Origin of the sequence: Bradyrhizobium sp. HKCCYLS1011 (assembly GCF_051167795.1) — a bacterium.
Taxonomy (GTDB): domain Bacteria; phylum Pseudomonadota; class Alphaproteobacteria; order Rhizobiales; family Xanthobacteraceae; genus Bradyrhizobium.
The window spans coordinates 621103-678773 of sequence record NZ_JBNPTT010000005.1; the positions used below are offsets into that span (position 1 = coordinate 621103).

The 57671-nt window shown below is 64.4% G+C and carries 52 protein-coding genes and 1 riboswitch (2 of these 53 only partly in view); of the genes, 39 read left to right on the top strand and 13 right to left on the bottom strand.

Annotated elements, in window-relative coordinates:
• The 3 genes from gcvP to gcvT form a co-directional block, all read right to left on the bottom strand.
• Positions 1–653: the 5' portion of an aminomethyl-transferring glycine dehydrogenase gene (gene gcvP / locus ACQR1W_RS19855; protein ID WP_434852361.1), read on the bottom strand. Its footprint begins 2221 nt before the window's first position; 653 of the gene's 2874 nt are visible here — the first part of the coding sequence; the start codon lies at positions 651–653; its stop codon lies off the left edge, out of view.
• A gap of 150 nt (positions 654–803) precedes the next feature.
• Positions 804–1169 carry a glycine cleavage system protein GcvH gene (gcvH, locus tag ACQR1W_RS19860; RefSeq protein ID WP_008971632.1) on the bottom strand — a complete coding sequence of 122 codons (366 nt, stop codon included), beginning with the start codon at positions 1167–1169 and terminating at the stop codon, positions 804–806.
• Between the two features lie 24 nt (positions 1170–1193).
• A complete protein-coding gene (gene gcvT, locus ACQR1W_RS19865; protein ID WP_434852362.1) occupies positions 1194–2345 on the bottom strand; it encodes a glycine cleavage system aminomethyltransferase GcvT in 1152 nt (383 codons plus the stop codon).
• Between the two features lie 141 nt (positions 2346–2486).
• Positions 2487–2593, bottom strand: a riboswitch (glycine riboswitch).
• 181 nt (positions 2594–2774) lie between these two features.
• On the opposite strand from gcvT, the gene alaS reads away from it, so the two are divergent.
• The 4 genes from alaS (at position 2775) to ACQR1W_RS19885 (ending at position 9302) form a co-directional block, all read left to right on the top strand.
• A complete protein-coding gene (gene alaS / locus ACQR1W_RS19870; protein WP_434852363.1) occupies positions 2775–5459 on the top strand; it encodes an alanine--tRNA ligase in 2685 nt (894 codons plus the stop codon).
• A gap of 17 nt (positions 5460–5476) precedes the next feature.
• On the top strand, positions 5477–6703 hold the full coding sequence (locus ACQR1W_RS19875) for a cyclic nucleotide-gated ion channel (protein ID WP_434852364.1): 1227 nt from the start codon (positions 5477–5479) through the stop codon (positions 6701–6703).
• 212 nt (positions 6704–6915) lie between these two features.
• Positions 6916–7812 carry a helix-turn-helix domain-containing protein gene (locus ACQR1W_RS19880; RefSeq protein WP_434852365.1) on the top strand — a complete coding sequence of 299 codons (897 nt, stop codon included), beginning with the start codon at positions 6916–6918 and terminating at the stop codon, positions 7810–7812.
• 1043 nt (positions 7813–8855) lie between these two features.
• A complete protein-coding gene (locus ACQR1W_RS19885) occupies positions 8856–9302 on the top strand; it encodes a hypothetical protein (protein WP_434852366.1) in 447 nt (148 codons plus the stop codon).
• 680 nt (positions 9303–9982) lie between these two features.
• Here the strand turns inward: ACQR1W_RS19885 and ACQR1W_RS19890 are convergent.
• Entirely contained in the window at positions 9983–11002 is a 1020-nt protein-coding gene (locus ACQR1W_RS19890; protein ID WP_434852367.1) for a hypothetical protein, read from the bottom strand.
• A 559-nt stretch (positions 11003–11561) separates the two neighbouring features.
• Here ACQR1W_RS19890 and ACQR1W_RS19895 point away from each other — a divergent pair.
• From ACQR1W_RS19895 to ACQR1W_RS19910, 4 genes are all read left to right on the top strand, one after another.
• On the top strand, positions 11562–12908 hold the full coding sequence (locus ACQR1W_RS19895) for a carbohydrate porin (protein ID WP_434852368.1): 1347 nt from the start codon (positions 11562–11564) through the stop codon (positions 12906–12908).
• Between the two features lie 167 nt (positions 12909–13075).
• Positions 13076–14272, top strand: coding sequence for an adenylate/guanylate cyclase domain-containing protein (locus ACQR1W_RS19900; protein ID WP_434852369.1), 1197 nt, complete (start codon positions 13076–13078; stop codon positions 14270–14272).
• Positions 14273–14577: 305 nt separating this feature from the next.
• Entirely contained in the window at positions 14578–14787 is a 210-nt protein-coding gene (locus tag ACQR1W_RS19905) for a cold-shock protein (RefSeq protein ID WP_434852500.1), read from the top strand.
• A gap of 207 nt (positions 14788–14994) precedes the next feature.
• Positions 14995–16104: a fatty acid desaturase gene (locus ACQR1W_RS19910; protein WP_434852370.1), complete on the top strand. Its 1110-nt coding sequence runs from the start codon at positions 14995–14997 to the stop codon at positions 16102–16104.
• An 85-nt stretch (positions 16105–16189) separates the two neighbouring features.
• Here the strand turns inward: ACQR1W_RS19910 and ilvD are convergent, their stop codons facing one another.
• On the bottom strand, positions 16190–18031 hold the full coding sequence (ilvD, locus tag ACQR1W_RS19915) for a dihydroxy-acid dehydratase (protein WP_434852371.1): 1842 nt from the start codon (positions 18029–18031) through the stop codon (positions 16190–16192).
• A 438-nt stretch (positions 18032–18469) separates the two neighbouring features.
• On the opposite strand from ilvD, the gene ACQR1W_RS19920 reads away from it, so the two are divergent.
• Both ACQR1W_RS19920 and ACQR1W_RS19925 read left to right on the top strand, forming a co-directional pair.
• Positions 18470–18832, top strand: a complete 363-nt coding sequence (locus ACQR1W_RS19920) for a copper resistance CopC family protein (protein ID WP_434852372.1) — start codon at positions 18470–18472, stop codon at positions 18830–18832.
• Positions 18833–18843: 11 nt separating this feature from the next.
• On the top strand, positions 18844–20502 hold the full coding sequence (locus ACQR1W_RS19925; RefSeq protein ID WP_434852373.1) for a copper resistance D family protein: 1659 nt from the start codon (positions 18844–18846) through the stop codon (positions 20500–20502).
• 4 nt (positions 20503–20506) lie between these two features.
• Here the strand turns inward: ACQR1W_RS19925 and ACQR1W_RS19930 are convergent, their stop codons facing one another.
• A complete protein-coding gene (locus tag ACQR1W_RS19930; protein ID WP_434852374.1) occupies positions 20507–21010 on the bottom strand; it encodes a DUF3455 domain-containing protein in 504 nt (167 codons plus the stop codon).
• Between the two features lie 93 nt (positions 21011–21103).
• Positions 21104–22318, bottom strand: coding sequence for an NADP-dependent isocitrate dehydrogenase (locus tag ACQR1W_RS19935; RefSeq protein ID WP_434852375.1), 1215 nt, complete (start codon positions 22316–22318; stop codon positions 21104–21106).
• A 376-nt stretch (positions 22319–22694) separates the two neighbouring features.
• Between ACQR1W_RS19935 and ACQR1W_RS19940 the strand changes: the two genes are divergently transcribed.
• From ACQR1W_RS19940 to ACQR1W_RS19960, 5 genes are all read left to right on the top strand, one after another.
• Positions 22695–23894: a TrmJ/YjtD family RNA methyltransferase gene (locus ACQR1W_RS19940; protein ID WP_434852376.1), complete on the top strand. Its 1200-nt coding sequence runs from the start codon at positions 22695–22697 to the stop codon at positions 23892–23894.
• Between the two features lie 118 nt (positions 23895–24012).
• Positions 24013–25251: a tetratricopeptide repeat protein gene (locus ACQR1W_RS19945; RefSeq protein WP_434852377.1), complete on the top strand. Its 1239-nt coding sequence runs from the start codon at positions 24013–24015 to the stop codon at positions 25249–25251.
• A 315-nt stretch (positions 25252–25566) separates the two neighbouring features.
• Positions 25567–26313, top strand: coding sequence for a hypothetical protein (locus ACQR1W_RS19950; protein WP_434852378.1), 747 nt, complete (start codon positions 25567–25569; stop codon positions 26311–26313).
• A 408-nt stretch (positions 26314–26721) separates the two neighbouring features.
• A complete protein-coding gene (locus tag ACQR1W_RS19955; protein ID WP_008974313.1) occupies positions 26722–27840 on the top strand; it encodes a DUF2336 domain-containing protein in 1119 nt (372 codons plus the stop codon).
• A gap of 26 nt (positions 27841–27866) precedes the next feature.
• A complete protein-coding gene (locus ACQR1W_RS19960; RefSeq protein WP_434852379.1) occupies positions 27867–28085 on the top strand; it encodes a hypothetical protein in 219 nt (72 codons plus the stop codon).
• 211 nt (positions 28086–28296) lie between these two features.
• On the opposite strand, the gene ACQR1W_RS19965 is transcribed toward ACQR1W_RS19960, so the two are convergent.
• On the bottom strand, positions 28297–28977 hold the full coding sequence (locus tag ACQR1W_RS19965; protein ID WP_434852380.1) for a TetR/AcrR family transcriptional regulator: 681 nt from the start codon (positions 28975–28977) through the stop codon (positions 28297–28299).
• 249 nt (positions 28978–29226) lie between these two features.
• On the opposite strand from ACQR1W_RS19965, the gene ACQR1W_RS19970 reads away from it, so the two are divergent.
• The 7 genes from ACQR1W_RS19970 to cynS all read left to right on the top strand — a co-directional run bounded on the left by ACQR1W_RS19970 (position 29227) and on the right by cynS (position 35870).
• The gene (locus ACQR1W_RS19970) at positions 29227–29769 is read left to right on the top strand and encodes an OsmC family protein (protein WP_434852381.1); all 543 of its coding nucleotides are present in this window, start codon (positions 29227–29229) and stop codon (positions 29767–29769) included.
• Positions 29770–29802: 33 nt separating this feature from the next.
• A complete protein-coding gene (locus ACQR1W_RS19975; RefSeq protein ID WP_434852382.1) occupies positions 29803–30924 on the top strand; it encodes an acyl-CoA dehydrogenase family protein in 1122 nt (373 codons plus the stop codon).
• 48 nt (positions 30925–30972) lie between these two features.
• Positions 30973–31851: a sulfurtransferase gene (locus tag ACQR1W_RS19980; protein WP_434852383.1), complete on the top strand. Its 879-nt coding sequence runs from the start codon at positions 30973–30975 to the stop codon at positions 31849–31851.
• 108 nt (positions 31852–31959) lie between these two features.
• Positions 31960–33345, top strand: a complete 1386-nt coding sequence (locus ACQR1W_RS19985) for a CmpA/NrtA family ABC transporter substrate-binding protein (protein ID WP_434852384.1) — start codon at positions 31960–31962, stop codon at positions 33343–33345.
• Between the two features lie 187 nt (positions 33346–33532).
• Positions 33533–34372 carry a nitrate ABC transporter permease gene (gene ntrB / locus ACQR1W_RS19990; protein WP_434852385.1) on the top strand — a complete coding sequence of 280 codons (840 nt, stop codon included), beginning with the start codon at positions 33533–33535 and terminating at the stop codon, positions 34370–34372.
• An 8-nt stretch (positions 34373–34380) separates the two neighbouring features.
• A complete protein-coding gene (locus tag ACQR1W_RS19995) occupies positions 34381–35316 on the top strand; it encodes an ABC transporter ATP-binding protein (RefSeq protein ID WP_434852386.1) in 936 nt (311 codons plus the stop codon).
• Between the two features lie 65 nt (positions 35317–35381).
• A complete protein-coding gene (gene cynS, locus ACQR1W_RS20000) occupies positions 35382–35870 on the top strand; it encodes a cyanase (protein ID WP_434852387.1) in 489 nt (162 codons plus the stop codon).
• An 81-nt stretch (positions 35871–35951) separates the two neighbouring features.
• Here cynS and ACQR1W_RS20005 read toward each other — a convergent pair whose 3' ends face one another.
• A complete protein-coding gene (locus ACQR1W_RS20005; RefSeq protein WP_008974303.1) occupies positions 35952–36275 on the bottom strand; it encodes a DUF1476 domain-containing protein in 324 nt (107 codons plus the stop codon).
• Between the two features lie 318 nt (positions 36276–36593).
• On the opposite strand from ACQR1W_RS20005, the gene purC reads away from it, so the two are divergent.
• The 6 genes from purC (at position 36594) to ACQR1W_RS20035 (ending at position 41576) form a co-directional block, all read left to right on the top strand.
• On the top strand, positions 36594–37361 hold the full coding sequence (gene purC / locus ACQR1W_RS20010; protein WP_008974302.1) for a phosphoribosylaminoimidazolesuccinocarboxamide synthase: 768 nt from the start codon (positions 36594–36596) through the stop codon (positions 37359–37361).
• 43 nt (positions 37362–37404) lie between these two features.
• Complete coding sequence (gene purS / locus ACQR1W_RS20015) at positions 37405–37647, top strand: phosphoribosylformylglycinamidine synthase subunit PurS (RefSeq protein WP_008974301.1); 243 nt, start codon at positions 37405–37407, stop codon at positions 37645–37647.
• A gap of 3 nt (positions 37648–37650) precedes the next feature.
• Positions 37651–37842, top strand: a complete 192-nt coding sequence (locus tag ACQR1W_RS20020; RefSeq protein WP_434852388.1) for a hypothetical protein — start codon at positions 37651–37653, stop codon at positions 37840–37842.
• Entirely contained in the window at positions 37839–38540 is a 702-nt protein-coding gene (gene purQ, locus ACQR1W_RS20025; protein WP_434852389.1) for a phosphoribosylformylglycinamidine synthase subunit PurQ, read from the top strand. The genes ACQR1W_RS20020 and purQ overlap by 4 nt, the downstream gene beginning before the upstream one ends.
• A 114-nt stretch (positions 38541–38654) precedes the next feature.
• On the top strand, positions 38655–40043 hold the full coding sequence (locus ACQR1W_RS20030; RefSeq protein ID WP_434852390.1) for a DUF1236 domain-containing protein: 1389 nt from the start codon (positions 38655–38657) through the stop codon (positions 40041–40043).
• A 225-nt stretch (positions 40044–40268) separates the two neighbouring features.
• On the top strand, positions 40269–41576 hold the full coding sequence (locus ACQR1W_RS20035) for a cation:dicarboxylate symporter family transporter (protein ID WP_434852391.1): 1308 nt from the start codon (positions 40269–40271) through the stop codon (positions 41574–41576).
• Positions 41577–41590: 14 nt separating this feature from the next.
• Here the strand turns inward: ACQR1W_RS20035 and ACQR1W_RS20040 are convergent, their stop codons facing one another.
• Complete coding sequence (locus tag ACQR1W_RS20040) at positions 41591–42535, bottom strand: LysR family transcriptional regulator (RefSeq protein WP_434852501.1); 945 nt, start codon at positions 42533–42535, stop codon at positions 41591–41593.
• A gap of 110 nt (positions 42536–42645) precedes the next feature.
• Here ACQR1W_RS20040 and ACQR1W_RS20045 point away from each other — a divergent pair, with 110 nt between their 5' ends.
• The 7 genes from ACQR1W_RS20045 (at position 42646) to ACQR1W_RS20075 (ending at position 51771) form a co-directional block, all read left to right on the top strand.
• Positions 42646–43464: an alpha/beta fold hydrolase gene (locus ACQR1W_RS20045; RefSeq protein WP_434852392.1), complete on the top strand. Its 819-nt coding sequence runs from the start codon at positions 42646–42648 to the stop codon at positions 43462–43464.
• Positions 43465–43477: 13 nt separating this feature from the next.
• Entirely contained in the window at positions 43478–44026 is a 549-nt protein-coding gene (locus tag ACQR1W_RS20050) for a carboxymuconolactone decarboxylase family protein (protein ID WP_434852393.1), read from the top strand.
• A 10-nt stretch (positions 44027–44036) separates the two neighbouring features.
• Positions 44037–44837: an SDR family NAD(P)-dependent oxidoreductase gene (locus ACQR1W_RS20055; RefSeq protein WP_434852394.1), complete on the top strand. Its 801-nt coding sequence runs from the start codon at positions 44037–44039 to the stop codon at positions 44835–44837.
• Positions 44838–44853: 16 nt separating this feature from the next.
• Complete coding sequence (locus tag ACQR1W_RS20060; protein WP_434852395.1) at positions 44854–45720, top strand: amidohydrolase family protein; 867 nt, start codon at positions 44854–44856, stop codon at positions 45718–45720.
• 126 nt (positions 45721–45846) lie between these two features.
• Positions 45847–46584: a tetratricopeptide repeat protein gene (locus ACQR1W_RS20065; protein WP_434852396.1), complete on the top strand. Its 738-nt coding sequence runs from the start codon at positions 45847–45849 to the stop codon at positions 46582–46584.
• Between the two features lie 456 nt (positions 46585–47040).
• Positions 47041–50544 (top strand): FG-GAP repeat domain-containing protein, encoded by a 3504-nt coding sequence (locus tag ACQR1W_RS20070; RefSeq protein ID WP_434852397.1) that lies wholly within the window; start codon positions 47041–47043, stop codon positions 50542–50544.
• Between the two features lie 54 nt (positions 50545–50598).
• Complete coding sequence (locus ACQR1W_RS20075; protein WP_434852398.1) at positions 50599–51771, top strand: cytochrome P450; 1173 nt, start codon at positions 50599–50601, stop codon at positions 51769–51771.
• Here the strand turns inward: ACQR1W_RS20075 and ACQR1W_RS20080 are convergent.
• Positions 51765–52241, bottom strand: a complete 477-nt coding sequence (locus ACQR1W_RS20080; RefSeq protein ID WP_434852399.1) for a PaaI family thioesterase — start codon at positions 52239–52241, stop codon at positions 51765–51767. The two genes, ACQR1W_RS20075 and ACQR1W_RS20080, sit on opposite strands and share 7 nt — an antisense overlap.
• A gap of 195 nt (positions 52242–52436) precedes the next feature.
• Here ACQR1W_RS20080 and purL point away from each other — a divergent pair, with 195 nt between their 5' ends.
• On the top strand, positions 52437–54644 hold the full coding sequence (gene purL, locus ACQR1W_RS20085) for a phosphoribosylformylglycinamidine synthase subunit PurL (protein WP_434852400.1): 2208 nt from the start codon (positions 52437–52439) through the stop codon (positions 54642–54644).
• A 179-nt stretch (positions 54645–54823) separates the two neighbouring features.
• On the opposite strand, the gene ACQR1W_RS20090 is transcribed toward purL, so the two are convergent.
• Positions 54824–56020 (bottom strand): acyltransferase family protein, encoded by a 1197-nt coding sequence (locus ACQR1W_RS20090; protein ID WP_434852401.1) that lies wholly within the window; start codon positions 56018–56020, stop codon positions 54824–54826.
• 276 nt (positions 56021–56296) lie between these two features.
• Here ACQR1W_RS20090 and ACQR1W_RS20095 point away from each other — a divergent pair, with 276 nt between their 5' ends.
• A complete protein-coding gene (locus tag ACQR1W_RS20095; RefSeq protein ID WP_434852402.1) occupies positions 56297–56470 on the top strand; it encodes a DUF1328 domain-containing protein in 174 nt (57 codons plus the stop codon).
• 76 nt (positions 56471–56546) lie between these two features.
• On the opposite strand, the gene ACQR1W_RS20100 is transcribed toward ACQR1W_RS20095, so the two are convergent.
• Positions 56547–56909 carry a DUF427 domain-containing protein gene (locus ACQR1W_RS20100; protein ID WP_434852403.1) on the bottom strand — a complete coding sequence of 121 codons (363 nt, stop codon included), beginning with the start codon at positions 56907–56909 and terminating at the stop codon, positions 56547–56549.
• A 264-nt stretch (positions 56910–57173) separates the two neighbouring features.
• On the opposite strand from ACQR1W_RS20100, the gene ACQR1W_RS20105 reads away from it, so the two are divergent.
• Positions 57174–57413, top strand: a complete 240-nt coding sequence (locus ACQR1W_RS20105) for a BolA family protein (protein WP_008970252.1) — start codon at positions 57174–57176, stop codon at positions 57411–57413.
• Positions 57414–57460: 47 nt separating this feature from the next.
• Positions 57461–57671 carry the 5' portion of a low temperature requirement protein A gene (locus ACQR1W_RS20110; RefSeq protein ID WP_434852404.1) on the top strand. Its footprint extends 992 nt past the window's final position, so the window shows 211 of its 1203 coding nt (coding positions 1–211); its start codon is at positions 57461–57463; its stop codon lies beyond the right edge, outside the window.

Here is a 57671-nt window from a genome sequence, read left to right on the forward strand (position 1 = left end):
TGCAGGATGCCGCCGAACACGTCCGAGCCATCGAGATCGGTTGCGGGATCGCCGACGATCAGGCGCCAGCCGAGCGGCTCGGCGCGCGTTTTCAGCACTGCGAGGGTCTGCGGGTGAATGTTCTTGTCGACGAAGAACGCTTTCGCGCTGGCGCTCGCGGAGCGCTCGGCCAGCGCCATCGCTTCGGCCGCCGCTGTCGCCTCGTCGAGCAGCGAGGCGTTGGCAACGTCGAGCCCGGTCAGGTCGCAGATCATGGTCTGGAAGTTGAACAGCGCCTCCAGCCGGCCCTGGCTGATCTCGGGCTGATAGGGCGTATAGGCCGTGTACCAGGCTGGGTTCTCCAGGATGTTGCGCTGGATCACCGCCGGCATGATCGTGCCGGAATAGCCCTGGCCGATCAGCGAGGTGAAGACCTCGTTCTGGCTCGCGAGCCCGCGCATGTGGCTGAGCGCCTCAGTCTCGCTCAAGCTCGGGCCGATATCGAGCGGGGCGGCTTGACGGATCGACGCCGGCAGCGTCTGCGCCATCAGCTCCGACAGGCTCTTCGCGCCGATCGTCTCCAGCATCGCGGCGACATCGCGCGGCGAGGGGCCGATGTGGCGGCGGGCGAAGGTGGTGGCGGCGTCATCGAGCGGTTTGAACGGCGCGTTCATGACATGATCCTTGTTATGCCTCGTCATGCCCCGCGAAAGCGGGGCATCCAGTAAACACTGACGTCGAATTCAAGCGGAGGCAGCGCGGCGTACTGGATCGCCCAGTCAGGCCGGGCGATGACAGCGGAGTATGAGGCCGCGTTCCGCACATCACGCCGTGTGCGCCTTGTAGGCGGCTTCATCCATCAGCCCGCCCAGTTCGCCCCTGTCCGACATCTTCACCTTGAAGAACCAAGCCTTGCCCGCGGCATCGGTATTCACTAGCGCAGGCTCGTCGGCGATCGCCTGGTTCACCTCGACGACCTCGCCGGTCACAGGCGCGTAGACGTCGGAGGCGGCCTTGACCGATTCGACGACCGCCGCGGCTTCTGCCTTCTTCAAGGCCCGGCCTACCTTGGGCAACTCCACGAACACGACGTCGCCGAGCTGGGCCTGCGCGTAGTCGGTGATGCCGATGGTGGCGACATCGCCGTCGATGCTGAGCCATTCATGGTCGGAGGTGTAGAGCGTGGTCATGGGCATCCCTCAGCGCTTGCAAGGTCAACGTTTATAGGTGTTGGGAACGAAGGGCATGGCGGTGACGCGCAGGGGCAGGCGCTGTCCGCGCACATCGGCGAACAGCTGGGTATCGACCGCACAGAGCGAGGTCGGCACATAGCCCATCGCGACCGGCGCATTCAGCGTCGGACCGAAGCCGCCGGATGTGACTTTGCCGATCGGCTCACTGGAACCGGGCGCGGCGAACAGCGCTGCGCCCTCGCGCACCGGCGCGCGGCCTTCGGCTCTCAGTCCGACCCGGCGGCGCGCGGCGCCGTTCTCGAACTGCTCCAGGATCTTCTCTGCGCCGGGAAAGCCGCCCGCGCGAGCGCCGGCCTTGCGGCGTACCTTCTGCACCGACCATTCCAGCGCTGCCTCGACTGGCGTCGTCGTGGTGTCGATGTCGTGACCATAGAGACAGAGCCCGGCTTCCAGCCGCAGGCTGTCGCGGGCGCCGAGCCCGATCGGTAGTGCATCCTTGTCGGACAGCAGCGCGTCGGCGAGCTTCTCGGCCTGATCGGCGGGGACCGAGATCTCGAATCCGTCCTCGCCGGTGTAGCCGGAGCGCGAGACGTAGCAGTCGAGCCCGTCGACCACGCGCGGTCCAGCGTCCATGAACCGCATGCTTTCGACATCGGCACATAATTTAGCCAGCACGTGCGCGGCCTTGGGACCCTGCAAAGCCACAAGCGCGCGATCGGTCAGCGGTTGCACCTCGCAGACATCGGAAAGCCCGGCGCGCAACAGCGCCTCGTCGGCATCCTTGCAGGCGGCATTGACCACCAGAACCAGGTGTTCGCCGAAATTGGCGACCATCAAGTCATCTAGAATGCCGCCGGCGTCGTTGGTGAACTGGGCATAGCGCTGCCGGCCCGGGGCGATGCCGAGGATGTCCTGCGGCACCAGCCGCTCCAGCGCGAGGGCAGCGTCCGCCACCCGACCGGATTTCGGAACCAGGGCGATCTGGCCCATATGGGAGACGTCGAACAGACCGGCGGCGCTGCGGGTATGCAGGTGCTCTTTCAGCACGCCGGCTGGATATTGCACCGGCATCTCGTAGCCCGCGAACGGCACCATCTTGCCGCCGAGGCTGACATGCAGCGCGTAAAGCGGGGTGCGTTTCAAAAGGGATGAAACAGCGTCTGGTGCCGACATCGCAGGGACCCTCGAAGGTTCCCGGGACCATTCCCGGGCCAACCGATCGAAGCCCCATCTGTCGCTGTGCCTGAGAGTATTATCCCGTCGGCGGACGCAATCCGGGCGTTTGCCCGTCAGCGCCTCTTTCCAGATGCAGTTGAAGTCGCGCGGTCCTTTTGCCTGAGAGTTTCCGGGGCGGTTGCTCCTTCGGCGCCGACCTCCGAGCTCAAGAAAGCTGAAAGGCCGATCTCTCCCGACGCGGCTATCGTCAATATGTAGGAGGAAACACGAGGCGGTGCAAACTGTCAACGCAATGCGGCAGGCTTTCCACGCGCTTTCAAGCGTGTGGGCCAAGTGCATGATCCGCCAGCACAGTTCCTGGACAGGGCAGGGGTGCTTGTCTAAAAGCGTTGCGCCGAATTCCCGGACTTTTTCGATTGGATTGCTATGAGCGGCGTCAACGAGATCAGGTCGACTTTCCTCAATTTCTTCGCCGAGAACGGCCACGAGATCGTGCCGTCCTCCCCGCTCGTGCCGCGCAACGACCCGACGTTGATGTTCACTAATGCCGGCATGGTTCAGTTCAAGAACGTGTTCACCGGGGTCGAGAAGCGGCCCTACAGCCGCGCCACCACCTCGCAGAAATGCGTGCGCGCCGGCGGCAAGCACAACGACCTCGACAATGTCGGCTACACCGCCCGCCATCACACCTTCTTCGAGATGCTCGGCAATTTCTCGTTCGGCGACTATTTCAAGGACAACGCGATCGAGCTTGCCTGGAAGCTGGTCACCCGCGAGTTCGGGCTCCCGAAGGAGAAGCTCTGGGCCACCGTCTATATCGACGACGACGAGGCCTTCGACCTCTGGAGGAAGATCTCCGGCCTGCCCGAGTCCCGCATCATCCGCATCGCTGGCTCCGACAATTTCTGGCAGATGGGCGACACCGGCCCCTGCGGTCCATGCTCGGAGATCTTCTACGACCACGGCGACAAGGTCTGGGGCGGCCCGCCCGGCTCGCCGGAAGCGGACGGCGACCGCTATATCGAGATCTGGAACCTCGTGTTCATGCAATACGAGCAGTTCGAGGGCGGGGAGCGTGTCAGGCTGCCGAAGCCGTCGATCGACACCGGCGCAGGGCTGGAGCGCGTCGCCGCCGTGCTGCAGGGCAAGCACGACAATTACGACATTGACCTGTTCGTCGCGCTGATCCGGGCCATCGCCGATCTCACCAATGCCGACCCGCAGGGGCCGCAGAAGGCCTCGCTGCGCGTCATCGCCGACCATTTGCGCGCCTCGTCGTTCCTGATCTCCGACGGCGTGCTGCCGTCCAACGAGGGCCGCGGCTATGTGCTGCGCCGGATCATGCGCCGCGCCATGCGCCATGCCCAGCTGCTCGGCGCCCGCGAGCCGTTGATGCACCGCCTGGTCGGTACGCTGACCCGCGAGATGGGCCAGGCCTATCCGGAATTGATCCGTGCCGAGGCCCTGATCAAGGAGACCTTGCGGCTGGAAGAGACCCGCTTCCGCAAGACCTTGGAGCGCGGCCTTGCCATTCTCGATGAGAAGGCGGCCGGGCTGAAGCAGGGCGACATGTTCGACGGCGATACAGCCTTCACGCTCTACGACACCTATGGCTTCCCGCTCGATCTCACCCAGGACGCGCTGAAGTCGCGCGGCATCAGCGTCGACCAGGCCTCCTTCACCGATGCGATGGACCGCCAGCGCGCCAAGGCGCGTGCCGCCTGGGCCGGCTCGGGCGAGGCCGCGACCGAGACCGTCTGGTTCCCGCTGCGCGAGAAGCTCGGCGCCACCGAATTCCTGGGCTACGAGACCGAGACTGCAGAAGGTGCGGTGACCGCGCTGGTGAAGGACGGTGCCGAGGTCGACAGCCTGAGCAAGGGCGACGCCGGCGCCATCGTGCTCAACCAGACCCCGTTCTACGCCGAATCCGGCGGCCAGGTCGGCGACATCGGCGTCATGCGGGGCGATGGCGTGACGTTCCGCGTCACCGATACCCAGAAGAAGGCCGGCGACCTGTTCGTCCATCTCGGCACCGTCGAGGAGGGCACGCTCAAGCTCGGCACCGCGCTGCAGCTCGATGTCGATCATGGCCGCCGCTCCGCGATCCGCGCCAACCATTCCGCCACCCACATCCTGCACGAGGCGCTGCGCCAGGTGCTCGGCGACCACATCGCCCAGCGCGGCTCGCTGGTTTCGCCGGACCGGCTGCGCTTCGACTTCGCCCATCCGAAGCCGATCTCGCCGGACGAGCTCGCCCGGGTTGAGGACATCGCCAACGACGTCGTGCTGGAGAATTCCGAAGTCACGACCCGGCTGATGGCGCTGGACGATGCCCGCGAAGCTGGCGCCCGCGCGCTGTTCGGCGAGAAATATGGTGACGAGGTCCGCGTGGTTTCGATGGGCAACGTCGCACGTGACCACGGCAGCAACGCCCAAATCAGTAATGCAATGGGCTGGTCGGTCGAGCTCTGCGGCGGTACTCATGTCAAGCGCACCGGCGATATCGGCCTGATCTCGGTGACATCCGAGAGCGCGGTGTCCTCCGGCGTGCGCCGGATCGAGGCGCTGACCGGGCGCGGCGCGCGCAAGCACGCCAACGACACCATTGCGCTGGCCAAGTCTGCAGCGGCCGAGCTGCGCACCACCATCGATGACGTGCCGGCGCGCGTCACCGCGCTGATGGAGGAGCGCAAGAAGCTCGAGCGCGAGCTGTCGGACGCGCGCAAGAAGCTCGCGATGGGCGGCGGCGCCTCGTCCAGTGGCGCAGCCTCCGGTGTCCGCGAGCTGGCCGGCGTCAAGCTGATGGCGCGAGCGGTCGACGGCGTCGAGATGAAGGATCTCAAGAGTCTTGCCGATGAGGCCAAGAAGCAGCTCGGCTCCGGCGTGGTCGCGATCGTCGGCCGCAGCGAGGACGGCAAGGCCGGTGTCGTGGTCGGCGTCACCGCTGATCTCACCTCGCGCTTCAACGCAGTCGAGCTGGTGCGTGCGGCGTCCGAGGCGCTGGGCGGCAAGGGCGGCGGTGGCCGCCCCGACATGGCCCAGGCCGGCGGTCCCGACGGGGCCAAGGCCGACGCCGCGCTCGCCGCGATCGAGAAGGCCATGAACGGGTAGACAACGCGAGCCCTGCGATGATCGGGCACCATAAGACCCTCAACGATCCCGATCTGCGCGACCGGCTCTACGAACTGCTCGAGCACGATCATCTGCCGCTGTCGGTCGGCTCGCGCTTCGTGCGCATGGTCGTGATCGTGATCTTCGCCGACGTGCTCGCGGTCACGCTCGCCTCGGTGCCGCAGCTCGACGCGCGCTACGGGCTGGTCTTCACGGCCGTCCAGGTCATGGCGATTGCGGTGTTCGCCTTCGAGTATTTTGCCCGGCTCTGGAGTGTCGCCGGCCATACGCCGCGCAAGGCGTCCGCGCTGCGCGACCGGTTGGATTACGCCTTCTCCGCGCTCGGGATCATCGATCTCTGCGCCTTCCTGCCCGCCGCGATCGTGCTCGCGGTCGGTGATCACGCCACATTGGCGACCCTCTGCGTGCTGCCGTTCCTGAAGCTGGTGCGCTATTCCCCGGCCATGCGCTCGCTGCTCGCCGCGATCCAGGCCGAGCGGCGCACGCTGGTCGGCTGCGTCGTCATCCTCACCGGCGCGGTGCTGCTGTTTGCCTCCTTGCTCTATGCAGTCGAGCGCGACGTGCAGCCGGAGAAGTTCGGCACGCTTCCCGACGCGATGTGGTGGGCGATTGTGACGCTCGGCACGGTCGGCTATGGCGACGTGGTGCCGGTGACGACGCTCGGCAAGGCCATCACCGTGTTCGCGATCGTCGCCGGGTTCGCGATGATCGCACTGCCCGTTGCCATCATCTCCACCGCCTTCGCCGAAGAGGTGAAGCGGCGCGACTTCGTCGTCACCTGGGGCATGCTGGCGCGGGTGCCGCTATTTGCGCATCTTTCGGCCGGCGAGATCGCCGACATCATGCGGCTCTTACGCGCGCGCACCGTCGAGACCGACGAGGTGCTGGCGCGCCGCGGCGACACAGCGTCATCGATGTATTTCATCACCGCGGGCGAGGTCGAGATCGAGCTGCCGACCCAGCGCGTGCGCCTGGTCGACGGCTCCTTCTTCGGCGAGATCGCGCTGTTGCATCGGACCAGGCGCTCGGGCACCGTGAAGGCGCTGCGCAAGACGCGGCTGCTGGTGCTCGACGCGCAGGATTTTCACGCGCTGATCGAGCGGATGCCCGCGCTCGCCGCCCATGTGAAGACCATCGCGCAGGCGCGGATGGCCGACTCCGGCGACCTCGCCCCGGTCGAGCTCGCCGAAGCCAAGGCGCATGACGACCAGCCCGGCGGGTAGGGGGCAATCAGTGAGGGGGTCGTGGATCATGCAGCTTGGCTTTCTGATTGCGGCCATGTCGTCTCCGGCTTGCGAGCGACGCTCGTGATGCGTTGCAGCGCCCACCGACACGAATTCCACAAGATTAATGATCACCTTCAGCTCTTGCTTGTCATTGCCCGTAGGCACCGGGAATCCCCGCACCAGAGGATTGCATGTCGCCGAGTGTTCGAATGAAGATGCGCACGCATGTCGGCGGACGCGGCGTGCGCACCCTCGCGCATCCGCTCGGCTTTGGCGGTCCGGTCGGGGGAACACCATCCGTGGTGGCCGGCATTGTCGACCAAATGTCGGACTGGGACATCAGCAGCCCCGATCAGGCGTGCGCCTTCAATCTGAGAGTCATTCCCGGCACCGGCCCAGTCATTTTGATCCAGTACCGCACGCCGCCCTCCATGACCTGGCAATTCGGCGCGCGCAGCGCCCGCCACCCCGACCACCCTCACTGTGCGACCAAGCTGCAGACCGGCCTCGTCACCGTGCAGCCACGCGGGCCGCTCGGCACCATCAGTATCCGTCTCCGGCCGGAAGCCGCGGCTCATCTGCTCGGCGGCAGCATGCAGCCATTCCTCGATGCTCAGATCGGGCTTGACGATCTGTTCCGTCCCAGCGAGGTCTCGCTGCTTGTAGAGATGATCGCCGAGGCGCGGACCAGTGCCGAGCGGTTTGCCCGGGTCGAGCAATTCCTGCTGGCCAATCTGCATGCCTCGCGGGCCGACCCGCTGGCGTGCCGGGCCGCGGCCATGCTGCGACGGACGCCTCACCTGCGCGTCCGGCAGCTTGCCGCCCGGCTCGATGTCAGCGAGCGGAACCTGTCACGCAGGTTCGACGCAATGTTCGGCATGGGCGCAAAGCAGTTTTCCCGCATTGCCCGCCTCGAACGCGCCATGACCGTGCGGGGTCAGGGCGCAACCTGGGCCCACACCGCCTACGAGGCGGGATTCTCCGACCAGGCGCACATGATCAAAGATTTTGCCGAGATCGTGGGCGTGCCGCCCGCCGAGCTCGTGCGCCCATCCTCGCCCATGTCGGCGCCGCGCACGCCAATGAGGGGGTCTCACAACACATGAGAACGCCGACGAAGACCCCTCACCCGACCGAGGTTGTGGCAGGCGACTGAGCTGCCCTCCCCCACAAGGGGAGAGGGCACGTCGATACGCGGTCTCGAATCGCTCCGATTGTCTGGGGGGCAAAGGAAGCGTGCGAAATCGCAGATTCAGGACGTGTCCATCTGCACCTGTCAAACAGCGGGCGAGCCTCATCGCTCCCGCGGCGCTATCAGCGCCCGGGCGATGCCTGAGGCTCGAGCCCTCGAAATCGTGAGGGCGCAGGGAATGCCGGGCGCTGGCCGCACCCATGGCCCGCGTGCAACAAAGAATGCACGCGGCGGAAACCACAGGTCCAGCCGAGACGTCCCGGCATTCCCTGCACGACGGTTTACGGCTTATACGCGCTCTCCCTGGTGCGCCGGGCTTGTTGGCCACCATGTCCGCGCGAAGCAAAGCTTCGTCGCGCCCGCATGATGCTGTCGCATCAGCGCGAGGACACCAGCGTCGGGGTGTCAGGACCACACGATTTCGCCGTCCGCCGCTCTGCCAGTCGTCTGCGTCTTGAAACGCGCCCGACAGCACAGCGTCCATCGCATTGCCGGCCCAACGTATCGTGACGACGCGTACGCCCCTCATCCGGACCGGAACGGTGCGGAGCATACGCCTGATTTGCTGATTTTCAGAAGCGGTTTATTTCTACGTGGGGCTCTTGAAACCGGTGATGATCTTGAGCCGGCTCGTGAAATCAGTCGTTTGGCGCAGGAGTGTGGAAGGGGGGCTGATCGACAAAGCGTGCGCGCTTGCGCCGCGACGTCACCCGTCGGGCAAAGCGGAATGAACAAGGGCGCGCGGGTGAGGTGATTGCGATCTATCAGATAATGGCATTACCTTTCATGAGAGGAGATTATGGCTCAGCGAGCGTAGTAGGCGTAGGATGGGTTGAGCGCAGCGAAACCCATCACCTTTCTCATGACCGGGGGGCGACGAGGATGGGTTTCGCCTTCGGCTCTACCCATCCTACGAACTACGAACTGTTTGCTATGGCGGGGATCTTGGTGTGAAAGATGCGGATGGAAGCGGAAAACTATTTTGTGGGTGAGATCGTCGTGGTTCTCGCTACTGGAACGCGTGTGCCAGCCAAAGTTTCAGCTGACGAGATCTGCGGGCCCAATAATAAAGAGACTTATAGGATCACCCTCGAGCAGGGGGCTGAGATCAAAATCGCCGAGTCCCAGGTGGACTTCTTTGATGCGCTGATCAAGCTTCGGCTCGATCTGGAGAAGACCGGCACGTTGCTGTGTTGTTTCGGCGCCAGCGAGAATGTCTATCCCTCGGGGATGCAAAGATCGATGGGGCCGGCTGTCCTGGCCTACAAGATGCGATTGGGCTCGCCCACCTCACGACAGGACATTGTCAATATCTTCGAATCCGATGAGACGGTTGTGCCCGCCACAGTCGAGCAGCAGGAGGGCTTCCATCGGCGATGGGGTGATAGCCTGCAGCGGCGGTAGCTGCGCAAGCGATGGATCGAGCGCAGCGAAACCCGCCTTCCACGTGTCTCGGCTTGACGAAGATGGGTTTAGCATTCGGCTCGACCCAAGCGGCGCTTTCACATCGTGCCATTCAAAGCCCGCGTCACCGAAAAGGTGCGCGCCGGCCGCGATTTCGCGCTGCGCGGTGAGATCAGCGGCGATCCACGAGTGGCCGATGAGCCTAACTCAACTAGAAGTCGATTGACCTTGAGGACAATGGCGCCACGTTTCGAAATCGATATTATCGACTTTGCTGGGTAATGAGGCACATGCTCGGCAATGCCCCCTGCATGCAATCCACCAGGAGATGTGCATGCAGGGGGTGTGGGGGCGTGTCAGGACCGCGGTCGTGATACGGCTTTTCAGCGACCAAGCCCTTGATCCCGCATGCGTAGGATGGGTTGAGCGCAGCGAAACCCATCACCTTCCGCATGACCGGTTCGAGGAGGGGCACTCCAGTTTTTTGCGCCTTACCACGGGCTTGCCCTTTGTCGCGTCGCTCTCGTGTCCCGGACGCGGTGCAGCACGCAGTGCTGCTCCGCAGAGCCGGGACCCAATCAGGTCGGCAGAGAGAATTGAGCTCGTCCGAGGATGGTTGAGCGCAGTGAAGCCCGTCGCCTTCTGATTTGGATGGACGAAGATGGGTTTCGCCTTCGGCTCTACCTATCGTACGAACCGAAATCCTTCGCTATCCGCTGGAACGCTGCGGACGGCTGTCCATAGCTCACCAGCCTGACGTCGAGATCATATCCGCGCACAAGCTGCAGCGCGCGGTGCAGGGCATCCTCGATCCAGCTCTCGTCATTGCCGAAGGCGCCGCCGCCGAGGCTTGTCAAGAGGACGATGTTCGAGCCGCGCGTTGCATTGAGCACGGCGGCCCAGAGTGTCGCCTCATAGGCGGCTTCCAGGATCAGGCGCGCGAACCTTTCCCAATACTTCGGCGCAATGTCGCTATAGGCCACCGGGAGTGCGGAGCAGAAGGCCTGCGAGACAAGCGGCAGGGGACCTGCGGCGTCCGTCGCCTCGACGCCGGTGTGAATTCCGATCCGCAAATGGCCGCGCAAGGTGTCGATCTCGTGCGGTGCGCTGTCGTCAAGGAGCTGGGCAATGGCAGCGAGAGCCGGTCGCGCGCAGAATGCGTAGCCGTTGATCATGGACCAGAGTTGACCTGCATCTGAGGGAAGGCGGTCGCGAAGCGCCGATCCAAGATCGGCCAATGTATCGATCTGCCTGTCTTGCGTCTGGCCGCAGCGGTTATCGAGCTCGACGAAGTAGTTGCGATAGATCGTGGCGGCGCCGGCAGCGATCGCGCAGGCCGGGCCCTGGGTCGGATCGGATTGGTACATCGTCACACCATCTTCCGGCGTTCGATGAGGTCCGAACATCTCGAGCAGATTGAACTGTGATGCGACCTGGAACAACGCGCCGGCGAACTCCGGATACAGGTGCATGGCCCGGACGTCGCCGCTGATGAGGCTCACGCGCGGCCTGCCATGCCTGACAGGCCCAGTCTTGATTCGGTTGCGGAGACCGGAAAGCGCCGCGAGTTCGAGATGGCCGGTGCGGTAGCTCTTGCCATTGACGCGGGAGGTCAGTCTGCCGTTTTCGACCGCGAGCCTGGCCTTGGTCGAGCTGTAATCGGATTCCGGGAAGCCAGTCAGTCGTTCAAACCAGTCCACAACAAGGTCTCCTGAGAACGTGGGCGGGTTTGCACCCGAAGCCGCCGACAACGGCAGGCAGCAGGTACGATGATGCGCAGCTCGTCGGTCTTACGGAAACATGGCGGGGTAAGCACTCAACGACGAGGGGCCTCGCATTGCCGGTTATGGCACTCTTGCGCGATTCGTCGGCTCCGAGCGGTGTCTTGGTAGCCGACGCTGTCGGGGAAGCGGCCCTGGAAGCTGCCATCGGGGAAATGGCACCGCCAAATCCCCTGAGGATGGGCCTACGCGTGCCTAATTGCTGAGACCGGCGCGCCACACCGTGACCATACGTGTGTCTCACGCGTCACAGTTACGGAGATACCAAGGTGGAACATATAGTATGACTATATGCACCCCGCTGTGATGTGCTTAGGATCATCATCCAATCTCCAGTTGATGGATGGCTGCTTCGCGGGGCGGCGGCCGATATCGGGTGTGTGCTGGGGAGGTGGCACGTTCCAGTCGCGAAGGCTTTGAGCTGGGACGTGAGACAAGAATAGACAAAGCCTGGGGACGCTGGAAGGACCAGACGAAAATGTTGAAGAGGTCTTTGAACACCGCACGTCTGTGCGGCGTGGGGGTTGCTTTGTCTCTGCTGAGCGGCGGAGCGTATGCAGCCGATCTGCCGACGAAAGCGCCGCCTGTTCCTTATGTGTCGGCCGATGATTTCTGGACGCGGCCTTATCTGTTTGGCGATCTCGGCCGGACCAGGCTGAAGGAGATGGGCATCTCGCTGGCGCTGACGCTGGGTGACGAAGCCGTCACCAACGTGTCGGGCGGAAGCAGGAAAACCTCGGCCAACGCCGGACAGCTCTGGTTCGAAGCCAAGTTCGACATGGAGAAGCTGGCCGGCATCAAAGGCGGCATGTTCGCCTTCACCTATGTCCAGCGCTTCGGCGACAATTTGAACACCGAGGCCGGCATTCCGGCCCTGCAGCTGACCAACGAGGTCTTCGGCCGCGGCAACATCGCCCGCCTGACCGAATTCTACTGGCAGCAGAAGCTGTTCGATGATCGCCTCGTGCTCAAGGGCGGCCGTCTTCCGGTCGGTGGCGACTTCTTCTTCGGGCTGTGCGAGTTCATCAACCTGACCTTCTGCGGCGGCCAGCCCGGCAACATCCAGGGTGGCTACATCTTCAACTGGCCGGTCAGCCAGTGGGGCGGTGTCGCGCACTACAACATCACCAAGGAATTGCAGTTGTCGGTCGGCGTCTACGACGCCAATCCGCAATATCTGACGACCTCGGACGCCGGCATCTACGCGGCGCCGGGCATCCCGTCCTCGCACCCCGGCGCGGGCGTGCTGGTGCCGGTGGAGTTGGTCTATGCACCCAGCGGTCCCTTGAACGGGACTTGGCGCTTCGGCGGCTGGTATGACAACGCCTCGACCATCGATGGCGGCCTGCCGGGAATCATCACGGTCATCCCGGGTGTCGGCGGGGTGCCGGATCAGAACATCGGCGATCAACGCGGCCGCTTTGGCGTCTATGAGTCGATCCTGCAGCGCTTGACCGTCGAGGGTCCGAAGGCACAGGGCTGGTACACCTTCCTCAACACCACCGTGGCTGATCACCGGACCGCGTTCCAGGACTACCAGATCGCGTGGGGCGTCAAGCACACCGGCACCTTCTCGTTCCGCCCGGATGACGAAGTCGGCTTCGCGGTGGGCACCACCCACGTGAACTCGGCGGCGCTGACCCCGAATGCCGGCGGCAACGAAGTTCCGATCGAAGCCTGGTACGGCTGGCAGGCGACCGGCTGGATGAACCTCAAGTTCGACGCCCAGTATGTCATCAATCCCGGCGGGCGCGGGTTCAATGCCGCCGGCGTGAAGACCGACAACGCCTGGGTGTTCGGCCTGCGCACCGTGGTCCACTTCTGAGGTCCACTTCTGATCTGGCGGCCTTCGGGCCAGGAAATCAGCTGATCTGACGCGAGAAGAGGGGCATGCCTATCTGCAGGCGTGCCCCTTTGCATTGTTGACTCCCGCGAGCCGCGACACGACTTATCTTGCATAGGTCGGTCAGTTCCCCGGCCCAGGAGCAAGATATGAAGGCGCCGCCAGACATCGATCCCGCCACCGCGCAGTCCGCCGACGTCGTGCACTGGCTGACCAACGGCACCCGCGACGAGCGCTTCATCGACAACATCTTCGCCGAGATGTGCGTCCGGCTGCAGCAATCAGGCATTCCGCTCAAACGGGCCACGCTCCATGTCCTGATCCAGCATCCGCAATGGCTCGGTGCGCGTATCCTCTGGAGTGACGGGATGCGCGGAGCCGAGATCGCACGGGTCGACCACGACGTCAGGGAGCGCTCGGAATATATCGGCAGTCCCGGCAACGAGATCCATGATGGCGCCGCGGAGGTGCGTGAGAATCTGGAGCGTGATCCGTCACAGGGCCGCCAGCACGCCGTCTATGACGAGATGCGGGCCCAGGGCCTGACCGACTATGTCGCCTGGCCGATCTATCACACGCTCGGCAAGCGCCACTTCGTGACCTTCGCGACCGATCGTCCTGGCGGCTTCGAGCCCGCTCATCTCGATGCCCTGCAGCGGTTGCTGCCGGTGTTGGCGCTGGTCAGCGAGATCCGCATCAAGAACCGGCTGGCGCGGACGCTGCTCGAAACCTATGTGGGGTCGCATGCGGGCGAACTGATCCTCGCCGGCGCCACGCGGCGTGGCAGCGGCACCACGGTCCGCGCCGCCATCATGATCTGCGATCTCAGGGATTTCACCAAGATCTCCGACAACTGGCCGCGCGACGACGTGATCGATCTCCTGAACGACTATTTCGACGCGGTGTCGGAGCCGATCGCGCGCCACGGCGGTGAAATCCTGAAATTCATGGGGGACGGCCTGCTCGCGATCTTTCCACTCAGCCAGCCACAGGCCTGCGCCAATCTGCTGCATGCCGTGAGCGAGGCGCGTCAGGCCATGACTGCACTGAACGACAGGAACGGCGGCAACGGCCGCGCGCCGCTCAATTATGGGGTCGGCGTCCACGTCGGCGACGTCATGTACGGCAATATCGGCTCGCGCGCGCGGCTCGACTTCACCGTGATCGGTCCGGCCGTCAACATGGCCTCGCGCCTGGAAACGCTGACCAAGCAGGTCGGCAAGCCGGTGCTGCTGTCGCGCGACTTCGCCGACCTGGTCAAGAATGAGTTCGAACTCGAGCGCGTCGGCGAATATCCGGTGCGCGGCTTTGCCGAGCCGATTGAGCTGTTTGCATATCCCGGGTGAGGGCCGATCCCTGGGTTGGCTGATGCCGAGTGCTGCTGGACGAAAAAGTTGTGGTCTCGGCCACACTCGCCCACGGGCTATACGGGCTATTACGGACTGCAACCCGCAAATCTTGACGGCGGCCCGATTTGTGCCCATATGGCGGCCATCGACACTTGGCCGAACGACCTGGGCCGCTTCGCCTCGTCACCCGACAGGCGCGCACGTTTCAGACCCCCTTCTCCAAAAATCGATCCATCGACAAAGGTCGCCGCCTGCGGCGCCTTGGGTCTTACGTGCACGTTGTCAGTGAAAGGACATCGACAGTGAATACAGGAACTGTGAAGTGGTTTAACAGCCAAAAGGGCTTCGGCTTCATTCAGCTCGACGCCGGCGGCAACGACGTCTTCGTTCATATCAGCGCGGTCGAACGCGCCGGCATGAGCACCCTCAATGAGGGACAGAAGGTCAGCTTCGACATCGTGGCGGACCGCCGAACCGGCAAATCCGCCGCTGAAAACCTGCGCGCCGCCTAAGCGGCCGCGCGAAGGACCAGATGCTTTGACCACGGATGTACCGGCAGAGCTTATGGCTTCAGAGTCCCGCGTCCGATCCGTCGGCACGCGGGATTTTCTATTTCACCATAATTGCCGCATTGCAGGTGAAGATCACGTTGCACGTCAACAAGCAGATCGCGGCTGCGCCGACGACGGAGCGCGCGTCGGCAGGCCTTGGATATTCTCTTGAGCACTGAACATCATTCGGGCGTGTCGAGGCCCGACGCGCGGCGCTGGACGCGCATTCTGGCCAGCTATGGCAGGCCAAATCGCGCGCGAAGCGCTGCCGAATTGGTGATCACCGTCACGCCGCTCGTGACGTTATGGACAGCGGCCTGGTACATGTTCACCCTTGGCCATGCCTGGGCTTCATTGCTCATCGCTGTCCCGGCGGCCGGCTTTCTCGTGCGCCTATTCATGATTCAGCACGATTGCGGCCATGGCACCTTCTTCGCCGGGCGCCTGGCGAACGACTGGGTCGGCCGCATCATCGGCGTGCTGACGCTGACGCCTTACGACTGGTGGCGCCGCACGCATGCGATCCATCATGCCACCACCGGCAATCTCGACCGGCGCGGCATCGGCGACATCGATACGTTGACGGTGCGCGAATACAGAGCCCGTTCCTGGTGGGGCCGTCTGACATATCGGCTTTACCGCCACCCGCTGGTCATGTTCGGGGTCGGACCGGCCTATCTGTTTCTGCTGCAACACCGGCTTCCGGTCGGCCTCATGCACGACGGTTGGCGGCTTTGGGCCAGCACGATGGCGACCAATCTCGGCATCGCCGCGACTGTTGCCGCACTCACCTGGCTCGTCGGCCTCAATGCATTTCTGCTGGTGCATCTTCCGATCATGCTGCTCGCGGCCACAGCCGGCGTCTGGCTGTTCTACGTGCAGCATCAATTCGAGCAGACCGCGTGGGACCGCGACGAGCGCTGGAACCTGCATGATGCCGCCCTCTATGGCAGTTCACATTACGATCTGCCGCTGGTGCTGCGTTGGTTAACGGCCAACATCGGCATCCATCACGTGCACCACCTCAGCAGTCGGATTCCATATTACCGCCTCCCGGCGGTGCTGCGTGACCATCCGGAGCTGCGCGAGGCCTGTCGCATCACGCTGCCGCAGAGCTTTCGCTGCGTGAGGCTTGTGCTGTGGGACGAGGCGCAGCGCCGCCTGGTGTCGTTTCGCGACGCCAGGGTGGACGCCGGGGCTCTGGAGCTTCGGACGGCCCCATCGAAGTGGCCGCGCCGCTCGGTTTCGCCGGAGGCTGCCGCTGGGCGGCTAGGATAGGCCCAGCGAAGCGCGCACCATATTGCGCATGGTGGAAAGGGTAGGCGAAGCGCTTCACGTCTTTACCCACCCTAAGCTGTGCATCTCAATCCTTCACCACGCGCACGGCGCCGCGTGCCGCGCTGGAGGCAAACGCGGCATAGGCCTTCAGCGCGGTCGAGACCTTGCGCGCGCGCTTGGCCGGCTTCCAGGCCTCAGCGCCCTTGGCCTCCATCGTGGCGCGGCGATGGGCCAGCGTCTCGTCATCGACCGCAAGATGAATGCTGCGGTTGGGGATGTCGATCTCGATGCGGTCACCATCCTTGACGAGCCCGATCAGGCCGCCCTCCGCGGCTTCCGGCGAGACGTGGCCGATCGAGAGCCCCGAGGAGCCGCCGGAGAAGCGGCCGTCGGTGATCAGCGCGCACGCCTTGCCCAGCCCCTTCGACTTCAGATAGCTGGTCGGATACAGCATCTCCTGCATGCCAGGGCCGCCGCGCGGGCCTTCATAGATCACCACGACGATGTCGCCGGGCTTGATCTTGTTGGTCAAGATCGCCTCGACCGCAGCATCCTGGCTCTCCATGACGCGGGCGGGGCCTGCGAATTTCAGGATGCTCTCGTCGACGCCGGCGGTCTTCACGATGCAGCCGTCAGCTGCGACATTGCCATAGAGCACGGCGAGGCCACCGTCCTTGGAATAGGCATGCGCGAGGTCGCGGATGCAGCCCGTCTCGCGATCGAGATCGAGCTCCTGATAGCGGCGGTCCTGGCTGAACGCGACCTGCGTCGGCACGCCGCCGGGCGCGGCCATGTAGAAGTTCTTCACGCTCTCGCTTTGGCTGCGTCTGATATCCCAGCGCTCCAGCGCGGCCGCGAGCGAGGCCGAATGCACGTTCGGCAATTCCGTATGCAGCAGGCCGGCGCGCGCGAGCTCGCCCAGGATCGCCATCACGCCGCCGGCGCGATGCACGTCCTCCATGTGCACGTCCGCTACCGCAGGCGCGACTTTGCACAGCACCGGCACCTTCCGCGAGAGCCGGTCGATGTCCTTCATCGTGAACGGCACCTCGCCTTCGTGGGCGGCAGCCAGCAGATGCAGCACCGTGTTGGTCGAGCCGCCCATCGCGATATCCAGGCTCATCGCGTTCTCGAACGCCTTGAAGCTGGCGATCGAACGCGGCAGTACGCTGGCGTCATCTTGCTCGTAATAGCGGCGGGCGAGATCGACGATCAGGTGACCGGCTTCGACGAACAGGCCCTTGCGGTCGGCATGCGTCGCCAGCACCGAGCCGTTGCCGGGCAGCGACAGGCCGAGCGCCTCCGTCAGGCAGTTCATCGAGTTCGCGGTGAACATGCCGGAGCACGAGCCGCAGGTCGGGCAGGCCGAGCGCTCCATCACCTCGACGTCGGCGTCCGAGACCTTGTCGTCGGCAGCCGTCACCATGGCGTCGATCAGATCGATCTTGCGCAGCTTGCCAGCAAGATTGACCTTGCCGGCCTCCATCGGCCCGCCCGAGACGAACACGGCGGGGATGTTGAGCCGCATCGCCGCCATCAGCATGCCGGGCGTGATCTTGTCGCAGTTGGAGATGCAGACCATGGCATCGGCGCAATGCGCGTTGACCATGTATTCGACGCTGTCGGCGATCAGCTCGCGCGAGGGCAGGCTGTAGAGCATGCCGTCATGGCCCATGGCGATGCCGTCGTCGACCGCGATCGTGTTCATCTCCTTCGCGACGCCGCCGGCCTTCTCGATCTCGCGCGCCACCAGCTGGCCGAGATCCTTCAGATGCACATGGCCGGGCACGAACTGGGTGAAGGAGTTGACGACCGCGATGATCGGCTTGCCGAAATCCTCATTGGTCATCCCGGTGGCGCGCCACAGGCCGCGGGCGCCGGCCATGTTGCGGCCGTGGGTGGAGGTTCGGGAGCGGTAGGCGGGCATGACGGTTTCCTCGGGCGTTCCTCAAGAGACGGCAATGGTGGTCCGGCGGGAGCAGGGAACAGCCCCAGGGCCGGACGGAGGCAAAGCGATGCGGCGTGGCATACCGCGAATAAGCCGATGATGCGACATGTAATTTTGTGGTTCAGCGATGCCGGGCGCGACGGCGTGCCCGGCGCTCACGTCTGCGCCTGCGGCCGCATGGGGCAGCGCCGGTAGAGCAAATAGGGAAAGCATCCGGCCCCTCGGCGAGCGGCTTGTTTCGGCTGTAACAGGCGCACGCGCAGTGTGTAGTTGTGCTGCCACAGTTCGCAGCGTGTCGTCGCGTGTCACGACTTTGTGCCTACTTGCGGGAGGCGCAGGCATTTAAATACGGTGCAGTTCAATTTCCTCAGATCACGCCGTCGACATCGGCGACGTGGCACATTGCCGTCGAATCTCATGCCTGCTCTTCCAACTCTCCCGCGCGTCCTGGCAGTGTCGTTGCTGCTCGCGGCGCCACAAGCCGCTTCGGCCCACGCCATCATTGTCTCCTCGCAGCCCGCATCAGGCGCGACCGTCGACAAGGATGCGGTTGCGATCCGGCTGCGGTTCAACAGCCGCATCGATCATGCGCGCTCGCGATTGAAGCTGCTCCCGCCCGACGGGGCCGAGCAGACGCTGACGCCGACACCCGACACGCCGGCTGACGAGATCGATGCCGAAGCCAAGGCGCTGGCGCCGGGCAGCTGGCGTCTGCGCTGGCAGGTGTTGAGCGTTGATGGGCACATCACGCGCGGCGATATCCCGTTCACGGTGCACTAAGTCCGCCAGCCGTGTACCTCTTCCTCGACATATTCGGCTATCTCTCGGTGGTGCTGCGCGGGCTGACGCTGCTGGCGCAGTCGTTCACGCTCGGCGGCATCGCTTTCCAGGTGCTGCTGTTGCGGCCACTGCAGGAGCGGCTGTCGGCCGATGCGATCGTGGTCGGCAAGCGATGCCAGCGATTCCTGCGCATCAGCGCGCGCGCCTGGTTTCTGGTCACGCTCGCCTCGCTCGCGATCAATCTCGCGGCGCTGACCGGCACGCTCGATGTGTCATGGAGCGAGGCGGCGAGCGCGGATTTCGCGCGCTCCGAGCTTGCGGTGGCGGCTTGCGCGCTCGGCCTTTCGCTTTTGGCGCGGACCGGCACCTGGACCCGTTGGCGCACCGCGGCGCTGGTCGCGGTGGCCGCGCTCGCGCTGGTCCTGCAGCTCAACCTGACCCACGCGGCAAGCCGGCTCGACGTGCGCTGGCCGCTGCTGTTGGCTGATGCTCTGCACATGCTGGGCGCGGGGGTGTGGATCGGCGGGCTGCCATACTTCCTGATGGCGCTGAACGGCTGCAGGGCTGAGGCTGATGAACGCCTGATCGGGCGCCGCTACTCGCTGATGTCGATGGTCTCGGTCGCAGCGATCGTGCTCGGCGGCACGGTGATGGCGGTGGCCTATCTCGGCTCGTTCGAGGCGATCTACGGCACCGCCTATGGGGTGATGACCTCGGCGAAAGTGGCGATGCTGCTGATGCTGCTGGCGCTCGGCGCCGGCAACTATTTTGCCGTCGAGCGGCTGCGACAGAGCGATCCCAAGGCGCCGGTGCTGCGGCTGAAGCGCTTCGTCGAGGTCGAGCTCGGCATCGGGCTCACGGTGCTCCTGACCGCGGGCTCGCTGACCTCGCTGCCGCCGGGCATCGACCTCAGCCAGGACCGGCTGAGCTGGCAGGAGATCGTCGAGCGCGCCACGCCGCAATGGCCGCGCCTGACCAGCCCCACGGTCGACCAGCTGACGATCTCGCAGCTGCAGGCCAAGATCGACGCCGCCGATGCGCAGCGCGTGACCGCGCCGCCGGCCTATGTCCCCGGGGAGGGCGTGATCCTGCCGCGCAGCGCCGAGGACATCGCCTGGTCCGAATACAACCACCATTGGGCCGGCATCTTCGTGGTGCTGATCGGCCTGTTGGCGATGATCGAGCATGTCCGCTGGGGCCGATGGGCCCGGCACTGGCCGCTCTTGTTCCTGGTGATGGCGGCGTTCCTGTTTGTCCGCGCCGACGAGATGGCCTGGCCGATCGGGCCGATCGGCTTCTTCGCCTCGTTGCGCGATCCGGAAGTCGCGCAGCACCGCATGTTCGTGGTGCTGATCATCCTGTTCGGCCTGTTCGAATGGCGGGTACGGCTGCGCGGCGAGGCCGCCGGAAACGCGGCGCTGGTATTTCCCTTGACCGTCGCGGTCGGCGGCGCGCTCTTGATGACGCATTCCCACGCCATCGCCAACATCAAGGATCAGCTCTTGATCGAGATGAGCCACACGCCGCTTGCGCTGTGCGGCATCACGGCGGGCTGGGCGCGCTGGCTCGAGCTGCGGCTGCAGGGGCGGATCAGCCGCGTCGCGGCCTGGGTCTGGCCGGTCGCCTTCGTCCTGGTCGGGCTGATCCTCTTGGATTATCGCGAGGCGTGAGCGCTCAGTCCTTGCGCAGGAACACGTAGTCGGCGGCATAGCCGACGCTGCGGAAGCTCCCGGCCGCGTCGCAGGCCCCTTCGAGCGCGCCGCCCTTGGTATTGAGCCGCTGTACGGTGGTGATGTTGGCCAGAATGCCGTTGCCGCGATGGGCGATGGCATTGAGCTTCAGCCAGGCAATGTCGTTCTCGGTCGCGCCGATCGCGGTGCCGACCACGCGCCCGGTGACGGCGCTGCCGTCCTGATGCTCCCAGTTCGGTCCGGCATAGTGCCGGCCGACGGTCTTGCCATCTTCCATCAGCGTCGCGATCGGCTCGCGGAATGTCCAGGCCAGCTTGCCGTCCTTGTCGGTCTTGCACTCATAGACCTGCGCGCCTTCGGCATGCAGCGTCAGCACCACCTTCTCGCCCGGCGCGATCAGCGCATCGGGGATCGTGGTCTCGCCGGCGCGGGCGCCGCCAGTCACGGCCAAGACAGCGAGGGCGAGCAGGGCGGTGGTCGCGCGCATCGGAGCAGCCTTCTTCTCTCAAGGAGCAGGGGCCGCACGGGAAGTGCGGCCCCCTTACTATTCAACGACCGTCAGGCGAAAATGCGGACAGGGTTACGCCGCCATCGCCTTGGTGAGGTTTTCCGCGATCTTGTCGAGGAAGCCGGTGGTCGACAGCCAGCGCTGGTCGGCACCGACCAGCAGCGCGAGGTCCTTGGTCATGTAGCCGGCCTCGACAGTATCGACGCAGACCTTCTCCAACGTGGAGGCGAACTTGGCCAGCTCGGTGTTGTTGTCGAGCTTGGCGCGGTGGGCGAGGCCGCGGGTCCAGGCGAAGATTGAGGCGATCGAGTTGGTCGAGGTCTCCTTGCCCTTCTGGTGCTCGCGGTAGTGGCGGGTCACCGTGCCGTGGGCGGCCTCGGCCTCCACCGTCTTGCCGTCCGGGGTCATCAGCACCGAGGTCATCAGGCCGAGCGAGCCGTAGCCCTGCGCCACGGTGTCCGACTGCACGTCGCCGTCGTAGTTCTTACAGGCCCAGACATAGCCGCCCGACCACTTCAGCGCCGCCGCGACCATGTCGTCGATCAGGCGGTGCTCATAGAAGATCTTCTTGGCCTCGAATTGCGTCTTGAACTCGCGGTCGTAGATGTCCTGGAAGATGTCCTTGAAGCGGCCGTCATAGACCTTCAGGATGGTGTTCTTGGTCGAGAGATAGACCGGGTAGCCGCGCTGCAGGCCGTAGTTCAACGAGGCGCGGGCGAAGTCCATGATGGACTCATCGAGATTGTACATCGACATCGCCACGCCGGCGCCGGGGGCCTTGAAGACCTCCTTCTCGATCACGGTGCCGTCCTCGCCGACGAATTTCATCGTCAGCGTGCCCTTGCCGGGGAATTTGATGTCGGTGGCGCGGTACTGGTCGCCATACGCATGGCGGCCGATGATGATCGGCTTGGTCCAGCCGGGCACCAGCCGCGGCACGTTCTTGCAGATGATCGGCTCGCGGAAGATCACGCCGCCCAGGATGTTGCGGATGGTGCCATTCGGCGACTTCCACATTTCCTTCAGGCCGAACTCCTTCACCCGCGCCTCGTCCGGGGTGATGGTGGCGCATTTCACGCCGACGCCGACCTTCTTGATGGCGTTGGCTGCATCGACGGTGACTTGGTCGTTGGTCGCGTCGCGGTGCTCCATCCCGAGGTCGAAATACATCAGCTCGACGTCAAGGAAGGGGTTGATCAGCTTGTCCTTGATGTACTGCCAGATGATCCGGGTCATCTCGTCGCCGTCGAGCTCGACGACCGGGTTGGACACCTTGATTTTTGCCATGATCGGTTGGGCCTCTTGGGGATAGCTCGCTCGCCTAAAGAGCGGTGGGAAATCGGGGCGTCATAGCACTGCCGCACCGCGGGCGGAAGCGCAGCCGCTATGCACTGATGCGCATTTCAGCAGCCGAGCCCGGCGTTCTCGGGGGATGGGTGACGCTGCGGAGCCGCTGCCGACCGATTTGCGCTCTCCAGTTTCGGGAAAACGGTAGAATCGGCCAATAACCTCATTATTTTGCTTGAGAAATCGGCCAATTCGCGCCAAGCGGGGCGATAAATCTGGGCTCAAACGGGCGGTACGCTCCCTTTCCCCGCAAGCGGGGCGAGGTCGAGCGAGCGGCGCCACCGATCTCACGAACCAATCGACATGAGGACTGCACGTGTCGGGGACCGACAAGACCAAGGCTGGACTGGAGATACAGGGGCCGGTTGTCATCCTGGTCGAGCCGCAGCTCGGCGAAAACATCGGCATGACGGCCCGCGCCATGGGCAATTTCGCGCTGACGGAGCTTCGGCTGGTCAATCCGCGCGACGGCTGGCCGAACATCGCCGCTCAGCGTGCCGCGGCCGGGGCTGACCACATCATCGAGAATGTCGGACTGTTCGAAACGCTCGATCAGGCGGTCGCCGATCTCGACCTCGTGTTCGCGACCACCGCGCGCAGCCACGACCAGGCCAAGCCGGTGGTAGGGCCGGAGGCCGCCGCCCGCGAAATCCAGGGCCACGTGGTCAGCGGTGGCAGGGCCGGCATCCTGTTCGGACGCGAGCGCGCCGGCCTGACCAACGAGGAGGTGGCGCGCGCCAACCGCATCATCACCTATCCGGTCAATCCCGGTTTCGCGTCGCTGAACCTCGCCCAGGCTGTGCTCCTGATGGGTTACGAATGGTTCAAGCTGGTGACCTCCGGCGCCTTGCCCTTCGCCATGCCGGAGCGCTCCGAGCGCGCCTCGCAGGAGCAGATGGAGGCCTTCTTCGAGAATCTGGTGCGCGAGCTCGACCGGGTCGAATTCCTGCGGCCCGCAGAGAAGCGCGAGACCATGCTGGTGAACCTGCGCAACATCTTCTTCCGGATGGAGCCGACCAGGCAGGACATGCATACCCTGCACGGCGTGATCATGGCGATCGCCGAGGGGCGCAAGGGCCCGGCAAAGGGCGGCGTGCTCGACAGTGAGCAGGCCACGCGGCTGCGGGCGCTGATCGCAGAGCAGGGGGCTGTGGCGAGCCTGCCGGATTCCCGCGGGTCGCTGCGCGGGCTGGCCCGGCTGCTCCGCCGCAATCCGACCGATGCCGAGCGCATGCTCTGGCACGCGCTGAGCCGCGACCGCCGCTTCGCCGGCCAGTTCAAGCGGCAGACTCCGGTGGGCCGGCAGATTCCGGATTTCGTCTCCTTCGTCCATCGCCTCGCAATCGAGCTGGTCAACACTGACGAGAGCGAAGCGATCGCAGCCGACCGCGCCGCGCGCCGCGCCTGGCTCGAGAGCCGCAACTACCGCGTGGTTGACATCAACGTCGCCGACATCGAGGCCGATCTGGAGCGGGAGCTGGTGCGGCTGGCGGCCATCGTGGGGGAGGCGCGGTAGCTGATCGGCGATCTTTTCGCTGCAGCGAAGGATTGTCGCCATCTGCGGGCCAGGTAATATGATCTGGCTGCAAGTTGGGGGCTGAATGAAACTGGGATCGTGCGCGTCCGTCGCGGCGGTGGTGCTGACGCTGGTGGGTTTATTGGTGCCGATCCCAGGTGCCCCTGCGCAATCGTCTCCGGGCATCAAGTGCCACGGGACCGGGAATATCACACTGGACGATCGTATCGCCGGCTGCACCGCCTTGATCGAGAGTTCCGCGGCCACCTTGAAAAGCCTGAATATGGCCCGCCTTCGTCGGGCGATGTTCCAGATCCAGAAAGGCGAGATAGAGCTCGCGATCGCGGACTACGACGAAATCCTTACCCGCGATCCGGACAACGTCCCGGCGCGACTTGCACGTGCCTCCGCTTATTTGCGGAAGCATGACAATGATGCAGCCATTGCCGACTACAAACGAGTGATCGAAGCTGACCATAAGAACATTTATGCTCTCAGCGGACGAGCGCTGGTCTATCTGGCAAAAGAGAACCCAGACGGCGCGATCGCCGACTACGGACAGATTCTTCTGATTCATCCCGAGAATGTCGGCGCCTATGTCGGCCGCAGCGGCGCCTACAGGGCCAAGCATGATTGGGAGCGGGCGCTGGCTGATTGCGGCAGAGCAATCGAGATCAGTCCGGAGCGTGAGTACGGCTATCTCTGTCGCGGCGCAGTCTATCTGGACCAGGATCAGATTGATCATGCGGTGGCGGATTTCGAGCGGGCGACCGAGCTCAATCCCAAAAATCTGCAGGGCGACCTCGATCTGGCCAGCGCGCATGAGCGGCGCGGCGACATGGATGCTGCGTTGGCCCGGCTCGACCAGGCTTTCAAGATCGACGCGGACAATGCCGTCCTCCATCGGGCGCGGGGAGTCGCTCTCCTGGAAAGCGGCAGATCGCGTGAGGCGTTCGAGGATTTCAGCCGAGCCGCCGAACTCCGGCCCAAGGATTCCTATGCGCAGCTCTGGCTCGATCTTGCACGTCGGCGTAGCGGCGAACCCAGCGAACTAGCTGAAAGCGCAAAGCAGGTCGACATGTCGAAATGGCCTGCCCCCGTCATTCGCTACTATCTCGGTGGTCTGACGTTCGAGGCTTTGCTTGTTGCTGCCGAGGATTCCAGTCCAAACAAGCGCAAGGGCCAAGTCTGCGAAGCGAATTTCTATGCGGGAGAGCTGACGCTTGCCAACGGCGCGCGGGACGAAGCTATCAGGCTGCTGCGCGTTGCCACCGAAATCTGCCCAAGGCAGTTCGTCGAATGGCCGGCCGCCCATGCGGAGCTTCGCAGGCTTGGCGCGGGCGGACAGGAGCCATGACAGATGCGCGGGCACACTTCCGCGCCATGGCGAGCTCAAGCTGACGGATGGCGCGAGGGGTCAAGCGACCGGCGATGATCTTGCGAGCGCCCGGCTAGAGTCTGCGATTCCATTTACATCGCCTGAACGATGATTTGCGAATGCAGCTGCAGATTGTGGTGACCTCGACGTGTGTTGATACCATCAATCAGCACACAGGGAGGCAACGCAATTATGACTAGGCACCGATGGTACTCGCTCCGCGGTTGCGCGCTGATTTTGGCTTCAATCTCCGCCATCTCGGCGAGCGCCCAACCATCAGCGGCAAAGCGGTGCATGACCGCAGTGGACGCCAGTCTCGACGAGCGGATTGCCGACTGCACCGCCGTGATCGAGCACGGCGGGCCGACGGCGCCGCAGGTGGTCACGGCACGATTCAGGCGCGCCGCAGCCTATTTCCGCAAGGGAGACATCGATCACGCGATTGCCGATTACGACAATGTCATTCGGCAGTCTTCGGCTGATCTTCGTGCCGCCTATGATTACGCCGACCTTGATCTGCCCCAGGGTAAGGCGATCCCGACGACGTCCGGCTCCGAGCAGACCTCCGGGCGCGATCGGTACCGTGCGCAAGCGTATCGCGGACGGGGAATTGCAAGCTTCCAGGCGGGACTGCTGGAGCAGTCGCAGGACGATTTCAGACATCTCAGCGCGATGGATCAGAAGGATGCCCGGGCGGCTTTGTGGCTCGACCTGGCGCGCCGCCGCGCCGGTCTGGCGAGCGTGCTGGCAGATCAGGCAAAGCTGCTCGACATGAGCAAATGGCCGGCGCCGATCGTTCGCGTCTTCCTCGGCCAGGGAACAGCAGAGGCGGCGCTTGCCGCCGCCGAGCAGGGCGATCCTGTCACGCGGAAGGCGCGGCGCTGCGAGGCGAGTTTCTTTGCCGGCGAACTGATGCTGCAACAAGGCCAGGATGCCGGCGCCATGCGGCTGATCGATCGCGCCTTGGCGGAATGCTCGCCGGCATCAGGCGTGCGATCGGTCGCCGATGCAGAGGCGCGCATCCTCAGGGTCATGCCTTGATCGCTCTCTGACGCTAATATCTGCGTTCGTGTGATCCCCGCGGAGCGTCAGGGCATATGGGAAAACTCGGCCGGCGATCGCTCTCGCGGCCTTCCTTCGAGACGCTCGCCTTCGGCGAGCTTCTCAGGACGAGGGCCTATTCGCGGCGAAATAGCCGACCCTCATGGTGAGGAGGCGCGAAGCGCCGTCTCGAACCATGAGGCCCCGGTCTTGTTGGGCCATATGCGATCGCGCCCTGCGGATTGGTGGCGGGGTACTTCTGACTCTTAAGAGGCTCCTAACGGACAGCAGGACATTTAAGGGACAACTCACGCCAAAATACCTGCGCGCAAGTTTACGGAACACTCGCGTTCGGATGCTATCGTTTGCATCGGGTTTTCTCTGTTTGCGGGCGACGGCATTTCCATGATGAGCGAGACGAAATCGGTGCTGCAGGATCTGGACGAGGCGATTGCGCGCGGCACCGCCGAAAGCCGAGCCCGCGCGCTTTGGCACGCTACCGATCTTTTGATTGCCGGACGCTATTGCGAGGAGGAGATTGCGACGTTCGGCGAGGTCATCGGCCGATTGGCGGATGAGATCGAAACGGCCGCGCGCGCCAAGCTGGCCGAGCGGCTGGCGCGCATTGAATATTCGCCGGCCAGCGTCATCCGCAAGCTGGCGTTCGATGATGCGATCGAGGTCGCCGGCCCCGTGCTGCGCCACTCCGAGCGGCTCGACGATGCGGCGCTGGTCGAGAATGCCGAGACCAAGAGCCAGGACCATCTGCTCGCGATCGCGCAGCGCAAGAGCTTGAGCGAGGCGGTGACAGACGTGCTGGCCTCGCGCGGCAACAGCGACGTGGCCAATGCAGTTGCCAGCAACGAGGGGGCACGCTTCTCCGGCGCGGGCTTCCTGCACATGGTCAAGCGCGCCGAGAACGATTCAATCCTTGCGGAGAATCTCGGGTCACGCGGCGATATTCCGCGCCATCTGTTCCAGCAACTGATCGCCAAGGCCTCCGACGACGTCAAGAACCGGCTGGCCGGCGAACGCCCGGAGATGCACGACGAGATCCAGAGCTCGGTCGCCAATCTCGCCGGCGAACTGCAATCCAAATTCGGCCCCGGTTCGCGCAACTATTTTGTCGCCAAGCGGGTGGTGTCGATCCAGCACCGGCAGGGCAACCTGGATGAGCGCAGCATCGCGGGCTACGCGATGGCGCATAAGGTCGACGAGGTGACGATCGGCATGTCGCTGTTGTCAGGGCTGCCGGTCGATGCGATCGAGCGCGCTCTGTTCGACCGTAATCGCGAATTGCTGCTGATGCTCGCCAAGGCGCTGTTGTTCTCCTGGGATACGACCATGGCCCTGTTGTTCCTGGGCGCCCGCGACCACCGCATCAGCGCCGGCGAGCTGCAGGATCTGGAGCGGGACTACGGCCGCCTCAAGGTGCAGACCTCGCGCAGCGTCCTGGAGTTCTATCAGTCGCGCAAGAATCCGGCTCCCAAGGGCGCGCAGCGCGCGCCGAACCTATTGGCGCATTGAGGTGATGTCATGCGAGGTGGTCGAGGATGAACGAGATGAGCTTCCACTTCGCTGCGCGTGAGCGCATCACGCCGGCTTCCGACGACCGCTCTGCAACCGAGGCGGCGTGGCTGGTGCTCGAGGCCGCCAACGACCTCGGCGACCAGGCGACTGTCGCAGCCTGCCGCCGCGTGATCGATGCCAGCCTGAGCGGCACGGCGCCGGCGTCGTCCGACGTCCATCTGGTGCTGGATTATTTCCGTTGAGGCGGTGAGGGCACGGCGGACGATCAAAGTGTGAGCCGTGATTGCGCCGCTCCGAATCGAGCGCAGCCGTAGCTACCAAAACAGCGTCATGCCCGCGAAAGCGGGCATCCAGTACGCCGCGGCCTCTCGGTCATTCACGAATGTCTCGGGCTACTGGATCGCCCGGCCGAGCCGGGCGATGACGCAGAGGTTGCCACATCAGCAAGCCAGCTCACACCGCGGCCAGCTGACCGTCCGCCTTGTTCATTCGCTTCGGCTGCTTCTGCTTCGCTGGCCCGAACAGCGAGCTCGCCGCCAGCCCTGCGGTGTCGGCAACGTCGGGGTTGCGCGAGACCATGGCAGCGACGATCGCGCCGTCGATCAAAAGTGCGAGCTGATGCGCGAAGCTCTCGGGATCGATCGCGCCCATCTCGCGCGCGAGCTTCTCGATATGCGCCAGCACTACCTTCTTGTGGCGCATCGCGATGGTGCGGAACTGCTTCTGGTCCTTGTCGTGCTCGGCCACCGCGTTGATGAACGGGCAGCCATAGAAGCGCTCCTCGCCGAACCAGCTCTTCAGCGCCGGAAAGATCCGCGACAGCTTGGTCTCGGCATCGCCGCCACCGCGTTCGATCTCGCCGATGAACCAGTCGCGCCACTGCCGGCCCTCGCTTTCGAGCACGGCGTGGACGAGGGCGGTCTTGGAGCCGAATAATTTGTAGAGCGTGGTCTTCGCGGTGCCGGCCTCATTGATGATGGCGTCGATGCCGGTGGCGTTGATGCCGTCCTTGCAGAACAGCCTCGTCGCCGCACCCAGCAGGCGACCATGCGCCGATTCATCGTCGGCAACCGCGCTCGCCTTCGCAGCGACGCGCTTTCTTGATGTCTGTTTGCCCACAACCGATCTGCCCATGCGGGCAAGCTTAAACGGAGCATGCACGTCTCAGCAAGCAGCATCTTCGATGATCACGCGAGCTGCGCTCAATTTGATCGCGCCGGGCAGCAGATTGCACCGGCATTGGGCAGACGGCGCCTGACCGGTTTTGCGGCATCTTCCCTAAGCGACGAAAACTCCTTCGGCTTTTGTTTTTTGCGCACGCTGGCACACTTCGTGCAGGAAACAGACCGTTCGGTATCCTCGATCCCAGGGAGAAAAGACGAGATGACCGCAGTGGTTCAGAAGACGGCACTCACGGGCTGCCTCGCGCCCATCGATAAGAACGGGCTGGAGCAGCTCATCGCCAATGGCAAGGCCAACCCCAAGGTCATCAAGACCCTGAAGTGCAAGACGGTGGCCGAAGGCAAGTTCCGCCACGCCAACTACATCCGCAACCTGCCGCCTTATATCGTCGACGAGCCGCCGGGGCTGCTCGGCGACGACACCGCGCCCAATCCGTCGGAGGCCTCGCTCGCCGCGCTCGGCTCCTGCCTTGCGGTCGGGCTGCATGCCAATGCCGTGCATCGGGGCTGGACCGTCAACAAGCTCGAGCTGGAGCTCGAGGGTGATCTCAACATCACCGCGGTCTGGGGCACCGGCGACATCAGCGACAAGCCGGTCGGCTTCACCGATGTGCGCGTCAAGGTCGAGATGGAATGCGAGGGCATCTCGCAGGAGGAGATCCAGGCGCTGGTCACGCATGTGAAGAAGTGGTCGCCGGTGGCCAACACCTTCACGCGCCCGGTCAATCTCGAAGTCGGCATCTGAGCCGGGCCGCGGCCATCAGCAGCGGAGGGCGCTATGGGTTCACTCGCATCGAATCTCGCCGTCGATGGTGCAGGCGCCGTGCCTGTGCCCTCGATCGTCGAGCAGGTCGCGGCGATCGCACGTAACGAGCTGGCGCCGATCGCATCCGCGATCGACGCCGGCACGGTCTATCCGGCGCAGTTGCTCCGGCGTCTTGGCGATGTCGGGGCGTGGGGCAGCCATGTCCCCGACAACAATGCGGCGGATCTCACCTGCGCCATCGAGTCGATCGCGGCGATGGGCGAGGTCTGTGGCGCCACCGCCTTCATGGCGTGGTGCCAGAACACGCTGGTCTGGTACATCGCCAATTCGCCCAACAAGGCGCTGGTCGATCGTCTGCTCGACGATGCCGCGAGCGGCAGGCTGCTCGGCGGCACCGGCCTCTCCAACCCGATGAAGAGCTTCTTCGGCATCGAGAAGCTCAAGTTGAAGGGACGGAAGGTCGAGGGCGGCTATGTCGTGCGCGGCGCGCTGCCCTGGGTCTCGAATCTCGGGCCGGACCACATGTTCGGCACGATCTTCGAGCGCGAGGATGCGCCCGGCGAGATCGTGATGTTCATCGCCGATTGCGCAGATCCGGCGGTGACCTTGCAGCCGTGCCAGCCGTTTCTCGCCATGGACGGCACCGGCACCTACGGCGTGCAGTTTCGCGACCTGTTTGTGCCGGATGAGCTGATCCTCGCTGATCCCGCGGGGCCGTTCGTCAAGACGATCCGCGCCGGCTTCATCCTGCTGCAGGCCGGCATGGCGCTCGGCCTGATCAAGGACTGCATCAAGGTGATGCGGGAGGTCGAGACGCCGCTCGGCCACGTCAACCGCTATCTGCCGCAACAGCCGGTGGATTTCACCGAGCTTGCCGCCGAGCTCGCACAGGAGACCGCGCTGCTCGCCCGCGATCCCTTCAATCCGGACGAGACCTATTGGCGCAAGGTCGTCGCGCTGCGCCTGCGGGCCGGCGAGGCCAGCGTGGCGGCCGCACACGCCGCGATGCTCCACTGCGGAGCGCGCGGCTACATCAAGGGCAATCGCGCCGAGCGGCGGCTGCGCGAAGCCTATTTCGTCGCGATCGTGACCCCCGCGACCAAGCAGCTCCGCAAGATGCTCGCCGACGGCTGACGCCGGCGAGAACAGGGACCATCGAACTCACAACAGGAGAGGCCTGCCATGACGGATGTTCTGATTTCTGCCGGCGAACTCGCTGATTTCATCAACAAAGAACCGTGTGTCCTGATCGACACCCGCAATCCCGACGCTTACGGCGCAGGGCACATCCCGAACGCGGTGAACGTGCACGAGATCTTCACCTATCTCGCGACCTCGACCCCCGAAGGCATCGAAGAGTTGAAGACGAAATTCGCCGATGCCTTCGGCGCCGCCGGCCTGTCGGGCAAGGAGACGGCTGTCGTCTACGAGCAATCGATGAACTCCGGCTTCGGCCAGTCCTGCCGCGGCTATTTCCTGCTCACCATGCTCGGCTATCCCAAGGTGAAGGTGCTGCATGGCGGCTACGAGGCTTGGGGTGCGGCGGGCCAGCCTGTCACCACCGATGTGCCGGCGCCGGTGAAAGCGTCGTTCTCGATCGTGCCGGAAGCGGGCAGCATCCTGATCGATGCCAAGGCGATGCTGGCGGCGGTGGGCAATCCGGCCATTGCCATTCTCGACGTGCGCGACGTCGATGAGTGGATCGGCGATTCGTCCTCGCCCTATGGCAAGGATTTCTGCCCGCGCAAGGGCCGCATTCCCGGTGCCGTCTGGCTGGAATGGTACCGCATGATGAAGCCGACCGCCGAGGGCCCGCGCTTCAAGTCGAAGGATGAGATCCTCGCCGAATGCGCTACCGTCGGCATCACCACCGAGACGCCGGTCTATCTGTACTGCTTCAAGGGGGCGCGCGCGTCGAACACCTTCCTGGCGCTGAAGAACGCGGGCGTGAAGGACGTGCGGATGTATTTCGGCTCCTGGAATGAATGGTCGCGCGATCCGTCATTGCCGATCGAGGAAGGCCTGCCCATCCCGGCGGCAATGACCAGCAAGGCGGCATAAAAGCTGCATGTTCTGCATCATTCGGCCGCACAAAATGCGGCCGGATGATCAGTTTGATGGCGCGCGGCACGCACCCGCGCAGGCCAGTGCGACAAAGGGGCGCAGCACATGTCGATTTTCGATGATCCGTTCGATGCCGAGAGCAGCGTGAACGCGGGCTGCGTCTGCGGCCAGCATCGCAGCCCGGCTGAACATGATCAGGCCAGGCTGGCACTGCGTTGCGAACCGGTCGCGGAGAGCCGCGACAAGCGCTATGAGAATGTGGTCGCGTCCGCTGTGCTGCGCGCGGTGTTTCCGCAGGCCGCGACCCGCCGCGCATTCCTGAAATCGGTTGGGGCGGCGACAGCGCTTGCCGCGCTGTCGCAGGTCTTCCCGCTGAAGCTCGCGACCGAGGCCTTTGCTGAAGCTGGAACGCCGGAGAAGAAGGATCTCAAGGTCGGCTTCATCCCGATCACCTGCGCCACGCCGATCATCATGGCCGCGCCGCTCGGTTTCTACGCCAAGGCCGGCCTCAATGTGGAGGTGGTCAAGACCGCTGGTTGGGCTGTCATTCGCGACAAGACCATCAACAAGGAATATGACGCGTCCCACATGCTGGCGCCGATGCCGATCGCGATCTCGCTCGGCCTGGGCGCCCAGCCGATCCCGTTTGCCGTGCCAGCGATCGAGAACATCAACGGGCAGGGCATCGTGCTTTCGATGAAGCACAAGGACAGACGCGATCCGAAGGACTGGAAAGGCATGAAGTTCGCCATTCCGTTCGACTATTCGATGCACAATTATTTGTTGCGCTATTATCTCGCCGAGCACGGTATCGATCCCGATACCGACGTGCAGCTGCGCTCGGTGCCGCCGCCGGAGATGGTGGCCAACCTGCGCGCCGACAACATCGACGGATTCCTGGCGCCCGACAACATCTGCCAGCGCGCGATCTATGACGGCGTCGGCTATCTCCACATCCTGTCCAAGGAGATCTGGGACGGCCATCCCTGCTGCAGCTTCGCCGCCAGCCGCGAGTTCATCGCGACAGCGCCGAACAGTTTTGCGGCGCTGACCCGGGCGATCGTTGATGCCACTGCCTATGCCTCCAAGGCCGACAATCGCAAGCAGATCGCGGAAGCCATTGCGCCGGCCAACTACATCAACGCGCCGGTCACCGTGCTGGAGCAGGTCCTGACCGGCACCTATGCCGACGGGCTCGGCGGCGTGAAGACCGATCCGAAACGGGTCGATTTCGATCCCTTCCCCTGGCAATCGTTCGCGGTGTGGATGCTGACCCAGATGAAGCGCTGGGGCCAGATCAAGGGCGAGGTCGACTACAAGGCTGTCGCCGAGCAGATCTATCTCGCCACCGACACCCGCAAGGTGATGGCCGAGATGGGGCTCACGCCGCCCAAGGAGTCCTACAAGTCGTTTGCAGTGATGGGGAAGACCTTCGATCCCGACAAGCCCGACGACTATGTCGCGAGCTTCAAGATCAAGAAGGCGTCGTGATGGAGCGGATAAGCGCGGCGCTGCCGACCAAGCCATTGCTGTCGTCCCCGCGAACGCGGGGACCCATACTCCGTGACCTGTCGTGGGGCACGGACCGCAACGACGATCTCGTCCATCAATTGAGTTCGGTGGTTATGGGTCCCGGCGTTCGCCGGGACGACACCTGGATGTGCAGAGGCTGTCGGGCATGACCGCGTCTCTCCGCCTGCGCGCCGCAATCGTCTCGATTCTGCTGCTCGCCGTCTTCCTCGCCGCCTGGCACCTCGCCACTCGCAGTGCCGGGCCGGCCGCGACGATGAGCCCCGAATACGCCAAGCTGATGGGGATGACGGCAACCCAAGGCAAGTCGGCGATGCCTGGCCCGCTCGATGTCGGCGCCAAGCTCTGGGAGCACCTCAAGCGGCCGTTCTACGACAACGGCCCCAACGACAAGGGGCTCGGCATCCAGCTTGGCTATTCGATCGCCCGCGTGATGCTTGGCTATCTGATCGCGGTGGTCATCGCCATTCCGCTCGGCTTCCTGATCGGCATGTCGCCGTTGATGAGCCACGCGCTCGATCCGTTCATCCAGATCCTGAAGCCGATCTCGCCGCTGGCCTGGATGCCGCTTGCGCTCTATACGATCAAGGATTCCAGCCTGTCGGCGATCTTCGTAATCTTCATCTGCTCGGTCTGGCCGATGCTGATCAACACCGCCTTCGGCGTCGCCAGCGTGCGGAAGGAGTGGATCAACGTCGCGCGCACGCTCGAGGTCGGCCACCTCAGACGCGCCTTCACCGTGATCCTCCCCGCCGCCGCGCCCACCATCCTCACCGGCATGCGGATATCGATCGGGATCGCCTGGCTCGTGATCGTCGCCGCCGAGATGCTCGTCGGCGGCACCGGCATCGGCTACTTCGTGTGGAACGAGTGGAACAATCTCTCGATCACCAATGTGATCATCGCGATCCTCCTGATCGGCCTCGTCGGCATGGCGCTCGACCAGATCCTGGCGCGTTTTGCGCGGCTCGTCACGTTTCCGGAGTGAGGTGCGCCATGCCCGACAAATTCATCTCCATCGAGGGCATCACCAAACGCTACGATAGCGGCGCTCGCGAGACGACCATTTTCGATGATCTGTGGCTTGCGGTGCCCCGCGGCGAGTTCGTCTGCGTGATCGGCCATTCCGGCTGCGGCAAGACCACGGTGCTCAACATCCTCGCCGGCCTCGACAGCCCCAGCGAAGGCGCCGTGATCGTCGATGGTCAGGCGATCGAAGGGCCGAGCCTCGATCGCGCCGTGATCTTTCAGAGCCATGCGCTGTTGCCCTGGCGCAGCGTGCTCGGCAATGTGGCCTATGCGGTCAGCTCGAAATGGCGCAACTGGGATCGCGCCAAGGTCAAGGCGCACGCGCAAAGCTTCATTGATCTCGTCGGCCTGTCCGGCTCCGAGCACAAGCGGCCATCCGAACTCTCCGGCGGCATGAAGCAGCGCGTCGGCATTGCCCGCGCGCTCTCGATCACGCCGAAGATCATGCTGATGGACGAGCCGTTCTCGGCGCTGGATGCGCTGACGCGCGGGACGCTGCAGGATGAGGTCCGGCGCATCTGCCTCGAGACCGGGCAGACCGTGTTCATGATCACGCATGACGTCGATGAAGCGATCTATCTCGCCGACAAGATCGTGCTGATGACCAATGGTCCCGGTGCGGTGCTGGCGGAGATCGTCGAGAATCCGTTGCCGAAGGAGCGCTTGCGCGGCGATCTGCACCGCCATCCGCTCTATTACGGCGTGCGCAACCACATCATCGACTTCCTGGTCAGCCGCAGCAAGACGTTTACCTCTGAGAAGCCCGATCACGATCCGCGCAAGGTGCCGCTGGTGCGGATCGGGAAACCCGAACTGACGATCACGTCCGGGGCGGAGCAGCAAGCGGTGGAGTCACGGCAGGTGTCATGGCCGGGCTTGGCCCGGCCATCGACGTCTTCGTGAGCAATTTCAAGACGTGGATGCCCGGCACGAGGCCGCGCATGACGGAGGCGAAAGGGAGACCCAGCATGAAACGATCCGACCTCACCGAGAAGCTGCTCGACATCAAGCGCGAGAAGGGCTGGAGCTGGAAACATATCTGCGAAAAGATCGGCGGCTATTCCGAGGTGCTGATCGTCGGCGCCATTCTCGGCCAGATGAAGCTGACCAAGCCGCAGGCGGCCAATGCCGGCGAACTGTTCGGGCTCTCGAAGAGCGAGGTCGCGATGCTGAACGAGACGCCGATGCGCGGCGAGGGCGTGACCATGCCGCCGACCGATCCGCTCATCTACCGCTTCTACGAGCTCGTGATGATCAACGGCCCGGCCTGGAAGGAGCTGATCCAGGAGGAGTTCGGCGACGGCATCATGTCGGCGATCGACTTCGACATGGTGATGGAGCGGCTGCCGAACCCGAAGGGGGACCGCGTCAAGATCACGATGTCCGGCAAGTTCCTGCCCTACAAATATTACGGCGCCAGCGGCAACGTGCCGGAATATGGGTTCAAGGAAGAATAGAGCGAATAGCGCGGAACGAATGGTGAATTGCGAGTAGCGAGCCGGGGATGAACAATCCCTATTCGCCACTCGCTATTCGGCTTATGTCCCTGCCTTCACCTGCGCGACCGCCACGGCCAGCAGCTCGGTCATCTTGGTCAGCACGTCCTGTTCGGTGACCGCGACACCCTTGGCTGCGAGGTCGCCCAGGACCTTGCTCAGCACGGCGGCATCGCCGCCTTCCTCGAATTCGGTCGCGACAATATCCTTGGCATAGGTGTCGGCATCGGCGCCGCTCTTGCCGAGCTTTTCGGCCGCCCACAGGCCCAGCAGCCGGTTGCGACGGGCCTCTGCCTTGAACTTGAGCTCCGCGTCGTGGACGAACTGTGTCTCGAAGGCTTCTTCGCGCTTGTCGAATGTGGTCATAGCCGGAAGTTCCAGGGTTGCCGAAAGGGGCCGGAGCGGCGGTTGCGGGCGAGGGTCCGGCTGCCTAAATAATTGGAACATCTCGTCAAGACAATGCCAAGGCAGTTGGCACGACGCCGCAGGGAAGAATGGTAAAACTCCGTCTCGTCGGCCCGGATCGATTGTGCTCGCCGAGCCAATCAGATAGGTTTCCTCCAGGCCCGGTTCTTGTTCTGTTTCCCTCAGGTCCAGGCCTTCGCGGCAGCTCCGTCGTGGTCCTGTCCCAAATCGTCCGGAGCCTACCAGTTCATGGATTTTAACAAAACACGGTACATCCCAATGAGCCGCCGGCGTCGCATTTATGAAGGTAAGGCGAAGGTCCTGTACGAAGGTCCCGAGCCTGGTACCCTGATCCAGCACTTCAAGGACGATGCGACCGCGTTTAATGCCAAGAAGCACCAGGTGATCGAGGGGAAGGGCGTCCTCAACAACCGGATTTCGGAGTACCTGTTTCAGCACCTGAACGACATCGGGGTGCCGACCCATTTCATCCGCCGTCTCAACATGCGCGAGCAGCTGATTCGCGAGGTCGAGATCGTGCCGCTCGAGGTGGTCGTGCGCAACGTGGCGGCGGGGTCGCTGTCGCAGCGCCTCGGCATCGAGGAGGGCACCCAGCTGCCGCGCTCGATCATTGAGTTCTATTACAAGAACGACCAGCTCAACGACCCGATGGTCTCCGAGGAGCACATCACGGCGTTCGGCTGGGCGACCCCGCAGGAGATCGACGACATCATGGCGCTCGCCATCCGCGTCAATGATTTCCTGACCGGGCTCTTCCTCGGCATCGGCATCCGTCTGGTCGACTTCAAGATGGAGTGCGGCCGGCTGTTCGAGAACGAGATGATGCGCATCATCGTCGCCGATGAGATTTCTCCGGATTCCTGCAGGCTGTGGGACATCAAGTCGAACGAGAAGCTCGACAAGGATCGTTTCCGCCGCGATCTCGGCGGGCTCTTGGAGGCCTATACGGAGGTGGCCAAGCGGCTCGGCATCCTGATGGAAAACGAGCGTCCGGCCGGCTCCGGCCCGGTGCTGGTCAAGAGCTGACGCTGCAAGGTTTATGGCTGCAAGGTTTATGAAGGTGGGTGACGTGAAAGCGCGTGTCACGGTGACGCTGAAATCCGGCATCCTCGATCCGCAAGGCAAAGCGATCGAGGGTGCGCTGAAATCGCTCGGCGTCGACGGCGTTGCCAGCGTCCGGCAGGGCAAGGTGTTCGACATCGAGCTCGCCGGCGCCGACAAGGCCAAGGCGGAGGCCGCCCTGAAGGAAGCCGCCGACAAGCTGCTCGCCAACACGGTGATCGAGAATTACCGGGTCGAGCTGCTGGGGTAGGCGATGGCACCCACCGATCTCCAGCCCTACGAACTTGTGCTGGAGATTTCGCATGGAATCTCCAGCCTCGAAACTTCGGTCGATGAGTTGCTCGCTGATGCGCGAGCTCTCAATGGAGAGCTGTTGGCGCACCTCAGCACGGTCGCGGCGCAACGCATGAACATCAGTTCAAGAACAGGCGAACGCACACCATGAAATCCGCCGTCCTCGTCTTTCCCGGCATCAACCGCGAACGCGACATGGCGCGCTCGTTGCGCCTGATCTCCGGTCATGAACCGGCGATGGTCTGGCACGCGGAGACGTCGCTGCCGAAGGGTACAGACCTCGTCGTGGTGCCTGGCGGCTTCTCCTATGGCGATTATCTGCGCTGCGGCGCGATCGCCGCGCGGGCGCCTGTGATGGATGCCGTGCGCGATTTCGCGAGCCAGGGCGGCCTCGTGCTCGGCGTCTGCAACGGCTTCCAGATCCTCTGCGAGTCCGGGCTGCTGCCGGGCGTGCTGATGCGCAACGAGAAGCTCAAATTCATCTGCAAGGATGTGCATCTGCGGGTCGAGCGATCGGATTCGCCCTTCACGCGCGGCTATAACGCCGGACAGGTGATCCGTGTGCCGGTCGCTCACGGCGAGGGCAACTACGAAGCCGATGAAGAGACCTTGAAGCGTCTCGAAGGTGACGGACGCATCCTGTACCGCTACTGCTCGCCGGAAGGTGCCGTCGATGCCGGCGCCAACATCAATGGCGCGGCGCATTCGATCGCCGGCATCGTCAACGAGAACGGGAATGTGCTCGGCATGATGCCGCATCCCGAGAATCACGTCGAAGACATCATGGGCTGCACCGACGGCCGTGGTCTGTTCGCCGGACTCGTCGCGCATCTCGATCGTGCGGCCTGATCCGGCTTAACCGGATTCGTTCCGATATTTTTTGTTGTCCCGCCGCGCAACGGCTGGCCGGTGTTTGCGTTGTCCGCCCACAAAACAGGGCAGGGAACTGGAGGAGGTTCTCTTATGACGACGGCATCCAAATACTGGCTTGGTACTGCTGCTATCGCGCTTGCGATGGCGATCGGCTCGGGCGGCGCAATCGCCCAGGGCCCATCCGACATGAAGCATGAGGGCGCACGCAGCGCGCAGCCTTCGGCAGAATCATCACGCGAAACAAGCCGTCCCGGCGCTGAGGCCAAAGGCTCTGCCGCCGGCGCACATGCTGCTCAATCTGAGACCAAGCAGAGCGCGCAGGAGCCGCGGCGCGGCGAAGCATCGCCTGGTCGCGAGCAGGCCGCGGAGCGGCCGTCCCGCGATAGCAAGCAGACGGTCGGCCAGGGTTCTGGTCCAGGCGCGGCCAAGGATGCAGCGCAGTCCGACAAGGCTGGACCCGGCGCTGCACAATCCGACAAGGCGGAACACTCGACCGCGCAGCGCGATCGCGATCAGCGCGAGGGTCGCGAGGCCAAGGAGTCGGCCGAGACCAAGCGGCAGCAGGGCCAGGCGGACGAGCGCAAAGGCGACAGTCGCGCGGCCGAGACTAGCAAGTCGGGCCAGCCGAATCAGCGCCAGGACCGTGAAGCCGATCGTCACGATCGCAATTCGACCGGCTCCACGCAGCAGAGCCAGGACGAGCGCAAAGGCCCTGATCGCGCGGCGGAGAAGCAGGGCACCGAGCGCAACAATCAGGCGGCCCAGCCGAATCGTCCTGACAATACCGGCTCGACGGCACAGCAGACCACGCGTCCTGGAAGCTCAACGGCCCAGCAGAATACGCAACCGGGACAACCCACCGGCCAGGCTCAGAACCAGAATCAGCCTGATCGCAGCCGTTCGAACACCTCGGTCTCGGTGAACGACCAGCAGCGCACGCGGGTTGTCGACCAACTCCGCCGAGATCGCGAATTCGATCAGGCGCGGACCGACATCAACATCAACGTCAATGTCGGCGAACGCCTGCCCGAGCGGGTGCGGCCACGCCCGCTGCCCTCGGATATCGTGTCGATCGTGCCGGAATATCGCGGCTACGAATACACGGTGGTGCATGACGACATCGCAATCATCGATCCGCGCAGCCGCGAGATCGTCGACGTCATTCCGGAACGCGGCGGTTACACCAGCGCTGATCGCTATGGCGGCGGCTATGGCAGCACCCGCGTGACGCTGTCCGACGAACAGCGCCAGATCCTGCTCCGCTCCGCCACCTCAGCGGGCACGGTGGGCTCGACCTCGACATCATCGGGTTCGTCCTCATCAGGATCGACCTGCCTGTCGTTGAAGCGTGTGCCGGACGAACTCGCGCGCAGCAACCCGGAGCTGGCGTCGTATCAGTATCTGTCAATCGGCGATCAGGTCGTGCTGGTCGACCCGCAGAACCAGAAGGTCGTGCAGGTGATCGATCAGCAGCAGTAACGGAATGTCAGGGAGGCACGCCGTAGCCGGCGTGCCTCCCGCCGCTTTTCACCTGTCCCGGCCTTGCATCGCTCCGACGCCGAGCCGCTCGACGCCAAGCCATGCCGATCCGGCATAGATTCCTATCTGAAGATTGATTTGGACATAGCACGCACGCGTCTGCTCTAGTTCGCTCGCAAACGGAACGAGAATTTCATCTCGTCCATGAGGGGAGCGAAACGAGCCATGGCGACCATCCGCCAGCTTTACGTCCAAGTCCTGATCGCGATCGTGCTCGCGATCATCTTCGGCCTGATCGCGCCCGAGGCGGCCACTCAGATGAAACCGCTCGGCGACGGCTTCATCGCGCTGCTGCGCATGATGCTCGGGCCCATCATCTTCTGCTCCGTCGTGCTCGGGCTGACCCACGTGCGCGACATGCGGCAACTCGGCCGCCTCGCCTTCAAGGCCCTGCTTTATTTCGAGATCCTGACCACGCTCGGCATGGTCGCGGGCTTCATCGCGGTCAACATGTTCCAGCCCGGCAATGGGCTCCATGCCAGCAATCTCGCGCTCAGTGAGAGCGTGACGCGCATCTCCAACTCGGCGAGCAACTTCACCGCGATCGGCTTCTTCCTCAGCATCATTCCGAGCACAATCGTCGACGCCTTCGCCAAGGGCGAGATCCTCCAGGTCCTGTTCATCTCCGTGCTGGTGGGCGCAGCCCTCAGCGTCGGCCTGAAGAAGGACTCGGCGATCCTGCACGGCATCGAGGAGGGGCAGGATGTGCTGTTCCGCATGCTCGGCTTCATTATGAAGCTCGCGCCCCTGGGCGCCTTCGGCGCGATGGCGGCCGCGATCGGCGCCCATGGCGGCGCCACGCTGCTATATCTCGGCAAGGTCGTGCTGCTCTACTGGATCACGGCCATTCTCTTCGTGGTGGTCGTGCTCGGCAGCGTCTGCGCGATCATGCGACTGTCGCTGCTCAAGTTGCTGCGGCTCATCCGCGAGGAACTGCTGCTGGTGCTCGGCACGGCCTCCGGAGAGGTCGCGCTGCCGCGCTTGATGCAGAAGCTGCAGCAGGCCGGCTGCGACGGCTCGATCGTTGGCTTCGTCCTGCCGGCCGGCTACAGCTTCAATCTCGACGGCACGGGCATCTACATGGCGATTGCGGTCGGCTTTATCGCGCAGGCCACCGACACGCCGTTTACCTACGGCCAGCAGGTCGCGGTGCTTGCGGTGATGCTGCTGACGTCGAAGGGCGGCACGACGGTCGCGGGCGGCGCCTTCATCAAGCTCGCAGCAACGCTCCAGTCCGTGAGGGTGCTGCCGCTCAACGGCCTCGGCCTCCTGTTCGGGATCGATCGGCTGATGGCCACCTGCATCGCGCTCACTAACGTCATCGGCAATACGGTCGCCGTCTTTGTGGTCGCACGCTGGGAGAATGCGCTGGACACGGCCAAGCTCGATGCTTACCTCGCGCGCGGCGTTGCGGCGCCTGTTGCAGAGGAGGCCGATGATGCACGCGCTGCCATCGTCGGTGCGGGCGAATGAGTTCGGCGCAGGCTTCAGCGCATGTAGCCGTCGATGATCTTGGCGTCAGGCCAGCTGCCGTCGGCAACGCATCGCGAGATCACTTCGCGCATCAGCGCCAGCAGTTGGTCTGCCAGCCAGGTCGGCTGCCGCTCGCGCGGCATGCCGATCGAGACGGTCGAGATCAAGGGCGGCCGTTCGATCGACCGGACAGAGAGCTCGCCGCGCTTGGCTTCGGCCGCCACCGCCGCATAGGCGAGGATCGTCGCACCCAGGCCACGCTTGACCATCGCCTTGGTCATGCTCACGCTGTCGACCTCGAAGGCGACGTTGAGCCGCGCACCGTTCTGGATCGCAGCCTGCTCGATCAGGCGTCGGTTGCTGTGCGGAAGGCTCGGCAGGATGAGCGACAATCCGGCCAGCTCGCGCCAGCGGATCGTCTTGGCTACTGGCTGCCCGCCTTCGGCCGGAGGGCCGGCGACGACCATGCGCTCGTGCAGGATGGGCGCCAGCTCGATGCCGTCGAGCGGCGGCGGATTGTAGAGCACGGCGATGTCGAGTCGGCGGTCCAGCAGCCACTCCTCGAGCGAGGAGCTGATACCTTCGCGGATCTGCACGGAAGCCTGGGGCCAGCGCTTGCGCAGCTCCACCACCACCGACGGCGCAATGCGCAGGCCAGCGACCGGCGGCACGCCCAGCACGATGTGGCCGGCAAAGCTCGAGTCCAGCGAGCGGACAGCGCCCGGCATCTGATCGATCTGCAGCAGCACGGCATGAGCATGATCGAGAAACGTGGTGCCCGCGCGGGTCAGACGGACGCCGCGGCCGTGCCGGACCAGCAGCGCGACGCCGAGCTCATCCTCCAGCTTCATCAGCTGTCGGCTCAGGGCGGACTGCGCGACGTTGAGCATTGCCGACGCCCGGCTCAGGCTGCCGGCGCGCGCCACCTGTACGAAGTAACGAAGCTCGCGGATGTCGATGGCCGTGTCCTCTGCGCCGCCGCCCGCCGCGGTTTATTGCAAGCGGGGCATGACGAGTCAAACCGCGCCGTCCCGCCGGCGCCGACCAGAATGAGACGAGCCCTTTGCCCATGAACTGGATACATCTCGACGGACTGACCCTGCGCTATGAGATGCGGGGCAAGGGAGCGCAGACACTCGTGCTGTTGCATGAGCTCGGCGGCAGCCTCGAAAGCTTCGATGCGTTGATGGCCGAGCTCGGCGACGGTCGGCGTGTCCTGCGCCATGATCTGCGCGGCGCCGGACTGTCGGAAAAGCCGCGTTCGTCGTTCAGTTTCGATGATCATGTCGGCGATCTCGAGCGGCTGCTGACGGCGCTCGGGATCGATGGGGCCGTCGATATTGCCGGCGTCGCGGCCGGGGCCGCGGTAGCGGTCAGCTTCGCGCTGGCGCATCCGGACCGCGTGTCCTCGCTGGCGCTGTGCGCCCCTGCGCTTAGCGTCGATGCCGATCGCGTGCACTATCTGACCCGGCGCTCTGAGCTGTGCATCCGCTCGGGTATGCGTGCCGTAGCGGCCGAGACGCTCGACCGCTCCTATCCGCCCGCCCTGCGGCGTGACCGCGATGCATATCTGGCCTATCTCGGTCGCTTCCTCGGCAATGATCCGGTCGGCTATGCGCACAACAATCTCGCCTTCGCCAAGGTCGACCTGCTTGGGCGTCTGCGGGACATCTCGCATCGCTGTCTGCTGCTCGCCGGAGCGCATGATCTGTTGCGGCCGGAGCCGCAGGTCGCGACTCTGGCGCGGATGATCCCGCACGCCGACTATGCGAGGATCGACGAGGCCGGTCATCTGATGCAAGTGCAGGCGCCGGCCGAGATGGCGCGGCGGCTGCTCGCTTTCCTTGCGCGGCCGGCGGCTCAGCCGGTCCTGCCTTGCGTGTCGTGACAGGAGCGATCGCATGCGCATCAGAGAGCTTGCTATCGCCGATATGGATGACGCGCAGCGTGCCGTTGCGGAAGAGGCCATTGCTGGAAAGCGTGGCCGCATCCCGGCGCCGCTGCGGGCCTGGCTGCACAGTCCGGAGCTCGGGCGTCGCGCCCAGAAGCTCGGCGAGTTCGTGCGCTACGACACGTCCTTGCCACCAGCGTTGTCCGAGCTTGCGATCTTGGTTACCGCGCGGCACTGGACCTCTCATTTCGAGTGGTACGCTCACAAGCGTGACGGGCTTGCGGCCGGCATCGACCCGGCCGTCATCAGCGCGATCGCGGAGCGGCGCGCGCCGGAGTTCACCGATGCCAAAGCGAAGCTGGTTCACGACTACACGAAAGTGCTGCTGGCGACCGGGCGGGTACCGGACGATCTGCATGCGGCTGCGACCGAGGCCCTCGGCGAACGCGGCGTGGTCGATCTCGTCGGCATCATCGGCTACTACGCGCTGGTGGCGCTCACTCTTAACGCCTTCGATATCGGCCTGCCGGACGGCGAGAGGCCGGAACTGGAGCCTTGAGGAGACGGTCATGACGAAGCGCCTGGACGGCAAGGTCGCGATCATCACCGGCGCCGGATGCGTCGGTCCGGGCTGGGGCAACGGCCGGGCTGCCGCGGTCATCTTCGCGCGCGAGGGAGCCAGGGTGTTTGCCGTCGACAGCAACGCCGAACGCATCGACGAGACCTTGGCGTGCGCCCACGCCGAAGGCGGCACGATCACCGCTCACAGCTGCGATGTCACCGACGCTACGGCCGTGGCCGCCATGGTCGATGCCTGTATCGCAGCGTTCGGTCGGGTCGACATTCTGGTCAACAATGTCGGCGGATCGGCGCCGGGCGGCCCAGTCGAACTGACGGAGGATGGGTGGGACCGGCAGCTCGATCTCAACCTCAAGAGCGTGTTCCTGACCTGCAAGTCGGTGCTGCCGCACATGGCAACGCAGGGCGGCGGCGCCATCGTCAACACGGCCTCGACCTCGGGCATCCGCTGGACCGGGTCGGCGCAGGTCGGCTACGCCTCGGCCAAGGCCGCTGTGATCCAGTTCTCGCGCGTCGTCGCCGTGCAGTACGCGTCGAAGCGCGTTCGCGTGAACACTATCGTGCCCGGCCAGATGCACACCCCGATGGTCGAGGCGCGTCTGGCCGGGCAGCGTGCCGGTGGCGACGTCGCGGCCCTGCTGCGGACGCGGCAGGCCCGCATTCCGCTCGGCTTCATGGGCGACGGTCGCGACACCGCCAACGCCGCGCTGTTTCTCGCTTCCGACGAGGCCCGCTTCATCACCGGCACCGAGATCGTCGTCGACGGCGGCATGAGCGCCCGCTGTGACTGAGACCATGAGCGCTGCCATGTCCGAAATTTCGATCCAGACCGAGCGCCGCGTGCTGCCTCGCGGCGCCTGCGACGCGCACTGCCACATCTTCGGTCCGTTCGATCGCTTTCCGCTGCCGGACGATCGCAGCTTCACCCCGCCGGAGGCGCCGGAAACGGCGCTGCGCCAGCTGCATGAAGGTCTCGGCTTCGACCGCGCCGTCATCGTGCACAGCCAGGGCCATGGCCGGGACCATCGCCCGCTGCTCGATGCCCTTGCCGTGGGCCGTGGCCGCTATCGCGGCGTCGCCGTGCTCGGGCCGGACGTGTCGGTCGATGCGGTCGCGCGTTTGGACGCGGCGAGCGTCTGCGGCGTGCGTTTCAACTTCCTGGCTCATCTTGGTGGCGCGCCGGCGCCGGAGCGCGTGCAGGCCGTGCTCGCGCTGGTGCGGCCGTTCGACTGGCATGTCGCGATTCACGTCACCGGCGCCGATCTCATCCGCTACGCTGATCTGATCGCAGCGATCGAGGCGCGCGTGGTCATCGACCACATGGCCCGCCCGGATCTGGGCCAGAACCTCGCAGCATGCCAGGACATCCTGTTTCGCCTGCTCGACAGCGGACGGGTCTGGGTGAAGCTCAGCGGCGCCGACCGCATCTCGCTGATGGGCGCGCCCTATCACGACGTCGTGCCGTTTGCCCGTAGTCTCGCCGCGCACGCGCCGCAGCGCGTGCTGTGGGGGAGCGACTGGCCGCACGTCAACATCAGTGGTCCGATGCCCGACGACGTCGCGCTGGTCGATCTCCTGGCCGAGATCGCGCCCTCGGATGCGTTGCGGCGCCGGCTTCTCGTCGACAATCCTGCCGAGCTGTTCGGCTTCGACACCCCGGCGCGCGCCCTTTGAACCTGATGTGGCCCGGCTGCGTCACATATCCGTCGTGAATGGCGCTTGCGTCAACCCGGGATTGTGAGTTCTGGAGGGGCGCGCTATCAAGGCGCGCGCAAGTTGTCCGTTGGTGGGGATTTCGCCGTGCCCGTCGCACTGGTCGTTTTATTGCTCGACATCACGCTGATCTATCATGCGGCGCGGACCGGACGCCTGCAGCCCTGGGCCTTCATCATCCTGATGGTCCCGCTGATCGGCTCGCTCGCCTATATCGTGGTCGAGCTGGTGCCGGAATGGCTTGGCAGCCATGACGTGCAACGGGCGCGCAAGCGCGTCGCCAACAAGCTCGATCCAGAGAAGCAGTATCGCGAATTGTCGGATCGGCTCGCGATCACCGACACCATCGCCAATCGGGCGGCACTGGCCGAGGAATGCGTCTTGGTCGGCCGCTATGATGAGGCCGAGCACCATTACGATCATATCCTCAGCCTGCCGATGGGCCATGAGCCGCTCTACGCATTGGGCAAAGCCAAGGCGCAGTTCGCCCGCAGGCGGCCCAGCGACGCGCTGGCGACGCTCGACGAGCTGCAAAAGGCCTGGCCTGACTACAATTCCGCCGAAGCGCATCTGCTCTACGCACGGGCGCTGCAGGACGCGGGCCGTACCGACGAGGCGCTGGAGGAGTACCACGCGCTGTTGGCCTATGCTCCGAGCAGCGAGGCCAAAGTCCGCTATGGGTTGCTACTCAAGCTGGTCGGCCGGATCGCCGAGGCGAAGGTGGTCTTCACCGAGCTGCTGATCCAGATGAAGCGGGCACCTCGCCATGTGCGCAAGGTGCAGGCGGAATGGATTGCGATCGCCGAGAAGCAGATCGCGGGGTGAACCTGCGTCGTATTCGTGGCCGGGACGCCGCGCGGCGACCCGGACATTGATCAGGCGCGACCAATATCGACATTTGCCGCACTGTCGGTGAGCCCCTTCGCAAGCCCGTGTCCGCTGACCGCTCGCATCAGGATCGTCGCGCGGATATCGCAGCTCCAACTACACGGTCGTGCATGGTGTCGCGTCTGAGACACGCAGGCACTCTTTCCTGACAGGCTCAGTCCGGTATCTGGATGGCTGAAGCTTGCTGCTGTCTGTCCGCCGCGCTGAACTGAGACGTGTGCGGGCGTGAAAAAATCGGCTCGGTTGTAATGTAGATCACGTGCAGCCGGACGACATCCCCGTAACTCTACTTGCGAAAGATACGAAGGCCGCGACCGCCCGCGGCCTATCCGGCCGCTTGCTGCGCGTGCACCGGGAGACGTCGTACATGTCAATCTCGAGAGGAGGGTCGTGATGAGGATGAATTGTCCTACGTATCACTATGACAATGCCCGAACCGGTCTGCTCGTTCGGTCAAATCCGCTGCAGCGTCGGCGCCTCGGCGGCCGGGCGTGGGGGAAATATCAGGAGCTCGATCTCGGAGCTCCGGTTCGCGGAGCCGTGCTGTTCTTGCCGGACTGGCAGATCAAGAAGGGCAGCCACTCCGGCGAGACCCATACGATGCTCTACGTGGCGACGTCAGCCAATCTGGTACTGTCCTATTCCGAGGAGCAGCTGCGCGCGGGCTCGACCAATCCGATCTGGCGCAGGACACTGACGATCCCCAACACCAGGCATGGCAGCAACATTCCGCCGCCGGTCGGGGTGTGCGGCACCATGGTGCTCGAGCCGGACAAGCGCCGTCTGTTCGTTGCGGCGATGACCGAGTCCGGGGAATATCGCATCTATTCGCTCGATCTGGATACGGGCGACGTCCTGGCTCAGGCGCCGATCCTCGACTCCGGTGCCAATGGCCCCGTCTTCGTCGGTAAGGATCATGATCAGCGGGGCGCATTGCTGATCGCCGGCGGTCAGGTGTTCGTGACGTTCGCGGATTTCCTGGCGGACGACAACGGGCCGTATCGCGGCTGGGTCGTCTCGTGCGCGACGGACGATCTGACCAAGCAGCAATTCCTCCCCATGGGCTCGCAACGCACCTTCGGCGGCGGCATTTGGGGGCCGGGTGGGGCCACGGCGGATGCCTCCAACAACATCTTCGTCGTGACCGGCAACTCGACGTCGTCGGACAACGATGATTATTGGAATCATCTCGGCCCAGGCAAGCATCCGGGCGACGTCGGCGATTTCTTCGAAGCGGTGGTGCGCGTCGAATCCACGCCTGCGGCAAAGACCGGAGATTGGACCGACATCCATGATCCCGCCCTCCAGATCCCCGGCTGGTTCGGTAACGAGAACCAGGGCGGCGGCATTGCTTTGGCTGACGTCAACGGCAATGGCCGGCCGGACCTCGTGGTGTTTCACATCGATCATCCCTCGAACGGCAATCACGGCTACTATCGGATCGGCTGGGACTTGAACGCTGTCGGCCATGCGGCCAGCTGGAGCAATCCGGTTCAGATCCCCGGCTGGTTCGGTAACGAGAACCAGGGCGGCGGCATTGCTTTGGCCGACGTCAACGGCAATGGCCGGCCGGACCTCGTGGTGTTTCATATCGACCACCCATCGAACGGCAACCACGGTTACTATCGGATCGGCTGGAATCTGGACGCAGCGGGCAATGTCACTGGCGGCTGGACCAGTCCGATCCAGGTGCCCGGCTGGTTCGGCAATGAGAACCAGGGCGGCGGCGTCGCCATCGCCGACCTCAATGGCAACGGCCGGCCCGACCTGATCGTGTTTCACATCGATCATCCGGCGAACGGCAACGCCGGCTACTATCGCATCGGCTGGAATCTGGACGTCGCGGGCAACGTCACCGGTGGCTGGAGCAATCCGATTCCGATCCCGGGTTGGTTCGGCAATGAGAATCAGGGCGGCGGCATCGCGATCGGCGACCTCAACGGCGACGGCCGCCCGGATCTGGTCGTCTTCCATCTCGACCATCCCTCGAACGGCAATCACGGCTACTACCGGGTCGGCTGGTCCCTCGACGCCGCCGGCCACGCCACGGGCGGCTGGAGCAACCCGGTTCAGATTCCCGACTGGTTCGGCAACGAGAACCAGGGCGGCGGCATCGCGATCGGAAACATCAACGGAAACGCGCAGCCGGACCTGGTCGCCTTCCACATCGATCATCCCTCCGGCGGCAATCACGGCTATTACCGGGTCGGCTTCGATCTGCAGATCTCGCGCAGCCTGGTGGCGGCGGACTGGTATGCCCCCGGAGATACGCGACAGCTCAACGCAGACGACCATGATCTCGGCGGCGCCAGCGCCCTGCTGGTGCCTCCTCAGTCGGACGAGATCGCGCGGCTGCTGGTCACCGGTGACAAAGCGGGGAATGTCTACCTGCTCAGCAGCGCAAGCCTCGGGCATTGGGCCGGCGAAGTTCAGCGCATTCATCCGTTCAACGGCGAGGTGAGATGCGCGCCGGCATTCTATCGTGCGGCCAATGGCGATCGTATTGTCTATCTGAGCGGCGCCGGCAGACCCGGCCTGTGCGCATTCAAGATCGGCACGCAGGACGGCCGCTTCGGCCTGCACGAATTCTGGCAGGCCAAGGACATCTTCGGTTCGACCGTTGGCTTCGCGAACGCAGCAGGCTCGCCGATCGTCATCACGACGCCGGCCACCGACCGGCTCGGCGAGCTTCCCCTGGTCTGGGTGACCGACGGCGGCGACGACCACAATCCCTCGGCGCTGTGGGCGTTCAACGGTCTCGACGGCACCGAGCTGTTCAACTCGCTGCGGGATCCCAATGATCGCTCCGCCGTGCTTCCTCATTACCCGCCGATGAGCTGCACCGAGAACAGCGTGTTCGTCGGGACCAATCGCGGTCTCGCGTGCTACCGGCTTCCCGCGCTCAGCGCGGCCGCGCAACTGAACCTCGTCGCGTTCAATCTCGATCATCCGTCAGGTGGCAATCACGGCTATTGCCGCATGACACGCGAGGGCCTCGACAGTTCAGGCGGCGCGGTCTGGGGCACGGCGGCCCAGATCCCCGGCTGGTTCGGCAATGAGAACCAGGGCGGTGGCATCGCGACGGCCGACATCAATGGCAATGGCCGGCCGGATCTCGTGGTGTTCCACATCGATCATCCGTCCAACGGCAATCATGGCTACTACCGCATCGGCTGGGATCTGACGCCTGCTGGCCGCGCCGCGAGCTGGGGCAGCCCGGTCCAGATTCCCGGCTGGTTCGGCAACGAGAATCAGGGCGGCGGGATTGCGGTCGGTGATCTCGACGGCAACGGCCGGCCCGACCTGGTCGTCTTCCACATCGATCATCCCTCGAACGGCAATCACGGCTACTACCGCGTCGGCAAGAATCTCGACACCGCGGGCAACGTCACCGGCGGCTGGAGCAATCCGATCCAGATTCCCGGCTGGTTCGGCAACGAGAACCAGGGCGGCGGTATTGCGCTTGCCGACGTCAACGGCAACGGCCGGCCGGATCTGATCGTGTTTCACATCGATCATCCCTCGAACGGCAATCACGGCTACTACCGCATCGGCTGGAATCTCGACGCCGCGGGCAATGTCACCGGGGGCTGGAGCAGCCCGGTTCAGATCCCCGGCTGGTTCGGCAATGAAAACCAGGGCGGCAGCATCGCGGTCGCCGACGTGAATGGCGATGGCCGGCCCGACCTGATCGTGTTCCACCTCGATCATCCGTCCAACGGCAATCACGGCTATTACCGGATCGGCTGGAAGCTGGACATCACCGGCAACGTCACCGGCGGCTGGAGCAGCCCGGTGCAGATACCCGGCTGGTTCGGCAACGAAGATCAGGCCGGCGCAGTGGCGGCGGCCAATCTTCCGTTCTCATGGTCGTGGCCGGATCTGGCGACGATGTGAAGTAAGAGCGCGGGGTGCCGGATGCGGCACCCCGCATGAAGCTGCAAGCCGGTCATGCACGCTGCCGCCTATGTCGCCGATCCCTATGCCTATTACCGCGGCCTGCGCGCACAAGCGCCGGCGTGCTGGAATCCTGATGTCAACGCGTGGACACTGACCCGCTATCGTGACGTCGTGGACCTCATCAGGCATCCGGCGCTGTCCGTGGGGCGGCTGCCGCTGGCGCAGCCGGTGGTGGGCGAGGGCAGGCGGGGCGACATGCTGGAGCAGCATCTCGCGCACTGGCTGATCCGGATGGACGGTCCCGATCACGCGCGGCTCCGGGCGCTCGCCAAGCGCGCCATGCCTCACCGGTTCGCCGATCAAATGCGGCCGCTCGTACGCCAACGCGCCGAGGCGCTGCTCGGCAGGCTGCTCAGCCGCGCTGCAATCATCGACGTCATCGGCGACTACGCCGCGCCGCTCGCGCTGGCAGCGATCTGCGATGCACTCGGTCTGCCCGAGCAGGATCACGTGCAGTTTCGGCGCTGGTCGGAGTGCATCGAACAGGGGGCCGGACGCGGCTGTTCGGCGAGCCAGATATCGCGGGCGATCGAGGCGGTGCAGGCGACGCGTGCCTATCTGGCGCAGCAGGTTGGCCGCGTGCAGGCGTCCGGCCTGATCAGCGCGTTCGCAGGTTCAAGCGTGAACTGCGCCGTGATGAGCCGGGACGAGGTGATCTCAACCGCGTCGCTGCTGCTGCTGGCCGGTCACGAGACCAGCACGCATGCGCTGGCCAATGCGCTATTGGCGCTGTTCGATCATCCGTCCGAACTCCGGAAGCTCCGGCATGGCGATTGCGACACGGGGGCCATCGACGAGCTGCTTCGCTACGACACGCCGCTGCAGGGATTGATGCGGCGAGCAACAGCCTCTTTCGAATGGCAGGGACAGCGAATTTCGGCGGGACAGACGCTGGTGCTATGGCTCGGGGCGGCCAATCGCGACCCGACCGTGTTCGCCGAGCCCGACCGGCTGAACCTCAACCGGCAGGCTTTGCGGCACGCAAGCTTCGGCTTCGGCGCGCATCGATGTCTCGGGGCAGGGCTCGCGCATTGCATCCTCGAGGAGGGGCTCTTGGCCTTCCTGGCCGCCGCGCCGAAAGCGGCCCGGCTGGCCCGGAGGCTCGAATGGCGCGGCAACATGTTGTTCCGGTCTCAGACCAGACTGCTGGTCCAGCTCTACTGACCGTTGGGCTCGCCGCGCCGTCGGACCCGCTTGATGGTGCCGGAAAACGAGAACAGCGGCCGCTCGCCGGATTTCAGCAAGCCGCGCAGGAAGATCAGGGAGACGCCGGCGCGGGTCACTTCGCCGGTGGCTTCGACCAGCTCGCCCTCGCGCGCAGCATCGAGGAATTCGGAGGAGAACGAGACGGTGACGGCCGGACTCTGCAGGATCGGCGCGGCAAAGGCGAACAGGCAGTAGTCGGCGAAGGTCATGAAGCAGCCGCCATGGACGTTGCCGCTGCCGTTGAGGTGTTTCTTCTCCACCCGGAACGCGCAGCGGATCGAGCCGTCATCCTCCATCCGGTGCCAGAACGGGCCGGTCTGGCTCTCAAAGCTGTCGCGCAGCCAGGTGCGCCAGCCGGCGAATTCGCCGTCGGTGGCGATGTGGATACCGGGGCGGTTGTCGAAGGCGGAGCGGGCGAGGTCGTGCACGGGCGGGGCCTTTAATTGCTGATTTACCTTCTTAAATCCGATTGATCGTCGCTCTGCAAATCTCCCGTTCCCTGATCACAGGCCAAAGCTCTGGACAGGGCGGATCGGGGCCGTAAAAGGCCTTTTCCGGTCCGGCCTATGTTTCTATGAAACAGGCTTAGGGAATAGCGGCCCACGGGGCAAAGGCACCTCTCCATGCGTAACGAACCGCAGATCACCCCCGAACTCGTCGCCGCCCATGGCCTGAAGCCGGACGAATATGAGCGCATCCTGAAGCTGATCGGGCGGGTCCCGACCTTCACCGAGCTCGGCATCTTCTCGGCGATGTGGAACGAGCACTGCTCGTACAAGTCGTCGCGCATCCATCTGCGGGGACTGCCGACCAAGGCACCCTGGGTGATCCAGGGACCTGGCGAGAACGCCGGCGTGATCGATATCGGCGACGGCCAGGCCGTCGTGTTCAAGATGGAGAGCCACAACCACCCGAGCTATATCGAGCCCTATCAGGGTGCGACCACCGGCGTCGGCGGTATTCTGCGCGATGTCTTCACCATGGGCGCGCGCCCGATCGCCTGCCTCAATGCGCTGTCGTTCGGCGCGCCGGAGCATCCCAAGACCCGGCACCTGGTGTCCGGCGTGGTCGCTGGCATCGGTGGCTACGGCAATTCCTTCGGCGTGCCCACCGTCGGCGGGCAGACGCGTTTCCATACGCGCTATGACGGCAACATCCTGGTCAACGCGATGGCGGTGGGCCTCGCTGATGCCGACAAGATCTTCTACGCGGCCGCCTCCGGCGTGAACATGCCGATCGTCTATCTCGGCTCCAAGACCGGCCGCGACGGTATCCACGGCGCCTCGATGGCCTCGGCCGAGTTTGACGACTCCTCGGAGGAGAAGCGTCCGACCGTGCAGGTCGGCGATCCCTTCGCCGAGAAGCTGTTGCTGGAAGCCTGCCTCGAGATCATGGCTGCCGATTGTGTGATCGCGATCCAGGACATGGGCGCGGCGGGCCTGACCTGCTCGGCGGTCGAGATGGGCGCCAAGGGCGATCTCGGCGTCGACCTCGATCTCGACGCGGTGCCGACCCGCGAGACCGGCATGAGCGCCTACGAGATGATGCTCTCGGAAAGCCAGGAGCGCATGCTCATGGTGCTCAAGCCGGAGAAGGAGAAAGAGGCGGAGGCCATCTTCCGCAAATGGGGCCTCGACTTCGCGGTCGTCGGCTATACCACGCCGAGCAAGCGCTTCATCGTCAAGCATGGCGGTGACGTGATGGCCGATTTGCCGATCAAGGAGCTCGGCGACGAGGCGCCGGTCTATGACCGGCCGCATGTGGCTTCGCCGGCGCTGCCCGTGGTCCACGCCCGCGAGACCACGCCGCCGATCGGAATTATCCCCGCATTGGAGCAGCTGATCGCGACGCCCGATCTCTGCTCCAAGCGCTGGGTCTGGGAGCAATACGACCACGTCATCCTCGGCAACACCGTGCAGCGGCCGGGCGGCGACGCCGCCGTCGTCCGCGTGCAGGATGGGCCGAAGGGTTTGGCGCTCACCGTCGACGTCACGCCGCGCTATTGCGAGGCCGATCCGTTTGAGGGCGGCAAGCAGGCGGTGGCGGAAGCCTGGCGCAACATCACGGCCGTGGGCGGCCGGCCGCTCGCGATTACCGACAATCTCAACTTCGGCAATCCGGAGCGGCCCGAGATCATGGGTCAGTTTGTCGGCTGCCTGAAGGGCATCTCGGAAGCCTGTCGTGCGCTCGACTTCCCGGTCGTCTCCGGCAACGTCTCGCTCTACAACGAGACCAACGGCCGTGCGATCCTGCCGACCCCATCGATCGGCGGCGTCGGCCTGCTCGACGATTTCACCAAATCCGCGACGCTTGCGTTCAAGGCCGAAGGCGAGGCGATCCTCTTGATCGGCGAGACCCATGGCTGGCTCGGGCAGTCGGTCTATTTGCGCGACATCTGCGGCCGCGAAGAGGGCGCACCGCCGCCCGTCGATCTCGAGGCCGAGAAGCGCAATGGCGACGTCGTCCGCGGCATGATCCACGCCGGCACCGCAACAGCCGTACACGATCTCGCGGATGGCGGGCTCCTGGTCGCGCTCACCGAGATGGCGATGGCCTCAGGCATTGGCGCGCGGCTGCTCGCGGCCCCCGCTGCGATCGTGCCGCATGCCTATTGGTTCGGCGAGGACCAGGCCCGCTACATCGTGACTATGCCCGAGATTGAAGCCGGCCGTGTGCTCGCCAAGATGCGCGGCTGCGGCATTCCCTGCGTCAGGATCGGCACCACCGGCGGCGATGCGATCGCGATTGCCGGGGAGGCGTCGGTCGAGGTCGCGAGCCTGAAGACGCGGTTCGAGAGCTGGCTGCCGGCCTTTATGGGCGGGGCGGCTTAAAGTGTCATTGCCTGCTCGTCGTCCCGGCCAAGCGAAGCGCGAGCCGGGACCCATACTCCCAGGCCGGAGTTGTCTTGGTCGAAACATCGCGCCCGACGACAACGCCTGGGGTTATGGGTCTCCGCGTTCGCGGGGACGACAGCAGCGCTTGTATCTGGCTTTTGCGGCGTCGGATCGCCCTACAACACGTTCTTCGCGCCCGGAATCTGTCGCAGCACCCAGGTGGCGCCCCAGCTGAGCAGGGTGGTGCCGACAAAGGCAATCGATGCCTTGACGACGGCCGGCAGGTCGAAGTCGAACAGCCAGTACTGGATCCACAGCACGATCGGATAGTGCACCAGGAAGATGCCATAGGCATCGGCCTGCATGCGATCGAGCACGGAGAATTCCGAGCGTCGATTGTTCAGGAAATAGGCGAGAATGCAAAACATCATGCCGGCACTGAACACGGCAAAGAACAGGCCGTAGGCTGCCTCGTACCAGTCCGGTTGGACCGGCGGATTGCCAAGCACCAGACGCTTGATGGCGATCAACCCCCATAGCAGGCAGTACGGAATCAGTGTGACGATGATCCAGCGCGGCAGGCCGCCTTGCGAGAGCTGGCCTTCTGCGCCGAGGAGCCCGCGCTCAAAATTGGCCGCTCCAATCCCGGCCCCGATGTAGAAATAGGCTGCATAAAGCAGCACGCGGCTGGACTGCACGGAAAAGGCGCCGAATTCGAACCAGTGATTGGGACCGAAATAGACCCGCAATGGAACGTAAAGGATCGCGGTGACGGCAACCAGGAACAGGAAGACGACACGCGGCCGATCAAAGCCGCGCAGCGACAGCCGATTGAGGGGATCGAGCAGGGTCGGCGAGACCTGGTAGAGCAGGCACGCCGAGAGATCGAAGGCGAGCAGCACCCAGATGAACCAGACCGGACCGCTTGGCCACGGCCCGACCGTCACGGTCTTCCACCAGAAGGCGGAAAAACTCGCATCGGGATTGGCGCGCAGCTCAATCGCGTAATAGGCGAGCGGGATCAGCGTCAGCACTGCGATCGCGAACGGCAGGCCGAGCCGCAGCAGGCGGTCGCGCAGGAACACCTGCGGCGGCTTGTGCTTCAGCCCGGGCCATACGAACAGTCCCGACAGGAAGAAGAACATCGCCATGAAGAAACTGTCGGTCGCGAGCACAATGCAGTCGAAGCCGATGAAAGAGCTCGGGTCCGTGTGTCCGAAATAGGTGTAGGGGATGACTGCGTGATGCAGCACGACCACGAGGGTCAGGAACGTGCGGGCATGATCGAGCGCGGCATTGCGGGCTCTGGTGCGCGGCGGCGATTGGAGCTCGACCTTTGCAGCTGCAGCCGATTGCGAAACCGATATGACCATGTGAGCCTGCCCCCCTGATGCCCTGATTCCGCAACCTGCAAATGAGCTTGCCGAGCGAACTTCGGAATCGAAGCACTCGATCCATGTTGTCGGTTGCACTGCAAATGGCAAGGGCAGCGCACCATGTTGCTCAGTCTGTCTTGCGGAAACACCCCCGTTCCGGCGGCGGCTGGCGCTCGCTCTCCGCGCATTCGCTGGAACTGTCTCCAACCCTCCTCGTTAATCACGTGGACTGCGCCGCTGCGGCGCACAATTCACTACTGGGAGGATTGGACCGTGACACTTCTGAGATGGGCGCTGCTCTTCTTCGTGATCTCGGTGGTCGCCGGCATTCTCGGTTTCACGGGAGTCTCGGCGGCTTCGGCCGACATCGCGCGCATCCTGTTCTACATCTTCCTCGTGATCTTCCTGGTGCTGCTGATCCTCGGGCTCACAGTCTTCAGGGTATAGCGCCTCAGGCGGCCATGCATGGTCGTTCCGGGATGGTGCCGCGCACCAGGTCCGGAACGGCCAGACGCGGAGGTGGTCAGGCGGCGACTTCCTCGATCCTGACCTTGTCGGGATAGAACGCCAGATAGCCGGAGATCTCGGTCATGGCCGGGAACGGCGTCTCGTAGCTCCAGATCGCGTTGTCCAGCGTCTTGCCGTTGGCGAGGATGCTGAAATAGCTGGCGTCGCCCTTGTAGGGGCAGTGGGTCACCCGCTCGGTGCGCTGGAGCAGATCCATTTTGGCGTCCGTCCGCGGGACGTATTGGACAGCCGGGTAGCTCGCTTCTTTCAAGGTCAGCGCCTTGGCGGTGTCGACAATGACCATGCCGTCTGCGAAGACGCGCACCCGCTTTGGATTGGCGGTAATGGTGATCGGATGATCCGGTCCCGGAAGTTTCATGATCGATCGGCCCTCCAAACGCCGCAGGGTGTTATGCCGCGGCAGGCACAAGGTCGCCGCAGCCGGTCATGCGCCGCGTGCAATGCGGCGTGCTCGGCCTGTCAGGCCGCGCCCAACATATAGTCGCTCAGGAGGTGACCCCGGAAGCGGTTCGCGCTAAAATTTCGCCATCACGGTCGCGCGAGAGGGCCTTGATTCGATCTGCTCAATCGGCACGAATGGGGCCACCATTGAGCGGCGCAAGCTTTGAGGAGACAGACCGGGATGCCGATGGACGCCCACGATATCGAAGCCATGATCAAGGCTGCGATCCCCGACGCCGAGGTGACGATCCGTGATCTTGCCGGCGATGGCGACCATTACGCTGCCACCGTCATTTCCGAATCCTTTCGGGGCAAGTCTCGCGTCCAGCAGCACCAGATCGTCTACCAGTCCCTGCGCGGCCAGATGGGCGGCGTCCTGCACGCGCTGGCACTACAGACCGGCGTGCCGGAGCAGCATTGATCGACCCGATCAGGCCGCCGCGTCAGCACGTACCTGAGGGAGGAGAGATGGCGGCAGAGAATTCGACCGGGGCGCTTTTCCGGGTGCTGCGGTCGAACGAGCAAAGCCGTGTCACCTCCGTCGAGTTGTTCTTCGATCTCGTCTTCGTCTACGCGGTGACGCAGATTTCCCATTTTCTGCTCAGCCGTTTCACGCCGGTCGGAGCGGTGCAGACGGGATTGCTGTTTCTCGCAGTGTGGTGGGTGTGGGTCTACACCG

Excerpts from the sequence above, each read along its gene's own strand:
- gcvH (WP_008971632.1), bottom strand. The coding sequence starts at position 1,169 with ATGACCACGCTCTACACCTCCGACCATGAATGGCTCAGCATCGACGGC.
- gcvT (WP_434852362.1), bottom strand. The coding sequence starts at position 2,345 with ATGTCGGCACCAGACGCTGTTTCATCCCTTTTGAAACGCACCCCGCTT.
- alaS (WP_434852363.1), top strand. The coding sequence starts at position 2,775 with ATGAGCGGCGTCAACGAGATCAGGTCGACTTTCCTCAATTTCTTCGCC.
- ACQR1W_RS19875 (WP_434852364.1), top strand. The coding sequence starts at position 5,477 with ATGATCGGGCACCATAAGACCCTCAACGATCCCGATCTGCGCGACCGG.
- ACQR1W_RS19880 (WP_434852365.1), top strand. The coding sequence starts at position 6,916 with ATGAAGATGCGCACGCATGTCGGCGGACGCGGCGTGCGCACCCTCGCG.
- ACQR1W_RS19885 (WP_434852366.1), top strand. The coding sequence starts at position 8,856 with ATGCGGATGGAAGCGGAAAACTATTTTGTGGGTGAGATCGTCGTGGTT.
- ACQR1W_RS19895 (WP_434852368.1), top strand. The coding sequence starts at position 11,562 with ATGTTGAAGAGGTCTTTGAACACCGCACGTCTGTGCGGCGTGGGGGTT.
- ACQR1W_RS19900 (WP_434852369.1), top strand. The coding sequence starts at position 13,076 with ATGAAGGCGCCGCCAGACATCGATCCCGCCACCGCGCAGTCCGCCGAC.
- ilvD (WP_434852371.1), bottom strand. The coding sequence starts at position 18,031 with ATGCCCGCCTACCGCTCCCGAACCTCCACCCACGGCCGCAACATGGCC.
- ACQR1W_RS19920 (WP_434852372.1), top strand. The coding sequence starts at position 18,470 with ATGCCTGCTCTTCCAACTCTCCCGCGCGTCCTGGCAGTGTCGTTGCTG.
- ACQR1W_RS19930 (WP_434852374.1), bottom strand. The coding sequence starts at position 21,010 with ATGCGCGCGACCACCGCCCTGCTCGCCCTCGCTGTCTTGGCCGTGACT.
- ACQR1W_RS19935 (WP_434852375.1), bottom strand. The coding sequence starts at position 22,318 with ATGGCAAAAATCAAGGTGTCCAACCCGGTCGTCGAGCTCGACGGCGAC.
- ACQR1W_RS19950 (WP_434852378.1), top strand. The coding sequence starts at position 25,567 with ATGACCGCAGTGGACGCCAGTCTCGACGAGCGGATTGCCGACTGCACC.
- ACQR1W_RS19955 (WP_008974313.1), top strand. The coding sequence starts at position 26,722 with ATGAGCGAGACGAAATCGGTGCTGCAGGATCTGGACGAGGCGATTGCG.
- ACQR1W_RS19960 (WP_434852379.1), top strand. The coding sequence starts at position 27,867 with ATGAACGAGATGAGCTTCCACTTCGCTGCGCGTGAGCGCATCACGCCG.
- ACQR1W_RS19965 (WP_434852380.1), bottom strand. The coding sequence starts at position 28,977 with ATGGGCAGATCGGTTGTGGGCAAACAGACATCAAGAAAGCGCGTCGCT.
- ACQR1W_RS19970 (WP_434852381.1), top strand. The coding sequence starts at position 29,227 with ATGACCGCAGTGGTTCAGAAGACGGCACTCACGGGCTGCCTCGCGCCC.
- ACQR1W_RS19975 (WP_434852382.1), top strand. The coding sequence starts at position 29,803 with ATGGGTTCACTCGCATCGAATCTCGCCGTCGATGGTGCAGGCGCCGTG.
- ACQR1W_RS19980 (WP_434852383.1), top strand. The coding sequence starts at position 30,973 with ATGACGGATGTTCTGATTTCTGCCGGCGAACTCGCTGATTTCATCAAC.
- ACQR1W_RS19985 (WP_434852384.1), top strand. The coding sequence starts at position 31,960 with ATGTCGATTTTCGATGATCCGTTCGATGCCGAGAGCAGCGTGAACGCG.
- ntrB (WP_434852385.1), top strand. The coding sequence starts at position 33,533 with ATGACCGCGTCTCTCCGCCTGCGCGCCGCAATCGTCTCGATTCTGCTG.
- ACQR1W_RS19995 (WP_434852386.1), top strand. The coding sequence starts at position 34,381 with ATGCCCGACAAATTCATCTCCATCGAGGGCATCACCAAACGCTACGAT.
- cynS (WP_434852387.1), top strand. The coding sequence starts at position 35,382 with ATGAAACGATCCGACCTCACCGAGAAGCTGCTCGACATCAAGCGCGAG.
- ACQR1W_RS20005 (WP_008974303.1), bottom strand. The coding sequence starts at position 36,275 with ATGACCACATTCGACAAGCGCGAAGAAGCCTTCGAGACACAGTTCGTC.
- purC (WP_008974302.1), top strand. The coding sequence starts at position 36,594 with ATGAGCCGCCGGCGTCGCATTTATGAAGGTAAGGCGAAGGTCCTGTAC.
- ACQR1W_RS20020 (WP_434852388.1), top strand. The coding sequence starts at position 37,651 with ATGGCACCCACCGATCTCCAGCCCTACGAACTTGTGCTGGAGATTTCG.
- purQ (WP_434852389.1), top strand. The coding sequence starts at position 37,839 with ATGAAATCCGCCGTCCTCGTCTTTCCCGGCATCAACCGCGAACGCGAC.
- ACQR1W_RS20030 (WP_434852390.1), top strand. The coding sequence starts at position 38,655 with ATGACGACGGCATCCAAATACTGGCTTGGTACTGCTGCTATCGCGCTT.
- ACQR1W_RS20035 (WP_434852391.1), top strand. The coding sequence starts at position 40,269 with ATGGCGACCATCCGCCAGCTTTACGTCCAAGTCCTGATCGCGATCGTG.
- ACQR1W_RS20045 (WP_434852392.1), top strand. The coding sequence starts at position 42,646 with ATGAACTGGATACATCTCGACGGACTGACCCTGCGCTATGAGATGCGG.
- ACQR1W_RS20050 (WP_434852393.1), top strand. The coding sequence starts at position 43,478 with ATGCGCATCAGAGAGCTTGCTATCGCCGATATGGATGACGCGCAGCGT.
- ACQR1W_RS20055 (WP_434852394.1), top strand. The coding sequence starts at position 44,037 with ATGACGAAGCGCCTGGACGGCAAGGTCGCGATCATCACCGGCGCCGGA.
- ACQR1W_RS20060 (WP_434852395.1), top strand. The coding sequence starts at position 44,854 with ATGTCCGAAATTTCGATCCAGACCGAGCGCCGCGTGCTGCCTCGCGGC.
- ACQR1W_RS20070 (WP_434852397.1), top strand. The coding sequence starts at position 47,041 with ATGAGGATGAATTGTCCTACGTATCACTATGACAATGCCCGAACCGGT.
- ACQR1W_RS20075 (WP_434852398.1), top strand. The coding sequence starts at position 50,599 with ATGCACGCTGCCGCCTATGTCGCCGATCCCTATGCCTATTACCGCGGC.
- purL (WP_434852400.1), top strand. The coding sequence starts at position 52,437 with ATGCGTAACGAACCGCAGATCACCCCCGAACTCGTCGCCGCCCATGGC.
- ACQR1W_RS20090 (WP_434852401.1), bottom strand. The coding sequence starts at position 56,020 with ATGGTCATATCGGTTTCGCAATCGGCTGCAGCTGCAAAGGTCGAGCTC.
- ACQR1W_RS20100 (WP_434852403.1), bottom strand. The coding sequence starts at position 56,909 with ATGAAACTTCCGGGACCGGATCATCCGATCACCATTACCGCCAATCCA.
- ACQR1W_RS20105 (WP_008970252.1), top strand. The coding sequence starts at position 57,174 with ATGCCGATGGACGCCCACGATATCGAAGCCATGATCAAGGCTGCGATC.